At 64.0% G+C, this 55378-nt stretch carries 58 protein-coding genes (2 of these 58 running past the window's edge); 36 read left to right on the forward strand and 22 right to left on the reverse strand.

Translation table 11 applies throughout. The features are described 5' to 3' along the window. The 4 genes from AC04SF_RS06265 to AC04SF_RS06280 form a co-directional block, all read right to left on the reverse strand. Positions 1-281, reverse strand: the 5' portion of a protein-coding gene (locus AC04SF_RS06265) for a hypothetical protein (RefSeq protein ID WP_488476991.1). Its footprint begins 301 nt before the window's first position; the window shows 281 of its 582 coding nt (coding positions 1-281); its start codon is at positions 279-281; its stop codon lies beyond the left edge, outside the window. Next, positions 278-1129, reverse strand: coding sequence for a bis-aminopropyl spermidine synthase family protein (locus AC04SF_RS06270; protein ID WP_488476992.1), 852 nt, complete (start codon positions 1127-1129; stop codon positions 278-280). Before AC04SF_RS06270 ends, AC04SF_RS06265 begins: the two co-directional genes overlap by 4 nt. Next, the gene (locus tag AC04SF_RS06275; protein WP_488476993.1) at positions 1126-1794 is read right to left on the reverse strand and encodes an AAA family ATPase; all 669 of its coding nucleotides are present in this window, start codon (positions 1792-1794) and stop codon (positions 1126-1128) included. The genes AC04SF_RS06270 and AC04SF_RS06275 overlap by 4 nt, the downstream gene beginning before the upstream one ends. A gap of 621 nt (positions 1795-2415) precedes the next feature. After that, the gene (locus AC04SF_RS06280) at positions 2416-3012 is read right to left on the reverse strand and encodes a hypothetical protein (RefSeq protein WP_488476994.1); all 597 of its coding nucleotides are present in this window, start codon (positions 3010-3012) and stop codon (positions 2416-2418) included. Here AC04SF_RS06280 and AC04SF_RS06285 point away from each other — a divergent pair. Continuing rightward, positions 2946-3827 (forward strand): helix-turn-helix domain-containing protein, encoded by an 882-nt coding sequence (locus tag AC04SF_RS06285; protein ID WP_245514504.1) that lies wholly within the window; start codon positions 2946-2948, stop codon positions 3825-3827. The two genes, AC04SF_RS06280 and AC04SF_RS06285, sit on opposite strands and share 67 nt — an antisense overlap. A 146-nt stretch (positions 3828-3973) precedes the next feature. Beyond that, positions 3974-4663: an alpha/beta hydrolase gene (locus AC04SF_RS06290; protein ID WP_488476995.1), complete on the forward strand. Its 690-nt coding sequence runs from the start codon at positions 3974-3976 to the stop codon at positions 4661-4663. A gap of 76 nt (positions 4664-4739) precedes the next feature. Here the strand turns inward: AC04SF_RS06290 and AC04SF_RS06295 are convergent, their stop codons facing one another. The 4 genes from AC04SF_RS06295 to AC04SF_RS06310 all read right to left on the reverse strand — a co-directional run bounded on the left by AC04SF_RS06295 (position 4740) and on the right by AC04SF_RS06310 (position 7118). After that, the gene (locus tag AC04SF_RS06295) at positions 4740-5030 is read right to left on the reverse strand and encodes a hypothetical protein (RefSeq protein WP_488476996.1); all 291 of its coding nucleotides are present in this window, start codon (positions 5028-5030) and stop codon (positions 4740-4742) included. A gap of 150 nt (positions 5031-5180) precedes the next feature. Beyond that, a complete protein-coding gene (locus tag AC04SF_RS06300; RefSeq protein ID WP_488476997.1) occupies positions 5181-5717 on the reverse strand; it encodes a hypothetical protein in 537 nt (178 codons plus the stop codon). Continuing rightward, a complete protein-coding gene (locus tag AC04SF_RS06305) occupies positions 5714-6547 on the reverse strand; it encodes an SPFH domain-containing protein (protein ID WP_027059738.1) in 834 nt (277 codons plus the stop codon). The genes AC04SF_RS06300 and AC04SF_RS06305 overlap by 4 nt, the downstream gene beginning before the upstream one ends. Positions 6548-6635: 88 nt before the next feature. After that, a complete protein-coding gene (locus tag AC04SF_RS06310) occupies positions 6636-7118 on the reverse strand; it encodes a hypothetical protein (RefSeq protein WP_488476998.1) in 483 nt (160 codons plus the stop codon). A gap of 405 nt (positions 7119-7523) precedes the next feature. Here AC04SF_RS06310 and AC04SF_RS06315 point away from each other — a divergent pair, with 405 nt between their 5' ends. Beyond that, on the forward strand, positions 7524-7937 hold the full coding sequence (locus tag AC04SF_RS06315) for a DOPA 4,5-dioxygenase family protein (RefSeq protein WP_488476999.1): 414 nt from the start codon (positions 7524-7526) through the stop codon (positions 7935-7937). A gap of 684 nt (positions 7938-8621) precedes the next feature. Here the strand turns inward: AC04SF_RS06315 and AC04SF_RS06320 are convergent. Then, positions 8622-10379 carry a winged helix-turn-helix domain-containing protein gene (locus tag AC04SF_RS06320; RefSeq protein ID WP_488477000.1) on the reverse strand — a complete coding sequence of 586 codons (1758 nt, stop codon included), beginning with the start codon at positions 10377-10379 and terminating at the stop codon, positions 8622-8624. A gap of 348 nt (positions 10380-10727) precedes the next feature. Here AC04SF_RS06320 and AC04SF_RS06325 point away from each other — a divergent pair, with 348 nt between their 5' ends. From AC04SF_RS06325 to AC04SF_RS06335, 3 genes are all read left to right on the forward strand, one after another. Next, the gene (locus AC04SF_RS06325; RefSeq protein WP_488477001.1) at positions 10728-11357 is read left to right on the forward strand and encodes a LysE/ArgO family amino acid transporter; all 630 of its coding nucleotides are present in this window, start codon (positions 10728-10730) and stop codon (positions 11355-11357) included. Between the two features lie 84 nt (positions 11358-11441). Then, positions 11442-11795: a hypothetical protein gene (locus AC04SF_RS06330; RefSeq protein WP_488477002.1), complete on the forward strand. Its 354-nt coding sequence runs from the start codon at positions 11442-11444 to the stop codon at positions 11793-11795. Next, the gene (locus AC04SF_RS06335) at positions 11792-12637 is read left to right on the forward strand and encodes a class I SAM-dependent methyltransferase (RefSeq protein WP_488477003.1); all 846 of its coding nucleotides are present in this window, start codon (positions 11792-11794) and stop codon (positions 12635-12637) included. Before AC04SF_RS06330 ends, AC04SF_RS06335 begins: the two co-directional genes overlap by 4 nt. Positions 12638-12791: 154 nt before the next feature. On the opposite strand, the gene AC04SF_RS06340 is transcribed toward AC04SF_RS06335, so the two are convergent. Together AC04SF_RS06340 and AC04SF_RS06345 are read right to left on the reverse strand one after the other, a co-directional pair. Beyond that, positions 12792-13745, reverse strand: a complete 954-nt coding sequence (locus AC04SF_RS06340; RefSeq protein ID WP_488477004.1) for a helix-turn-helix domain-containing protein — start codon at positions 13743-13745, stop codon at positions 12792-12794. An 85-nt stretch (positions 13746-13830) separates the two neighbouring features. After that, on the reverse strand, positions 13831-14607 hold the full coding sequence (locus tag AC04SF_RS06345) for an IclR family transcriptional regulator (protein ID WP_488477005.1): 777 nt from the start codon (positions 14605-14607) through the stop codon (positions 13831-13833). Positions 14608-14862: 255 nt separating this feature from the next. On the opposite strand from AC04SF_RS06345, the gene AC04SF_RS06350 reads away from it, so the two are divergent. The 6 genes from AC04SF_RS06350 (at position 14863) to AC04SF_RS06375 (ending at position 22261) form a co-directional block, all read left to right on the forward strand. Next, positions 14863-16527 carry an amidohydrolase gene (locus AC04SF_RS06350; protein ID WP_488477006.1) on the forward strand — a complete coding sequence of 555 codons (1665 nt, stop codon included), beginning with the start codon at positions 14863-14865 and terminating at the stop codon, positions 16525-16527. Further along, on the forward strand, positions 16514-17587 hold the full coding sequence (locus tag AC04SF_RS06355) for a CobW family GTP-binding protein (RefSeq protein ID WP_488477007.1): 1074 nt from the start codon (positions 16514-16516) through the stop codon (positions 17585-17587). Before AC04SF_RS06350 ends, AC04SF_RS06355 begins: the two co-directional genes overlap by 14 nt. Before the next feature lie 38 nt (positions 17588-17625). Then, the gene (locus tag AC04SF_RS06360) at positions 17626-18810 is read left to right on the forward strand and encodes an ABC transporter substrate-binding protein (RefSeq protein ID WP_488477008.1); all 1185 of its coding nucleotides are present in this window, start codon (positions 17626-17628) and stop codon (positions 18808-18810) included. A 187-nt stretch (positions 18811-18997) separates the two neighbouring features. Then, positions 18998-19867, forward strand: a complete 870-nt coding sequence (locus AC04SF_RS06365; protein WP_488477009.1) for a branched-chain amino acid ABC transporter permease — start codon at positions 18998-19000, stop codon at positions 19865-19867. Then, entirely contained in the window at positions 19854-21572 is a 1719-nt protein-coding gene (locus AC04SF_RS06370; protein WP_488477010.1) for a branched-chain amino acid ABC transporter ATP-binding protein/permease, read from the forward strand. The genes AC04SF_RS06365 and AC04SF_RS06370 overlap by 14 nt, the downstream gene beginning before the upstream one ends. Beyond that, on the forward strand, positions 21569-22261 hold the full coding sequence (locus tag AC04SF_RS06375; protein WP_488477011.1) for an ABC transporter ATP-binding protein: 693 nt from the start codon (positions 21569-21571) through the stop codon (positions 22259-22261). Before AC04SF_RS06370 ends, AC04SF_RS06375 begins: the two co-directional genes overlap by 4 nt. Positions 22262-22266: 5 nt before the next feature. Here the strand turns inward: AC04SF_RS06375 and AC04SF_RS06380 are convergent, their stop codons facing one another. After that, positions 22267-24078: a dipeptide ABC transporter ATP-binding protein gene (locus AC04SF_RS06380; protein ID WP_488477012.1), complete on the reverse strand. Its 1812-nt coding sequence runs from the start codon at positions 24076-24078 to the stop codon at positions 22267-22269. 195 nt (positions 24079-24273) lie between these two features. Between AC04SF_RS06380 and AC04SF_RS06385 the strand changes: the two genes are divergently transcribed. The 6 genes from AC04SF_RS06385 to AC04SF_RS06410 all read left to right on the forward strand — a co-directional run bounded on the left by AC04SF_RS06385 (position 24274) and on the right by AC04SF_RS06410 (position 30259). Continuing rightward, positions 24274-25626 (forward strand): LLM class flavin-dependent oxidoreductase, encoded by a 1353-nt coding sequence (locus AC04SF_RS06385; protein ID WP_488477013.1) that lies wholly within the window; start codon positions 24274-24276, stop codon positions 25624-25626. A 12-nt stretch (positions 25627-25638) separates the two neighbouring features. Beyond that, complete coding sequence (locus AC04SF_RS06390; protein WP_488477014.1) at positions 25639-26412, forward strand: DUF427 domain-containing protein; 774 nt, start codon at positions 25639-25641, stop codon at positions 26410-26412. A gap of 49 nt (positions 26413-26461) precedes the next feature. Next, complete coding sequence (locus tag AC04SF_RS06395; protein ID WP_488477015.1) at positions 26462-28102, forward strand: ABC transporter substrate-binding protein; 1641 nt, start codon at positions 26462-26464, stop codon at positions 28100-28102. A 14-nt stretch (positions 28103-28116) separates the two neighbouring features. Then, positions 28117-29070, forward strand: a complete 954-nt coding sequence (locus AC04SF_RS06400) for an ABC transporter permease (protein WP_488477339.1) — start codon at positions 28117-28119, stop codon at positions 29068-29070. Then, positions 29067-29948 (forward strand): ABC transporter permease, encoded by an 882-nt coding sequence (locus AC04SF_RS06405; protein ID WP_488477016.1) that lies wholly within the window; start codon positions 29067-29069, stop codon positions 29946-29948. The genes AC04SF_RS06400 and AC04SF_RS06405 overlap by 4 nt, the downstream gene beginning before the upstream one ends. Positions 29949-30115: 167 nt before the next feature. Further along, complete coding sequence (locus AC04SF_RS06410) at positions 30116-30259, forward strand: hypothetical protein (protein ID WP_488477017.1); 144 nt, start codon at positions 30116-30118, stop codon at positions 30257-30259. 19 nt (positions 30260-30278) lie between these two features. On the opposite strand, the gene AC04SF_RS06415 is transcribed toward AC04SF_RS06410, so the two are convergent. From AC04SF_RS06415 to AC04SF_RS06425, 3 genes are all read right to left on the reverse strand, one after another. Then, positions 30279-32612: a cation:proton antiporter domain-containing protein gene (locus AC04SF_RS06415; RefSeq protein WP_488477018.1), complete on the reverse strand. Its 2334-nt coding sequence runs from the start codon at positions 32610-32612 to the stop codon at positions 30279-30281. A 103-nt stretch (positions 32613-32715) separates the two neighbouring features. After that, positions 32716-33408: a DUF2270 domain-containing protein gene (locus AC04SF_RS06420; RefSeq protein ID WP_488477019.1), complete on the reverse strand. Its 693-nt coding sequence runs from the start codon at positions 33406-33408 to the stop codon at positions 32716-32718. 166 nt (positions 33409-33574) lie between these two features. Continuing rightward, positions 33575-34798, reverse strand: a complete 1224-nt coding sequence (locus AC04SF_RS06425) for an MFS transporter (protein WP_488477020.1) — start codon at positions 34796-34798, stop codon at positions 33575-33577. Positions 34799-34895: 97 nt separating this feature from the next. Between AC04SF_RS06425 and AC04SF_RS06430 the strand changes: the two genes are divergently transcribed. The 11 genes from AC04SF_RS06430 to AC04SF_RS06480 all read left to right on the forward strand — a co-directional run bounded on the left by AC04SF_RS06430 (position 34896) and on the right by AC04SF_RS06480 (position 41544). Beyond that, complete coding sequence (locus AC04SF_RS06430; RefSeq protein WP_488477021.1) at positions 34896-35804, forward strand: LysR family transcriptional regulator; 909 nt, start codon at positions 34896-34898, stop codon at positions 35802-35804. 349 nt (positions 35805-36153) lie between these two features. After that, the gene (locus tag AC04SF_RS06435; RefSeq protein WP_488477022.1) at positions 36154-36432 is read left to right on the forward strand and encodes a hypothetical protein; all 279 of its coding nucleotides are present in this window, start codon (positions 36154-36156) and stop codon (positions 36430-36432) included. Continuing rightward, positions 36419-36940: an Hsp20/alpha crystallin family protein gene (locus AC04SF_RS06440; RefSeq protein ID WP_488477023.1), complete on the forward strand. Its 522-nt coding sequence runs from the start codon at positions 36419-36421 to the stop codon at positions 36938-36940. The genes AC04SF_RS06435 and AC04SF_RS06440 overlap by 14 nt, the downstream gene beginning before the upstream one ends. Positions 36941-37071: 131 nt before the next feature. Next, positions 37072-37803: a gamma-glutamylcyclotransferase gene (locus AC04SF_RS06445; protein ID WP_488477024.1), complete on the forward strand. Its 732-nt coding sequence runs from the start codon at positions 37072-37074 to the stop codon at positions 37801-37803. A 98-nt stretch (positions 37804-37901) separates the two neighbouring features. Beyond that, entirely contained in the window at positions 37902-38225 is a 324-nt protein-coding gene (locus tag AC04SF_RS06450; protein ID WP_096448610.1) for an ArsR/SmtB family transcription factor, read from the forward strand. After that, on the forward strand, positions 38222-38653 hold the full coding sequence (locus tag AC04SF_RS06455; RefSeq protein ID WP_488477025.1) for an SRPBCC family protein: 432 nt from the start codon (positions 38222-38224) through the stop codon (positions 38651-38653). Before AC04SF_RS06450 ends, AC04SF_RS06455 begins: the two co-directional genes overlap by 4 nt. 70 nt (positions 38654-38723) lie before the next feature. After that, positions 38724-39116 carry a VOC family protein gene (locus tag AC04SF_RS06460; RefSeq protein WP_488477026.1) on the forward strand — a complete coding sequence of 131 codons (393 nt, stop codon included), beginning with the start codon at positions 38724-38726 and terminating at the stop codon, positions 39114-39116. 37 nt (positions 39117-39153) lie between these two features. Continuing rightward, on the forward strand, positions 39154-39375 hold the full coding sequence (locus tag AC04SF_RS06465) for a hypothetical protein (protein WP_488477027.1): 222 nt from the start codon (positions 39154-39156) through the stop codon (positions 39373-39375). Positions 39376-39386: 11 nt separating this feature from the next. After that, positions 39387-39815 (forward strand): DUF1801 domain-containing protein, encoded by a 429-nt coding sequence (locus tag AC04SF_RS06470; RefSeq protein WP_488477028.1) that lies wholly within the window; start codon positions 39387-39389, stop codon positions 39813-39815. 34 nt (positions 39816-39849) lie between these two features. Next, entirely contained in the window at positions 39850-40242 is a 393-nt protein-coding gene (locus AC04SF_RS06475; protein WP_488477029.1) for a DUF1801 domain-containing protein, read from the forward strand. A 207-nt stretch (positions 40243-40449) separates the two neighbouring features. Then, positions 40450-41544, forward strand: coding sequence for an acyltransferase family protein (locus AC04SF_RS06480; RefSeq protein WP_488477030.1), 1095 nt, complete (start codon positions 40450-40452; stop codon positions 41542-41544). 93 nt (positions 41545-41637) lie between these two features. On the opposite strand, the gene AC04SF_RS06485 is transcribed toward AC04SF_RS06480, so the two are convergent. The 5 genes from AC04SF_RS06485 to AC04SF_RS06505 all read right to left on the reverse strand — a co-directional run bounded on the left by AC04SF_RS06485 (position 41638) and on the right by AC04SF_RS06505 (position 48096). Then, a complete protein-coding gene (locus AC04SF_RS06485; RefSeq protein ID WP_488477031.1) occupies positions 41638-43626 on the reverse strand; it encodes a glycoside hydrolase family 127 protein in 1989 nt (662 codons plus the stop codon). A gap of 52 nt (positions 43627-43678) precedes the next feature. Continuing rightward, a complete protein-coding gene (locus AC04SF_RS06490; RefSeq protein ID WP_199641546.1) occupies positions 43679-44536 on the reverse strand; it encodes a carbohydrate ABC transporter permease in 858 nt (285 codons plus the stop codon). Next, entirely contained in the window at positions 44536-45465 is a 930-nt protein-coding gene (locus AC04SF_RS06495) for a carbohydrate ABC transporter permease (protein WP_488477032.1), read from the reverse strand. Before AC04SF_RS06495 ends, AC04SF_RS06490 begins: the two co-directional genes overlap by 1 nt. A gap of 276 nt (positions 45466-45741) precedes the next feature. After that, a complete protein-coding gene (locus AC04SF_RS06500) occupies positions 45742-46989 on the reverse strand; it encodes an ABC transporter substrate-binding protein (RefSeq protein WP_488477033.1) in 1248 nt (415 codons plus the stop codon). Positions 46990-47052: 63 nt separating this feature from the next. Continuing rightward, complete coding sequence (locus AC04SF_RS06505; protein ID WP_488477034.1) at positions 47053-48096, reverse strand: LacI family DNA-binding transcriptional regulator; 1044 nt, start codon at positions 48094-48096, stop codon at positions 47053-47055. Between the two features lie 613 nt (positions 48097-48709). Between AC04SF_RS06505 and AC04SF_RS06510 the strand changes: the two genes are divergently transcribed. The 3 genes from AC04SF_RS06510 to AC04SF_RS06520 all read left to right on the forward strand — a co-directional run bounded on the left by AC04SF_RS06510 (position 48710) and on the right by AC04SF_RS06520 (position 50792). Beyond that, positions 48710-49765, forward strand: coding sequence for a diguanylate cyclase domain-containing protein (locus AC04SF_RS06510; protein ID WP_488477035.1), 1056 nt, complete (start codon positions 48710-48712; stop codon positions 49763-49765). Positions 49766-50382: 617 nt separating this feature from the next. Further along, positions 50383-50589 (forward strand): hypothetical protein, encoded by a 207-nt coding sequence (locus tag AC04SF_RS06515; RefSeq protein ID WP_488477036.1) that lies wholly within the window; start codon positions 50383-50385, stop codon positions 50587-50589. A gap of 11 nt (positions 50590-50600) precedes the next feature. Then, on the forward strand, positions 50601-50792 hold the full coding sequence (locus AC04SF_RS06520; protein WP_488477037.1) for a hypothetical protein: 192 nt from the start codon (positions 50601-50603) through the stop codon (positions 50790-50792). Positions 50793-51069: 277 nt separating this feature from the next. Here AC04SF_RS06520 and AC04SF_RS06525 read toward each other — a convergent pair whose 3' ends face one another. Next, the gene (locus AC04SF_RS06525) at positions 51070-51336 is read right to left on the reverse strand and encodes a DUF1488 family protein (protein ID WP_488477038.1); all 267 of its coding nucleotides are present in this window, start codon (positions 51334-51336) and stop codon (positions 51070-51072) included. After that, the gene (locus tag AC04SF_RS06530) at positions 51333-51587 is read right to left on the reverse strand and encodes a hypothetical protein (protein ID WP_095200470.1); all 255 of its coding nucleotides are present in this window, start codon (positions 51585-51587) and stop codon (positions 51333-51335) included. The genes AC04SF_RS06525 and AC04SF_RS06530 overlap by 4 nt, the downstream gene beginning before the upstream one ends. Positions 51588-51834: 247 nt before the next feature. Here AC04SF_RS06530 and AC04SF_RS06535 point away from each other — a divergent pair, with 247 nt between their 5' ends. The 4 genes from AC04SF_RS06535 to AC04SF_RS06550 form a co-directional block, all read left to right on the forward strand. Beyond that, positions 51835-52209, forward strand: coding sequence for a co-chaperone GroES (locus tag AC04SF_RS06535; RefSeq protein WP_488477039.1), 375 nt, complete (start codon positions 51835-51837; stop codon positions 52207-52209). Between the two features lie 97 nt (positions 52210-52306). Next, entirely contained in the window at positions 52307-53938 is a 1632-nt protein-coding gene (gene groL, locus AC04SF_RS06540) for a chaperonin GroEL (protein ID WP_488477040.1), read from the forward strand. A 228-nt stretch (positions 53939-54166) separates the two neighbouring features. Then, the gene (locus tag AC04SF_RS06545) at positions 54167-54325 is read left to right on the forward strand and encodes a hypothetical protein (RefSeq protein ID WP_202353199.1); all 159 of its coding nucleotides are present in this window, start codon (positions 54167-54169) and stop codon (positions 54323-54325) included. 376 nt (positions 54326-54701) lie between these two features. Continuing rightward, positions 54702-55378, forward strand: the 5' portion of a protein-coding gene (locus AC04SF_RS06550) for an AraC family transcriptional regulator (protein ID WP_488477041.1). It continues 202 nt past the right edge of the window; the window shows 677 of its 879 coding nt (coding positions 1-677); its start codon is at positions 54702-54704; its stop codon lies off the right edge, out of view.

Genomic DNA, 55378 nt, shown 5'->3' on the forward strand with positions numbered 1-55378 from the left:
TCCATGGAGTACTGATCGGCTCTTACAGGATCAGCAGAGTGCCTTGAGTTCATCTCTTGCATGACGAGGTGTATTGGAGCGCCGCGTTGCTGAAACATCTCTGCAAACGGCTGTACCATTGATAAGGGATGGCACGTGCTTCCCCCGTAGCCCCACATCGCAAACCCTTCATCCTCGATCTCTTTCGACTTGCGTTCAATGATCGCGGCCAAATCTTCTTGCGCATGAGTTCCAACCTTCATGAACAGGATGCCGGCGCCAGGCTTGATGATATCGTTCATTTCGGGTCCTCCAGCGGAATCAGTTCGTATTCATCCTCATGAGCCATCCCATAATCAAGGCGTTTGCGCTCCTTGACATATCGCACTCGGGGTTCCTTCGATCTGCCGTAAAAGTTCGCAAGCCGGTCGCCCGAAGCCGCCTGGCTGTGCCTTGCCCGCTTGGCGTTGTCCGGCAGAGAAGAGATGAAGAGATTACACGATCTTAGGTCAGGTGCATCGTCTAGGTGGTAGCTGTGGAGTTTTCGTTGCATCTTTGAGACGTAAAATCCCGCGTCGCGCGCGTAGGATTGAACGTTGGCCAGCACTTCTTTTGGCCAAGGAAGTTCGTCATCATCGGCGATAACAATCATGCCTTCACCTTCATATCTGACCGCCTCGATGCCGCGCTGCACGAAGAGGTTGACACTTTCGCCCATGTTCGAGGCGCCCCAAGGCGGGTTTGTGTAGAAGCAATCGTACTTGGATGACTCCGGCAAGGCGTCGATGCAGTTATAGAGTTCTGCGTCGAGATGCTCTATTTCCTCTCGTTCTGCGAACCGTTTGATCGCCTGAACCGTCCGTTCGTCGAAGTCGAAGACCGTGATCTTGGTTGGTCCGAAGTCAAGGACCCCTCTCGTTTTGAGATACGCCACGCATACACTGATCGCGTCTCCGTCACCGATGAAAGCAAGTTCCTTTCCATCTGCCCAATCGGCGACCATCTCACTTTGAAGCACCATATCGCCGGTCTTCATGTGGATTTGGTCGAATTCGCGCAACGGACGAGGGCGATTTTGCACGACATCGGAAACTGCATTGATCGCTCTACGAAGATCGATCCTCCCGCGCTCCTTGTGACTGTTGGTCACTGAAACCTCCCCATCAGCCTCGACAGCAAAGTTTCCCGGTTAATTGCAGTATCAAACAGGTATACCGGCGCACCAACAATAATGCCGTAGGTAGCGGCGATGCCTGCCTGCAGCGATGTATGCATCCGTGCCTCTTCCTCTGTAGGGAGCGGTCTGCCACCTGATTCATTCTGAATTCGTCGGCGGGTCTCTTCAGGACTGGCGAAAAATACCCAGATTTCGTCGGGCGCCAGGTCTCGCACCCGCTTCTCGGAGAAAGCAGTGATGCGGAACCCGAACTCTTCCTTTGTTACCGGATGGCTGTCGATCAGGACTGGGCGCTTCCGCCGGTGCAATTCGACAAATTCAAGAAGCTGCCCGTCGAGTTGTACGATATCGTCCGGGGTAACAATTAGGGCTGATTTCGCTCGCAGTACGCTCTGATCAGCTAAATTGACCGAACGGGCTTGGACATATCTCGTCAAGCGTTCGCCATACTCCCAAACCTGCACATCCGGTATCCGTGTGCGCAGTGCTTCGAGCGTCGAGCTTTTCCCTGCCGCAGGCGCGCCTGTGACGTATATAACCTTTGACATTTTCCCCACCATCTCCCACCCAAGTAGACAGATATTGTTGTATTTCGTCAATGCGAGTAACAGATCGTTTTTGGAAACTTTGATGCTCAATAAGCGCCAAAGAATCAGCCAAGGGGGAGCTCATCGCCGATGGATATCGCTGACACTGAGAAATTGTCCGTGAGTTTTTTGAGTCTTCCTCGTATCGAGCCAAATTCGCGGTTCAATCTAGGAAATGTGGTTGATTTGCCTTGGAGCATGTGACCCAACACTGAAGAATATTGCTGTAAAGAATTGGGCTAATATGCGAAGCATCAGGTCGATGCTGGCTAGATAGATGTGGCCGTACCGATGCCGCCAGCGTTGCATCTTTCGAGACTAGCCGCCGGCTGCCGAGCACCGCGATTGGCGCCTGGCATCCATCCCAAGCGGCAGCCGCAACTCGCTCGCCAGTCTACCCCACCACTCATATCAAAAACGTCTGCCGCTCCCGCAACGTCGCCGTGATCGCGGCAATCCCCGCCTCGATCTCGCGCCTGCCCGCCAGCATCGCATCCCCGCCACACCTTCCAGCATCGAGTGCAGCAGCTCCGCCAGGCCGACCAGCACCGCGTCCTTTTCCGCCAAGGCCGCGAGCGTGCCTGCTTCCTGACGGTAGCGCTGGGCCATGTGGTCGTCTTCCGGTTGGCGGCATGCCTGCGCCGACCTCGCGGCCGCTCCCGCGGCCTTGCTCTACACCATCCCCGCCGCCTGCGCCCGCACATACGCCAGCGCCGCCACAGCGAGATCGCCCACGGCCATGCCCCGGAACACGAACGCCGTGGCCTCGCCTGGGCTCTGCCGCCCCGCAAAGTCGCCGCAGACAAGGCCCGTCAGGTCGCCGGCGACCAGCGCTGGGTCGACCATGGGTTTGGGCATCTGCTTCTCCTGCTCCAGGTCGTCGACGACGATGCGGTCGAAGCGGCGCATGGTTTCAGGCAGCAAGGGCAGTGCGAGGTCGGTGATGGCGGTGAAGCTTCCCGGCTTCAGCCAGTTGGCATCGAGGAACGGTTCGGGTTCGGGCACCAGGGTCACGGTCGTCACCACCATGTCGGCACCCTCGACGGCGGCCCTTGCCGTGTCGCTGGGGATTGCTTCCAGGCCACGCGACCGTGCCATCTCGCAAAGCGCATCGCGATTGCTCTGATATGGAGAGCGCCCCGCGCGTCGGCCTTCAAGTTGTGTTAGGATGTGACTGACCGGAACCGATAGGTGCGCACGGTATGACCTTTCTCGTTCACAATCATCGCTATGCAGGTGGTAACGAACTTCATCGTTCGCTCGAAACACCCAACATGCTGATCGAACACCGAACCTTGAACCCCGGTGTTCTTCCGGCCGTCAGTTGCACCTGTACCGCTATTTCGGTCACGCTTGCGGGCCGCTACCTGGTCCCTCGGAAGGGGGACGACGCGGCGCGGAGCGCCGTGACCGTTCAGCCTGGCTTCGCCAGCATTATGCCTCTGGGATTCGAGGAGGCCGAAGTCGAGATCGGCGCCCGGGTCGAAAACGTGCACATTTTTCTCGCGCCGTCCGTGACCGGACACAGCGCGCTGCACGACTATGACGCCGATCCGGCGAAAGCCGAGGTCGTCCGCTACAAGGGGATGTCGGACCCGTTGCTGAGAGAGATCGCGTCATCGCTACTCGGCGTCGTCTCGCGACCGCCCGAGGCCAGCGACAAGCTCTTCGTCGACGGCGCGAGCGCCATGCTCGCCGCTCATCTCGTCTCCAAGTATTCGAACATCGCGCAGCGCCGTGCGTCGCCTTCGCCGACCCTCTCCTATGACAAGCTAAATCGGGTGCTCGATCTGATCGACGACCGGTGGGCGGAGGAGATCGGCTTGGATGAACTCGCCGCCGAAGCGTGCCTCAGCCCGTTTCATTTCGCTCGGCTCTTCCAGAAAGCCACCGGCCTTTCGCCCCACCGATACGTCACCGAACGTCGCGTACGTGAAGCGAAGGCCAAACTCGCGGAAGGACGACTGTCGCTCGTCGAGATCGCGCTAGAGTCGGGCTTCGGATCGCAGGGCAACTTCAATCGGACCTTCCGGAAGCACACGGGCCTGACGCCCGGCCAGTTCCGTATCAAGCAGCGATCCTGAATCGGGCGCACAAGAGCAAGAACGGCCCATAGATCCACAGGATCGGCGAATACGTCGATCAGTCTGCCGTGCTTTCTGAACCTCGCCCCTGGTCCTGACGTCATGATGGCGTGGGCCGCCCAGGGAGCTGATCTTTGGAGGTTCTGATGTCCACCAAGCCGACTATCGTCTTCTGCCACGGTATCTGGGCCGATGGCTCTTGCTTCAACAAGGTGATCCCCGCGTTGCAGGCCAACGGGCACGACGTCGTCTCTGTCCAATATGGCCTGGACTCCTTCGAGGAGGACGTAGCGACGGTGAAGCGGACGCTGAACCGCGTCGGCAGTCCCGTCCTTCTCGTCGGCCATTCCTACGGTGGTGCCACGATCACGGCGGCAGGCGTCGATCCGCGCGTGGTAGGCCTCGTCTACATCGCGGCGGTCGCTCCTGACGCGGGCGAGACCGTGCAGAACCAGCTCGACAAGTATCCGTCAGACATTTTTACGCGCGTAGAGGTCGCGGACGGGCGCGCCTGGATGCTGCCGAATGGCACCGAGTTCTTTGCGGGAGACCTTCCCGAGGCCGAGCAGAAGCTCGTCTGGGCGACTCACTATGCCCCGGTGTTCGATCTGTTCCACCAGCAGAAGCTCGGGCCGAACGACATCGCGTGGAAATCGAAGCCGAGCTGGTACGTGCTGGCCAGGAAGGACCACACCGTGCATCCCGATCTCCAGCGCTGGGTCTCAAAGCGTATGGGTGCGACGGTCACCGAGGTGGAGAGCAGCCACGTCCCGATGCTGTCTCAGCCCGACGTCGTTATCGGCGTCATCGGCAAGGCCGCAGCCTCCGTCGGCTGAGCAGGCGATTCTCGATAGTCGCGCGTAATGGGAGGAGGAGAGGCCGTCGCGAAACGGCTTCTCCCCCTCCAAGCGCCTAGCGGCCTTGGCGGTGCAATTTCCGACCAAGGGTTTTTGCACACCTTGGGGGGTTCACCACCAGAGACTTGGTGGCCAGCACGGTGGCGACGCCGAGCGTGGCCATGCAGTAGCGGTCGTCGCCTGGCCACACGGCGGCCTTCGGCGCGCACCAGACTTCGCCCCGCCGCTGGCCGACGATCTGGCGTTCGATCTCGTCGACTATGTCGGGCGTGGAGATCGCCAGGCGATCGAGAACCGCCGACGACAGATAGGGCAGGGTCTCGGCGGCCGGGGACTGGGTCTTCATCGTGTCATGTTCCCAAGGAAACCGTCAGACTACACGATGCGCGTGGGCCCGAAAGCCTTGGCCAAGCCGGCGAGCGGTTCGTGGAGGCGGCTCATCCCGGCGGGCCGGCGGAAGGGAGGATGGGCGAGCCTGTCGCTTTCATTGCCCACCTCACAGCAAAAACGTCTGCCGCTCCCTCAACGTCGCCGTGATCGCAGCAATGCCCACCTCGATCTCGCGCCTGCCGGCCAGCATCGCATCCCCCGCCACACCCTCCAGCATCGAGCGCAGCAGCTCCGCTTGACCAACCAGCACCGCGTCCTTCTCCGCCAAGGCCGCGAGCGTGCCCGCTTCCTGGCGGTAGCGCTGGGTCATGTGGTCGTTTTCCGGCACCGGCTGGTGGCGGATCAGGCCTTCGAGGGCGCCGACCTCGCGGCCCAGGCGCTCGAGCGCCTGGGCGTTGGCGACGACTGTCGCGTCGGGGAAGGGGTTGGCCCGCGTCGGCGGCTGGATGTTCTCGCGTCGGTAGCGGGCCTCGGCCTCGTCGACTGCTGCCCGGGCGCGGCCGAGCAGCGAGCAAGCCATCTCGCGCACGCGCTGGTCGTCGGCGCGCAGCTGGTTTTCCTGGCGGTAGAAATTGTAGCCATAGCCATAGAACAGGTTGATCCCGACCCTGGCGAGCGGCCCGGCCTCGTAGAAGCGGCTCATCTTGTCGCGCCCACCTCATCGCCCAGCGGATAGAAGCCCGTCGGCTGGCCGCCGATGTTGAAGGGCAGGCCGGCGGCGGCGTTGGGCGCCGAGACCAGGCCCTTGTCGGCCATGCGCAGCGCCAGATAATAGCGGACCGCCTCGATCGGGCTGAGGCCAATCGCCTGCAGCGAGATCAGTTCGCGCATGCGCTCGTCGCGCGGCGTGATCAGCACCTTGAGGTCGTTCAGCATGATGCCGTAGACCTTGAGGAAATCGGTGAGATGCAGCTTCACCGCCTCGCGCACATCGCTGATGCGCTCGTTGATGTTCTCCATCTTGGTGACCTGGATGATCTGGTTGATCGCCTGCTCGATGGCCGGCCCGGCATAGTCGGCGATTTCCTTGGTGTCGATCACGGCACCGGCGAACGGCATGTGGGTGATGAGATCGAGCGCCTCTTCCTTGCTGTCGATGTGGATGTAGTAGTCGACGACATAGGACATCTCGGCCATCTCGGCCGAGGTGGCGATGCCCTCATTGCGGACCAGCAGTTTCGAGCGGTTGATGTAGATGACCTCGTAGACCCAGGGCGAGGAGCCGCCGAAGAAGCCCTGCACGATCGATCCGACCAGCGGCTTGTCCGGCGTCTGCAGCGCGTATTGGCCGGTCTCGTAGACGTTGAGCACCGCGCCGCGCGATTTCAGGATGCAGAAATGGTTGCTTTCCACCGTCAGCAGCGAGCCCGAGACGATGCTCTCGTCGACGATCTTCATCGCCACGGTCCTGGTGCCGAGCGCGTCGGTGCCGTCGCGCTGCAGCGAGGTGATGACCTGTCTGGTGATTGCCATGATGAATTCCCCTCCTGATGTACCGGCACGCCCAGCGCGTGCCTGATGCCTGTCGACTTGCGGCCGGGCGGAGCTTTCTGACTCCGGCTCAGCGATTTGTCTGTCGCGCCTTTGCCGGCGCTGCATGGCGCGGCGAACAGAGGCCCTTGCCGCCGAATTGCTGCTGCAGCCGGGCGGTCCGGTCGGTGCGCTGGCGGTAGCCGCCGTCGCCGTCGAGCAGGTATTTTGTCCGCTGCTTGTCGCGCGGCTGCGATGCCGTCGTCTTTGACGAGACTGCCTTCCTGACCGGTTCTATCGCCTCGGTGGACCTGCGATCGGTCCTGATCCCAGTGTCCTGCATGGCCCGGCCCACGGCCTGCTCGATCAGGTCCTTGCTGTTCTGGCCGAGGAAGCTCGACACCAGCCCGGCGACATCTGTGGCGATGTCCTCGACTTGATCGTCTTGATCGTCGTCGGTGGAGGCGGCCAGCGGCGAAGCGCCCGGCTGAACGGCCTTTTCCGGGCGCCGGCTCTTGCCCAGCTGCTTCCAGAGAATGAATGCGAAGATAAGTGCAAAGACTACAAACGACATTCGACCAGCCCCGTTCCGTGGTCCGCGTTGATTGCAGGATTGAAGATGTTCCGCCCGTTCAGCGCGCCTTTGGCGCCGCACGCTCGTCCTCAGGCACGAACGATCCACCTTCCGCCGCTCAGCGGATCAATGGCGGTGCCTGTCGACTTCCCTCCCAGTTGACGCGTCAAACACATTTTTCCCCGGACGGGGCTGTCCGGAACAATGGATGGGCAAAAGCTGCGTCGTTGATAAGGGAAGTCTCAAATAGCAGCCATACACATTATCGCGAGCGAATACGGTCGCGGGCGTCGCCGGCTTTCCGGCGGGAAGCCGCTGCGCGACCCTCCGCGCGGCCAAGTGACCTTGCTTAAAGCCGCGTAATTGGGCTCAATGGCCGGCCACGCTGCGAGGGAGGGTATCGAGATGAGGCAAGACAGTCCACGGCCGCTGGCCGAGATCGCCAGCTATCACGCCCATATCTACTTCGACGGGCCGGCCGAGCGGCAGCATGCCGAATGGCTGAGGCTTCGCATCGGCGAGCGTTTCCGCGTGCGCCTTGGCAATTGGCACGACAAACAGGTCGGCCCGCATGACCAGCCCATGTATCAGGTCTCCTTCGCCAACGAGATTTTCGGCGCGCTCGTTCCGTGGCTGATGCTGAACCATGGTGGCCTGAGCATCCTCATCCACCCGAACACCACCAACCCCAAGCGCGACCATCTGGTCGATCCGGTCTGGATCGGCCGGCCGCTGGGCGTGCACGGCGACACACTTCCGGACGAAGATGAGGCGGAAGAGGCGCTGGACGTCAACACCGAGCCGTCGCTGCCGGCGTAGCCCGAAAACCTCCAGAGGTCGCCGGGGTTACGAATGATGAATCGAGGAGCTCATTCTACACTCAGAACATCTGAAAAATTGTTCGAGTTGACGGTCAATGGACGAAATTGAAATAAGGGCGACCACGTTTGGGTACGTCATTGTAGGTGTGATTTTGGGGCCGCTCGTACTGCTCTATGGTTACAATGTCGTGTCTCACAGGACCGGGCTTCTTCCCCTTCTTTACCCAGCCACGCTATTGATTTTGGCGTGGCTTTGGCTCTCAGCCTTCCGGATCCAAGTTAGGGGCGGACGTTTGATCTACCGCACATTGTTTGGCCGCGCGCAAATTTCTTTGAGCGGCGTTACTTCGGCAGCCTTCGAGTCGGGCGTTCAACGGCGGTCAGATGTTCTCCGCAGCTGGCGGCGATTGAGATTATCAAGCGTTAATGGCCTTCATAGCAGCGTGTTCATAAATACAACGGTGTTCAAGCGAGCGGACATTCTGAGGTTGTTGTCGATTCTGGAAGCCTACAACGTTAAATTGAAGCGAAGTGTGTAAAAGTCCGGCCACTTTTCCTGATCGTGTCGAGGGGGCGTCGGCGGAGCGGCAGATCAGTTCTGACCTCAACTCGCTATTTCGGACGTCCAACCTGAGTCAAAGTCGTCGGAGCTGTTGATCATTCGGAGATCAACCTATTCCATTCAGTCCAGATTGCATTGACGGGCGAGGCGCCGAATGAGTGCCTCATCCGAGCGGCCAAGTCGCAAAGAACGAAAGAAATGTTCGCCGCCATTGCCCGGTGACCGAGCCGAGACATATCGGGCCAAGGAGTTTGCCTCGTCGGATTTTCCCGCGCTTGCCAGGCATATGGCACCCAATCGATGAATGTGGGCATGAGCGTTCGGCTGCCGCGCGGCCCGGACCCCCCACGCCGCGGCTTCCTTTGTTCGGCCCAACCGCAGGAGCGCCGCGGCGCGGGCGACATGCATGGCGCAAAGAAACGGGTCGAAGGGCGAAAGCTCCCTGGCGCGATCAATGGCGTCGATGCCATTTTGCGGGTCACCGCTAAAAGACTGGATAAAGCCCATTGAATAATGCCCAAACGCGAAATTCGGGCTAAGTCGGACAGACGTGTCGAGGGCCGCAACCGCTTCTTCGGGCGCGCCTTTGATCCACAATGCCCGACCTAGCGCCGCTTGGGCGGCGGGGTCAAAAGCGTCCGTCGCCACGCCTCGCGCGGCAGCGTCGAAGGCAAGGCCCGCCTCCTCGTCTTCCGAGCCGGGCGCCAGCATGAAGGCACTCATCCAGTGGGTGAAGGAAAGGCTGGCATACGGTTGAGAGAAGCTTGGATCGAGTCGGATGGAGAGATCAAACAGACGCTGTGCGGCGATGTTATCTGCCTGGGTGAAACGGTGCATATGCCAAAGGCCGCGGTGATAGGCCTCCCAGGCATCGAGCTCGCCGGCATGCTTTCGAATTGCCAGATGTCGCTCGTTCAGGTCGACATGGGCCGCGATGGCCTGGGTGCATTCCGCTGCGATCGCCTCGCCGGCCGAGACTGCATCCGTGGCTGGAAATCTCCACCCCTCCGACCAAAGCACGCGCCCTTCGGCCGCCGTGATCAACTCGACGTCCAGCCGAAGGTCGGACGCTGTCGCCGATATACTGCCCGAGCAGACATAATCGACCTTGAGAAGCCTTCCAGAATCGCGTGCCTCCACCCCTTGGCTGCGCAGGACGCTGGTGGAGTTCGCCGCAATGACAAAAAGGCCGCGCGAACGCGAAAGGGCTCGAACCACGTCCCGCGTCACGCCGTCCGCCGTTAGCGAAAGCTCCACATCGGCGGAGAAGGGCAGGATCGCTATCGCGGCTCGCGTACGGCCCGAGCTGCGCGTCGGGCTTGGCTGTGGCGGGGGATTGGCGGTCCGCTCCATGCCTGTCAATGGATCGGCATAGAGATCATCGAGCGGATCGGCCGACAGGCTTTCCGTCACGAGCGCGTGCAGCAGTCGTCGGCCGTCCGCCGTTTCGTTCGGCATCGCGTCATCCACCGGCCATGCAGCGATACCCAGCCCCCAACCCACGACATCGCCGCCGCCTTGCGCGCTTCCCGATTTCGATGCGAGCGTCGAAGCCAAATCGTTGCCCTCGATCGCTTCGCCCGAAAGCAGGTAGCCGCGCCGCGAAACGGTACGCAGGAGCACATGATTTGCATCCTCGAGCGCGCGTCGGATGTCGGAGATGCATTGGGTGAGGGAATCGTCGGTCACGGTGACATTCGGCCAGACGGCGTCCATCAGCTCAGCCTTCGGCACGACGCGGCCGGCGTTGCGGATCAGGTAACTCAGCAGATCGAACGATTTCGGCCGTAGGGCGATTTCCCCCGAACCATTGCGCAGCAGGCAGGCGCCGGTGTCGAGGCTGAAGCCGGCGAAGCAGTAGATCGGCCCGGCCGTCATCCCAATTGCCCCTCGCTATTTCAGGACTTCTTCAGCGGTCTTTCAGGCTTATCTCCGGACTTACTCCTCGGACAGTGTAATGTCGCACTCAACGACGAAAGTGGCAAGTAACGCGCGGTTGAACGGACGACGGAGACATGTCTCGCGCGCTCACGCCGATGCTCGACCGGGGCCGACGAGTATCCGGGCAGAGGATCGCTCAAATCGGATCGCGTTGCCGCGTTTGAGTCCGAGGCTCTGGATCGCGCCCGGCGCCACGACGATGCTCGGCGCCATGACTCTTTGTCACCCGTCCACCGGGATGGGCAAGTTGGCCAAAACGGCCGTCGCACCTCTGGAGGAAACATCATGAGCATTGTCGCCTCGGGAGGATTCCAGACCGGGCTCGCGCTCGGCATGGCCTCAATGGCCTCGGTCGGGCCGAACAATTTGATGATGATCAGGGAAGGCCTGTTGCGTGGACGGGTGATGTTCGTCGCCAGCCTTGTCTGGGGAACCTATGTCGCCCTGATCGCCGCCTCTTATTTGCTCGGCGGATCGATCGCCAGTGTCGACCCGGCGTTCAGGGCGGTCCTTTCCTGGATCGGTCTGGTGGCCCTCGCATGGTTTGCGCTGCAATCCTTTCGTGCCGCATCGGTCGCCGGCCGTATTGAGGATCGCTCCGGTAGGGCCGAGACCGGCCGCTCGTGCCTCGCCCGCGTCATGGGCGTGGTGTGGATGAATCCGCTGACCTATGTCGAATTGGTGCTCGTGCCGGCCGCGCTCGGCCAGTCCTTCGCGGCGGGTGGCGCACGGCTCGAATTCGTCATGGCGCTTATCCTGATGGCGGCGCTGTGCTGCTACGGCTATTCGCTCGGCGGCGGCATGATGGCCTCGCTTCTGCGCAGCCGCGCCAGTCTGCGCCTCTTCGATCTGATTTCCGGCCTGATCCTCTCCGCCGTCGCGCTGACGATGGCGGCCGGGCTCGTTGCCCAATGAGTGTCGAGGTTCCTTCGGCGGCTGCATAAGCCCGTAAGCCTGCCTCCGCCGAACCTTCGCAGCTACCTACAAAGGAGATCCGATATGAAGCGGTTCACCGAGTTCAGAGGCACCATCGGCCGCATCGACTATGACGTCGAGCGCTGCACCTTTGACGGCGTCCCCGAACTCCATCCATTCCTCGCCGGGGCGCCAATGGGCGGCGACACGGATGGTGGCGCCGGGGCGGCCAACATAGCCGCGCAAGCCGGACCAGCCGACACGGCCGATGCCGGCCTGCGGTACAGCGCGTTGTCTCCTTTCACGCAGACGTCACCGCCCGAAGCGGCACGCTCTTTCACCAACCCCGCCCAGGCCCGCTGCATCGCCGAGACAGGTGTTGAAGAAACGCAAGTCGGATTGCCGCCATTTGGATCCAAGAGCCGGTGGACAAAATGAACAACGCCTCACCTTCCGAACAGATTACATCGACCGGGCACAAGCTCAGCGCCGGCGCGCATCTCGACGTCCACTATCTGGCGCTCAAGGACGAGTATGACGCCACTCTTCGCGCCGCCGGCATTCGACCGGGCTGGTCAGTGCTTGATGCGGGTGCGGGGAATGGGGTCTTCCTGCCTTTGATGGCGGAATTACTGGGCGCAGAGGGACATATCGAGGCGCTCGATTTGGCGCAGGAAAATGTCGAGGCAATCGAAGGTTTGATTGCAAGCCAGCAGCTTGCCTGTCCGATAGGTACGCGAACCGGCGACATCATCGCGCTGCCATATGAGACGGCCACGTTCGATGCCGTTTGGAGCGCGAACGCTACCCAATATCTGAGTGATGAAGATCTCACCCAAGCGATCAAAGAGTTCTGCCGTGTCGTAAAACCGGGTGGGCTTGTTGCCGTGAAGGAGGTCGATATCTCGGTTTGGCAGTATCAGCCACAGGATCCCAAACTGACGTGGCGCCTGCTCGATGCACTATCGGATGATGTACAGATCTCCGGCGCCATGAGGGGAACTCGCTTGTCAGCCTGGTTTCGAACGGCGGGCCTAAAGAACGTCACTGCCCTCACAACGCTGGCTGAGCGGCGTCAGCCACTCAGGCCCGTGGAGCGCGAATACATCCGCAACAATCTCGAATTCTTATCCGGGCTCGCTCGAACGTGCGACTTGCCAGAAGCGGATCACCACCAATGGAAGGCGATCGGCGAAGAGCCGGAGCGCCTGATTTCCAACCTCGACTTCTGCTATCGCGAAATGTGGGTTCTCAGTCTGGGTATTGTGTCGAAGTGCTAAGGCAATCTTCGCCGCTGACCCATTAGTGGCACTCGATTCGGTGAGCAGGCGAAATTGACCCCAGCGGCCGAGATACGGCGCAAAAGCAGCGATTCGGCATTGGTGCGAGGGTCGGCCTCGGCTCAAGCTCCGTCATTCAGAGCCAGATTCGCCCCTAATGCACCACCGCCCGCAGCCGCTCGCGCAATTCCCGTGGCGCGACGTCATACCGGCTCTTGAAGGCGCGGGAAAAATGCGCGCTGGAATTGAAGCCGCAGGCGAAGGCGATTTCGGAGATCGAGGCCGAGGCGCGGGCGGGGGACAATAATTCCTCCTTGCTCCGCTCCAGGCGGCGGTCCCAGACGAAGCGTTCGAGCGTGGCGCCTTCGCCTTCGAAGGCACGGTGCAGATAGCGGCGCGAGCAGCCCATGTGGCGGGCAATGTCTTCGGCCGACAGGCTGCTGCGCGCCAGATTGGCGTCGATATAGGCGACGATGCGCTCGCGCAGCGCTTCGAGCGGCGAGCGGCGGAATTCGGGCGCCATGGGCTTCGCCTGGATCAGGCCGTTGACGAGCTGAACGAGACTGTCGCCGACGCGCCGGCTGCCGGCCTCGTCCAGCCTGTGCGCCTCGCCGATCGCCATCTGCATCAGGCCGGAGACGATGTGGGTCAGGCTGTCTTCCATGCCGGGCAGCGGCAGCGGGGCGGAGAGACGGGCCAGCGTGTCGTCGCCGAAGGTCGAGCGCGGCACCTGCAGGATCAGTTGGTCGACATCACTGAGGTTCTGCAGGGAGTAGCTGCGCACCGGGTCGTAAATAATCGCCGATTGCGGGCCGAGGTCGACGGCGACCTGCTGCTGCTCGAAACGGCTGCGGCCTCTGATCTGCATCAGGATCTTGATCGCGTCGGGGTCGAAGCTGCGCCAGAACAGCCGGTCGTTGAGCACCAGATGTGAATTGGCCTTGATCTCCGACAGCCGGCAGGCGCCGAGATTGACCGACACAAGCTGCGGGATCGACGGCTCCGTGCCGCGCGGGAAGCGCTGCGTGATCGGGCCGAACAGCAGGCGCGATGTCGACAGGAAAGCCTCGCCATTGGCGATGCTGACGTGGTGGGCGGCAGCGTGCATGTGTTCCTCCTCCAAACAAGCCTTCCCGTCTTGGCGCGGGATTGTGGCGCGGGCTTATGCAACGATCAACAACTTAACATGATAATTATCTCTGCCGCAACGGCACCGATGCATGCCATTGTTCGCCGGTGAGCTCGGCGGAGATGCGGCGTCCTGCTTCGCGCGCGGCCTGTCCCTGGCGCTCGGCGGTCGTGTCGTCGATGCGCGACAGCGGCGAGGCCACGGCCAGCGTGCCGACAGGAAAGCCGTCCGAACCGAGGATGGGGGCGGCGACCGAGTGCACGCCCTCCTCATAGCCCTGGGCGCTGCGCGAATAGCCGCGTGTCGCCGCCAGCCGCACGGCCTGCATCACCTCCTCGCGGCTGGTCATGGTGTGCTGGGTGAAGGCGGTCAGCGGCTTGGCGAAATGCACTTCCACGGTTTCCGGGCGCGAGAAGGCGAGGAAGGCGATGCCGGACGCGGTGCCGTGCAGCGGCAGGATCTGACCGACGTCGACGCTGACGCGGTTGGCCCTGGCCGAAAGCTCGACATGCACGGTGAGCAGCGCGCCGGCGCTGAATTCGGACAGATGCACGGTCTCGCCGGTCTCCAGCGCCAACTCGCGCACGATGGGTGCGGCGACGCGCACGAAGGGCAGGTGCGCGTCGCGCATGCGCGCCAGGCGGGACAGGCCGGCGCCCAGCCGATAGCGGCGGCTCAGCGGCTCCTGCTCGATCAGCCTGTGCTCGGCCAGCGCCACCAGCAGCCGCCGCGCCGTCGCCTTGTCGAGGCCCGACTTGCGGGCAATGTCGGAAAGGCCGATCTCCGGCTCCTTCGGCGTGAAAAGCTCCAGCAGCGAAATCGCCTTGCCGACCGTGCTCATTGCAGAAATCCTCGATTTATTTAGCGTGTTAACTAGTAGATAGTTAGCGTGTGAATTAACTTGACAGCGGCCTTTGCGGCTTGCAGTCTGGCTATAACATACAAAACGTCGGTTCATATGATGAACCGGCATGGGAACGTAAAAAACAACGGCAAAAGCGGTTTCGCGGGAACGCCAACGGTGGCCGCCGCACGCAATGCCGAAATGCCGGAGCGGCCCGTGTGGCACGCAACCGGTGGTGAGGAGCGAGACGACATGCCCGACAGAAGTGCCGACCTGGTTCTCAGCAATGGCCGCATCTACACGCTCGATCGCAAGCGGCCATGGGCCTCGTCGGTGGCCGTCAAGAGCGGGCGCATCGTGGCGGTGGGCGAGGCGGATGCCGTCGCCGGCCTGACGGGGCCTGAAACGCGCGTCATCGATCTCGGTGGCGCCATGCTGATGCCGGGTATTGTCGACGTGCATGCGCATCTGATGATGGGTGGGCAGGCCGAGCTGTTCGAGTTGCGTTTTCCCCCGACGGCAAGCTTCGAGACGCTGATCGCACGCGTCGGCGCGGCCGCCGCCAAGGCGCCGGAAGGCTCCTGGATCATCGGCGGCCAGTGGGGCAGTGATCTCCTGCCGAAGCTCAACACGTTGGAAGCGCTGGCGGCGCTCGACAGAGCGAGCCAGGGCCGTCCGGTGATGCTGCGCGACGACACCTATCACAACCGGTGGATCAACTCTGAGGCGCTGCGCCTGGCCGGCGTCTCGGCCGCCACGCCGGACCCGGAGAAGGGCTCGATCGGGCGAGACCCGGCAACCGGTGCGCCGACCGGTATGATGATCGAATCCGCCGCCGGCATCGTCGAAAGCACCATCGCCAGATCGGGTCACTACACCGAGGCGATGGACCGCGCGGCCATGGCGCGGTCGATCGCCACGCTCAATTCCTACGGCGTCACCGCCTTCCTCGACGCTGCCGCCATGCAGCCGATTCTGGCGGCGCTGAAAGGCCTCGACGATCGCGGCGAGCTGACCGCCTGGTCGGTGTCGGCGATGCCGGCGGTCGAACCGTCCTTCATGTTCGGCATCGCCGGCGACGCGCTGATCGCGCTGCGCGAGAATTATCGCGGCGTTCATGCCAAGCCCGATTTCGTCAAGGTTTTCCTCGACGGTGTGCCGGGCGCGCGCACCGCCGCCTTCCACGAACCCTATACGGACGACCCGATCCTCGGCTGCTGCTTTCGCGGCTCGACCATCGTCACCGTGCCCGAGCTGATTCGCTGGGTCGGCAAATGCGAGAAGCTTGGGCTCGGTGTGAAGATCCACTGCGCCGGTGACGCCGCCGTCAGCCAGGCGCTCGACGCCATCGATGTCGTGCGCTCCTTCAACGGCCCGACCAGGCTGATCCACCACATCGCGCATGCCAGCTACATCGCGCCGGCCGATATCGCCCGCTTCGCCGAGTTGGGCGTTGCCGCCGACCTGTCGCCCTTCCTGTGGTATCCGACCAGCTTCCTCGAAGGCCACAAGCAAACGATGGGCGACGCGCGGGCCCAACGTTTCTGGCCGAACAAGGATCTCTTGGAAGCCGGCGCGCTGCTCGCCGGCGGTTCGGACTGGCCTGTGATGCCCAACCCCGATCCGTGGGACGGCATCGAGGGGCTGGTGACGCGCCGCAACCCGAGCGGCGAGTTCAAGGGTGCGGCGCTGTGGCCGGAGCAGGCACTCGATGTCGCCACCGCGCTCGAAATCTTCACCATCAATTCGGCCCGCGCCATTGGTCTCGCCGACACGGTCGGCTCGATCGAGATCGGCAAGTCGGCCGACTTCATCAAGCTCGACCGCAACGTGCTGGAGACACCCTCCGACGAGATCGCCGACACCAAGGTGCTGACCACCTGGTTCGAGGGGAGGGTCGTGTATGAGCGGAGCTGACCGCCCGATCCCGGTGACGGTGCTGACCGGCTTTCTCGGCTCGGGCAAGACCACGGTGCTCAACCGCCTGCTGCGGCGGCCGTCGCTTGCCGGGGCCGCCGTCATCATCAACGAGTTCGGCGCCATCGGCCTCGACCATTTGCTGATCGAGGCGAGCGAGGAGCAATTCACGCTGCTCGACAATGGCTGCATCTGCTGCACGGTGCGTGGCGATCTGGTGGCGACGCTGAAGGCGCTCGACCAGCGCAGCCGTGCCAACGATGTGCCTGAACTGACCCATGTCGTGATCGAGACGACGGGGCTCGCCGATCCAGCACCGATCTTGCACACGCTGATGGCCGAGCCGGAACTCGCCGGCCGCTATGTCATCGCCGGCGTCGTCACCACGGTCGATGCGGTCAATGGCTGGTCGAACCTCGACCGGCATGCCGAAGCGGCCAAGCAGGCCGCGGTCGCCGACCGGCTGCTGGTCACCAAGACCGATCTGGTTCCGGCGGAAGCGCTGAGCGACTTGCAGCGCCGGCTGGCGGCGCTCGCGCCGACGGCACGGCAAAGCCTGGCGCATCATGGCGAGGCCGATTTCGACGTTCTCGACAACCAGCATCTTGGTGTGGCAGCCGATCCCGACAGGATCGCCGCGTGCCTGGAGATGGCCGGGCAGGAATGCGGGCCTGGCTGCGCGCATGACCACGAACATCATCATCATGGCCACGTCCATCACGGCATCCAGTCCTACAGCTTCGTCATCGACAAACCCGTCGAGTGGACGGCCTTCGCGCGCTGGCTCGATTATGTCGCGGCGCTGAAGGGCGAGGACCTCTTGCGGCTGAAGGGCCTGGTGCATGTCACCGAGCAGCCGGAACGGCCGCTGGTGCTGCACGGCGTGCAGCATGTCTTCCATCCGCCAATACGGCTCGATGCATGGCCATCGGCCGACCGGCGCACGCGGCTGGTGTTCATCGTGCGCGACATTGCGCGCGAGACGATCGCACGCACGCTGGTGAAGTTCGCTTCCATCGATGCCGCCATCATCAGGGCGCCGGATCGCGCCGCAGCATGATCAGAAAATGATTCAGGAAAACCAGGGGAGTGACTGACATGCAATGGAAATCCAGCCTGCTCGCAGCCGCCTTTGCCGGCTTGAGCCTTGCTGCAACAGCCGGCACGGCATTCGCCGCCGGCCCGACCTGCAAGGACGGAACGATCAAGGTCGGCGCGGTATCGACTATCACCGGTCCGGCCGATTTCAGCGAGGTGCCGAAGGCGACGCAGGCGGCCTTCGACGCCGTCAACGCCGCCGGCGGCATCAATGGCTGCAAGATCGATTACACCATCGCCGACGACAAGGCCGACCCGGCGGTTGCCGCGCAGGCGGCGCGTGACCTGATCGACAACAAGGAAGCGGTGGCGCTGGTCGGTTCGGGCAGCCTGCTCGACTGCGCCGTCAACTCCGCCACCTACAGCCGCAAGAAGATCCTGTCGGTGCAAGGCCTCGGCGTCGATGCCGCATGCTTTTCCTCGCCCAATGTCGCGCCGGTCAATGTCGGGCCCTACACGCTCTCCACCGCGATGGCCTGGTACGCCACCAACCAGCTGAAGAGCGAGAAATTGTGCGCCTTCTTCATCATCATCGGCGGCACGCAGGAGGCCTACAAGAAGGCGATCGAGAACTGGGAGAAGATCTCCGGCAAGAAGATCCATCTCATCGACCTGACGCTGCCCTTCCAGGGCGATCTGACGCCCTATGTCATCAAGGCGCGCGACGCCGGCTGCGACGCGGTGCTGACCAACCAGGTCGAGCCGCAAGTGGTGCAGCTGATCAAGACCGTCGACGCGCAGAAGATCACAGGCATCAACTGGCTGTTCCTGGCGCCGGGCTATACCGAGCAGGTCGCCTCGGCGCTCGCCGACACCAAACAGCCGATCTATGTCGGCACCGAATGGGAGCCCTTCACCGAGAAGAGTTCGGCCGCCAACGCGCAATGGGCGGCCGACATGCAGAAGGCCGGCCGGCCGTTGACCGCCTTCTCGCAAGGCGGCTATCTCGCCGCCCAGCTGTTCCTCAAAGTGGTGGCGTCGATCGACGGCGAGGTGACGCGCGAGAGCGTGAGCAAGGCGCTGCACGAGATGCAGCCGATCACCAATCCGCTCGCTGGCTCACCCTATGTCTTCGGCACGGCCAAGACGCATTCGCCGATGCAGGCGACCAAGGTGATGAGACTGGAAAAGGGCGCCTGGACGGTCGAGACGCCGGACTGGGTCGTGCTGCCGCAGGCCAAGTAAGTCCTCCCGGGGCGTTGGCGCCGCTCCTCACCTGCCTGCCGGCATCCAGGCTCTCCGTTCACGGGGAGAAATGTCCGGTCCACCCTCCGCAGCTGCTGCGGAGGACGGGCAGGACAATGAGGGGCGGCGCCGACCTCGCCAAAGAATTCGGCTCGAAGCCCGCCCATTTCTCCAGACTGGGAATCCAATGAACGCATTGCTCACATCCGCCGTGGCGGGGCTGACAGCCGGAGGCACCTATGCCTTGCTCGGCGTCTGCGCCGTCTTCACCTACCGGCTGGTCGCCGTGGTCAATTTCACCGGCGCGGCGATCGGCACGGCCGGGACCTTCGTGCTGATCGCGCTCTACGAAGCCGGTTTTCCGATCTGGCCGTCCGTGCTGGCCGGCATCGCCGCCGGCACGCTGGTGGGCGTCGCCATCGGCTTTATCATGACGCGGTGGTTCGGCGAGGCCGGCGCCTCGACCAAGGCGGCGGTCACCGTGGCGCTGCTGGTCGGCATCATCGCCATCGGCCTGCGGCTGACCGGCGGCCAGCATCCGCACAACATGCCGGAACTGTTTCCCGGCTCCGCCTTCCGCATGGCCGGTGTCGAGGTGACGATCGCCTCGGTTCTGACCATTGGGCTCGCAGCGCTGTTCACCGTGCTTGCCGACCTGTTCCTCAACAACACCAAGGTCGGGCTCAATCTGCGCGCGCTGGCCGACCGGCCGATGGCGGCAGAACTGCTCGGCATCAGGGTGCAGCTTTTGTCGCTGCTGGTCTGGGGCATGACCGGCGCCTTCACCACCTTCGCCCTGATGATCATCGCGCCGCAGCGCTCGCCGAATTTCATGACGCTCAGCCTGCTTGTCGTGCCAGCCCTTGCTGCCGCCCTTGTCGGCCTGTTCCGCAGTTTCTGGCGTACACTGGCCGGCGGCATCGGGCTTGGCCTTGTCGAGGGCATGGCAAGCTCGGTCGACAGCATCAGCCAGTATCGCAGCGCCATCCCGTTCCTGGTCGTGCTCGCCGTTCTCCTGTGGTCGCAGCGGGAGGCCCGTTGGGATGAAGCGCGCTAGTCTGAAAGCCTCGCTGATCGTCATTGCCGCAGCACTTGTCGCCGGCAGTGTCGCCTGGCTCGGCCTGCTGCCGTCCTACTGGGTGTTCCTGGCCACCTCGGTGCTGATCACCGGCGTCGCGCTGCAGAGCCTCGGGCTCGTCGCCGGCCGCACCGGTATGATCGCGCTCTGCCAGATGTCGTTTGCCGGCGTCGGCGCCTGGACCGTCGGCTACCTCAACCTCGCCGAGGCGCCGGGCGGACTGCCCGTGTGGATCCTCATCGGCGGGCTGGCGGCGGTGCCGCTTGGCGTCGCCATCGGCCTGCCGGCGCTGCGGCTGCGCGGCATCAACCTCGCCATCGTCACGCTGTCCTTCGCCACCGCCTTCGACACCATACTGGCGACGATGACCTATCCCGGCCAGACCGATTTCCTGCAGGTGCCGCGGCCGGAATTGTTCGACAGCGACGAGGGCTATTTTGTCTTCGTGCTGCTGTGCTACGTGGCCGTCGCGGTGGTGCTTGAAGTGCTCAGCCGCTCGCGGCTTGGCGCGTCGTGGCTGGCGGTGCGTCATTCCGAGCGCGCGGCCGCCGCGCATGGCGTCAGCATCGCCATGGCTAAGCTTTCCGCTTTCGCCATATCGGCCTTCATTGCCGGCATCTCTGGCGGCTTGCTCGCCGGCTATCTCGGCACGCTGGTCTCCGAAAACTTTGGCATGATGCAGTCGCTGTCGCTCTATGCGGTGGCGGTCATGACCGGCGCGCATTTCGCCGAGGGCGCCATCATCGGCGGGCTGCTGGTGGTGATGTTCCCCGAAATCCTGCGCCGGCTCGATCTGCCGCAGGATATCGGCAATGTGCTGTTCGCCATCGGCGCCACCCAGGCGCTGTCGACCGGCGAGACGATGAGCGAGACTTTTCGCCGGCAGTTGCGAAAGCTGATGCCGGCACGCGTCAAGGCGGCCGCGTCAGCGTCGGCAAGCGATCTACCGGCTCCAGTCAGCCGCGCCGCCGGCCCGGCGCTCAGCATCGAAAACCTCACGGTGCGCTATAGCAGCGTGGTGGCACTCGATGGCGTCAGCCTCACGGTTGCCGCCGGCACCGTCGCCGGGCTGATCGGCCCCAACGGCGCGGGCAAATCGACCTTCATCGACGCCGTCGCCGGCTTCCTGTCGAGCTATGAGGGCAGCATCAAGCTGGGCGACAAACCGCTCGAAGGCATGCCGGCGCATCTGCGCGCCCGCGCCGGTGTGCGCCGGACCTGGCAGACCAACCGCATCGCGCCGGAACTCACTGTCGGTGGCTATCTGGCGCTGGCCGCCAAAGGCTTGTCGGCGAGCGAGACCAAGGCGATCCTCGGCTGGCTCGATTGTCCCGATCCAGACACGCTGGTGGTCTCGGTCGACGCCGGCACCAGGCGGCTGCTCGATGTCGCCGGCGTGGTCGCGGCGCGGCCGGCGGTGGTGCTGCTCGACGAGCCGGCCGCTGGGCAGTCGCATGAGGAGAGCGTGCGGTTGGGGCAACGCATCGCCGAAATTCCGAAATTGTTCGGTTCGGCGGTGCTCCTGGTCGAGCACGATATGGATCTGGTGCGGGCGGTGTGTTCGGAGGTGACCGTGCTCGACTTCGGCCGCGTCATCGCGTCGGGTCCGCCGGCCAAGGTGCTCGACCAGGGTTCGGTGAAGAAGGCCTATCTCGGCATCGAGGAAGAGAGCGTGGCGGCATGAGCAAGCTCGTCGTTTCCAACCTCTCGATCAACCGCGCCGAATTGCCTGTCGTGTCGTCGCTCGACATAGCCGTCGAGAGCGGTGCCATCAGCGTCGTGCTCGGCGCCAACGGCGCCGGTAAGACGACGCTGCTCGAAGGCCTGTCCGGCATCATCCCGGTCGCCCGCGGTTCGATCGCCATCGACGGCCGTGAGATCCAGAAGGCACGGCCCGGCGTGCGCTCGCGCGAAGGCCTTGCCCATGTCGAGCAGGGCCGCACCGTGTTCCGGCAGTTGACCACCGAGGAGAATCTTCGGGTGAGCCTGCACCCGGGATCCGATCTTGGTGAGGCCTATGCGCTGTTCCCCGAACTGGTGCAGCGGCGCACGGTGAAGGCGAGCCTTTTGTCAGGCGGCGAGCAGCAGATGCTGGTCATCGCCCGCGCGCTGCTGACACGGCCCAAAGTGCTGCTCATCGACGAGATGTCGGCTGGCCTGGCGCCGGTCATCGTCACAAGGCTGATGAGCGCGGTGCGCAAGCTCGCCGACAACGGCCTGGCGGTGCTGCTGGTCGAGCAGTTTGCCGCGCTCGCGCTGTCGATCGGCAACCGCGCCTATGTCATGCGCCGCGGCCGCGTCGTCCATGACGGCGACTGCCTAAAACTGCTCAAGTCGCCGGATGAACTGCACCGGCTTTATCTCGGCGGATAAGGCGGTTAGCCGGCGCGCTTCCAGCAAGCGATGAAATGGCCTGATGCAATCTCCTTGGCCACCGGTTCGGCGGCCTGGCAGCCGGCGTCCGCCAGCGGGCAGCGGCCGGCGAAGGCGCAGCCGCCAGGAGCAGCTTCGGTGGCGGCTTGCGCTTCGGCCATGGTCGTCGCCTGCCCATCGTTGGACGACGCCGCCAGTAGCATCTGCGTGTAGGGATGGTTGGGGCCGGCGAAGATCTGGTCGGACGAACCGGTCTCGACCAGGCGGCCGCGATAGAGCACGCCGATCCGGTCGGCCATGTAGCGCACGACCCTCAGATCATGGCTGATGAAGAGGTAGGCGGTATCCTCTTTCTTCTGCAGGTCGTTGAGCAGGTTGAGCACGGTCGCCTGCACCGAGACGTCGAGCGCCGAGGTCGGTTCGTCCAGCACCACCAGCCGCGGCAGGCCGGCGAAGGCGCGCGCGATGGCGGTGCGCTGGCGCTGGCCGCCGGACAGCGTGCCGGGCTTCTGCTCCGCCGTGCTGCGGGCGAGGCGCACCGAGGCGAGGAGGTCACTGATGCGCTGCGGCACCGCGCGGCGGGGCAGGCCGGCCAACCGCCGCAGCGGGCGGCCGAGGATGCGGCTGATGCGCTGGCGCGGGTTGAGCGTGCGGTCGGGCGACTGGAACACCATCTGCACGTCACGCCGCTCGCTTGGCTGGCGCCGCTCGACCAGCGGCGCCACGGTCTTGCCGAACAGGTCGACCGTGCCCGCCATCGGCGGCTGCAGGCCGGTGACGATGCGGGCCAGCGTCGACTTGCCGGAACCGGATTCGCCGATCAGCCCAAAGGTCTCGCCGCTGGCGATGTCGAGGTCGATGCCATGCAGCACCGGCTGGCTGCCGAAGGATTGTCTTATCCCACGGCAGGACACGGCGATTTCGCGCTTTGGCGCAGGCAGGGCGCTTTCCGCCTGATCTCGCGCCGGTACATCCGAAGCCACGTCCACGGGGCTCGCATCCTCGGCCAGCCTGCCGTCGCGCTTGGTGCGGTTGAGCGTGGGAATGGCGGCGACCAGCGCCCGTGTGTAGGCGTGGCGCGGGTTGTCGAACACCTCGCCGGCGGCACCGGTTTCGACAATCGAGCCGGATTGCATCACCGAGACCCGGTCGCAGGAGCGGCGGATCAGATTGATGTCGTGGCTGATCAGCAGGATTGAGGTGCGGTGCTCGCGGCGCAGATCGTCGAGGATGGCGATGATCTCGGACTGGACGCTGGCGTCGAGCGCCGTGGTCGGCTCGTCCATCACCAGCAGCGACGGGTCGAGGGCGATGGCAATGGCGATGTTGGCGCGCTGCTGCATGCCGCCCGACAGTTCATGCGGGTAAAGTTGCAGCACGCGTTCGGGGTTGGCGACGCGCACGCGGCTCAGAAGTTGCGCCGCGCGCGCAAACGCCTCGTCATGATGCATCGGGCGATGGCGCAGGATCGTCTCGGTGATCTGGCCGCCAATGGTCATGCTCGGGTTCAGCGCCGAGCCCGGATGCTGGTAGACGGCGGCGATGCGGTCGCCGCGCAGCCGGCGCAGCTGGTCGGCGGAGAGGTCGCGGATCTCGCGGTTTTCGAAGGCCAGCTGCGCGGCTTCGACCCGGGCGTGTTTGGGTAGGTAGCGCAGCACCGCCAGCGCCACCGAGCTCTTGCCGGACCCTGACTCGCCGACCAGCCCGAGCGCTTCGCCCTGGCCAATGCGCACCGATATGTCATCGACCGCCCGGTGGATGTGCCTGGCTCCTCGGTAGGAAACGGAGAGGTGCTCGACGTTTAGAACTGAGGACATGGGGGACGGGAAACCACTTTCTGCGCGCGCCACGATCAGGGGCAATCGCTTCCGCTTTCACATGGAACAATCTCTATAAAATTACTCGAATTAAGCTCGAGCGCAATCTAACTTTCGCTGACTGGAAGATTTTCGGGGCACGGCCACAGGCCGCAGCACTGGCGGTTTTCCGCATCCGCAGGGAAGGGAATCGAGATGTCGCACATGATCCTCAGCGCGTTCTTCTTCAACCCGCAGGGCGACCACCGCATGTCCTGGCGCCACCCCCGCGCGCCGGGGCGCGAAGTGCTCGACTTCGACTACTATCGCGAGCTGGTGCAGGCGGCGGAACGGGCGCGGATCGACACCATCTTCGTCGCCGACCACGTGTCGATCTGGGATTCGCTCAAGAGCGGCGTCGCGCACTACGCCAATGCCCGCCTGGAGCCGCTGACGCTGCTGTCGGCGCTGGCCGCCGTCACCAAACATATCGGCCTGATCACCACGGCGTCGAGCTCCTACAGCGAGCCCTACAATGTCGCGCGGCTGTTCGCTTCGCTCGACCATATCAGCAAGGGCAGGGCGTCGTGGAACGTCGTCACCTCGGCGATGGACGAGGAGGCGCGCAATTTCGGCCGCGACGGCAACATCGAGCACGCCTTCCGTTATGAGCGGGCCGGCGAATTCCTCGATATCGTCAAGGCGCTGTGGGACAGCTGGGAAGATGAGTCGCTCCTCATCAACAAGGAGACGGGCTATTTCGCCGATCCCGACAAGGTCCATCCGATCGACCACAAGGGCAAGCATTTCAAGGTGCGCGGGCCGCTCAACGTGTCGCGGCCGCCGCAGGGCCATCCGCTGATCGTCCAGGCCGGTTCGTCGGAGGACGGTAAGAATTTTGCCACCGCCCAGGCCGATGCGCATTTCGCCATCTACAGCACCAGGGAAGACGGCATCAAATACCGCCAGGACATCAACGAGCGGCTGGCCCGCCATGGCCGGCGGCCGGAAAGCTTCAAGATCCTGCCCGGCATCCTGCCGATCGTCGCCGCTTCGGAGGCGGAAGGCCGCGACAAGCAGGAGTATCTGCAGAGCCTGCTTCCCGACCAGGTCGGCATCGACCTTCTGTCGAGCTGGAGCGGTATCGATCTTTCGGCCTATCCGCCTGATGGGCCGCTGCCGCCGCTGCCGGACGAGAGTACCTTCAATGGCGGCCGCACCTCGCTCAACCGCGTCAAGCAATGGTCGAAGCAGAATCTCAGCCTGCGCGACATTGCCCGCAAGCTCGCCAACAGCGGCTCGGTGCCGACGGTTGCCGGCACGCCGAAGCAGATCGCCGACCAACTGGAAGACTGGTTCGTCGCGGGCGCGGCCGACGGCTTCAACCTGATGTTCCCGCTGCTGCCCGAGGACTGGGTGAATTTCGCCGAGCAGGTGGTGCCGGAACTGCAGCGGCGCGGCCTGGTCCCGACCGAATATGCGCCGGGCACGTTGCGCGACCGTTTTGGCCTTGCCCGCCCCGCCAACCGCTTCGCCGAGCAGCGCGACAATGCGCGCGCCGTGTCCTGAGGAGGACCAGCCATGACCGCAGCGCCAAATCTTCAGCCGCGCGAAGCCACGGCTCCGCGTCTCGTCAACGTCCTGCACAGTCCGAAGCGTATCCGCGTCAAGTTTGGCGGCCGCACCATCGCCGACAGCCGCAATGTGCTGGTGCTGCGCTCCAACCATTTCCTGCCGATCTATTTCTTCCCGCCGTCCGCGGTCGATGCGTCGGTGCTGAAACCATCGCTGCACCGCGAGTCGCATGCCGTCGGCGGCGAGACCGCCTATTGGGACATCAACAGCGGCGACAGGCGCGCCGCCAATGCGGCGTGGTCGTTCACGGCACCACCGGATGAAAATCTGGCGCCGCTCGCCGGCCGCATCGCCTTCACCTGGAAGGCGGTCGACCAGTGGTTCGAGGAGGAAGAGGAAGTCTTCGTCCACGCCCGCGATCCCTATGCACGCATCGACGTGCTGCACAGTTCCAGCCATGTGCAGGTCTGGTTCGACGGCGAGATCATCGCCGACAGCCAGCGCCCGGTGCTGCTGTTCGAGACTCATCTGCCGACGCGTTTCTACCTGCCGCCGGAGGATGTCCGGCTGGAGCGGCTGACGGCGTCCGTTTCGACGACGCGATGTCCCTACAAGGGCATCGCCTCCTACTGGTCGGGCCTGCTGAAGGACGGTTCGGTTCGTCCCGACATCGCCTGGAGCTACCGCGACCCGATCGACGAAATGCCCAAGATCAAAGGGCTCATCGCCTTCTATCCGCAAGCGGTCGACCGCATCCATCTCGACGGCCAGCCGGCCTGACGGCGGCTTTTCACCCATTCTCCCAAACCATTTTCATGAGAGGCACACAATGACGAAACGTTCCGACATCGATTTGCTGCGCAACCAGTCCGGTGACATCTGGAATGTTGCGGTCGACGAATATGCGCAAGGCTTCCTCAAGCGCCGCGATCTCCTGAAATACGCAGCACTTCTCGGTCTCACCGGCTTTGCCGCCTCGCACGGGCTCTTCACGCCACGCGCGGCACGCGCGGCAGGAGCCGGTGGCGGCACGGTCCGCGTCGGTCTCGGCCAGCCGACCAAGGCGATCGATCCCGTCACGGTGACCGACCCGGCCAGCATCGGCGTGCTCAGCCAGGTCGGCGAATATCTGATCCTCGACGATCCCAAGGATGGGCTGCAGCCTAAGCTTGCTTTGTCGTGGGAAGCCGACGAGACGGCCAAGCGCTGGACCTTCAAACTGCGGCCCGGCGTGAAGTTCCACGATGGCCGCAGCGTCACCGCCAAGGATGTGGTGGCGAGCTTCGAGCGGCTGGTCGATCCGGCCAGCGGCTCGTCCGCGCTGTCGGCCTATAAGGGCATTCTCTCCAAGGGCGGCGCCAAGGTCGTCGACGACGAGACCGTCGCCTTCGATCTCGACCAGTCGAACAGCAACTTCCCGTTCTATGTCTCGTCCGACGTCTACAATGCCGTCATCGTGCCGGCCGACTATGCCGGCGATTTCGAGAAGAATTTCAACGGCACCGGTCCGTTCAAGCTGGAATCCTTCCGCCCCAAACAGGGCGCCACATTCGTGCGCAACCCGGACTATTGGGGCGACAAGGCGCTGCCCGACCGTGTCGAGATCAAGTTCTTCGACGACGAGCAGGCGCAGGTGCTGGCGCTGCAGGCCGGCCAGCTCGACGTCATCCCCAGCACCACGCGGCTGGAACTGGCGATCGAAGGCAATCCGAACTTCAAGCTGCTCAGCGTGCAGGCCAGCTCGCATGATCCGGCGCATCTGCGAACCGACCAGGCGCCGTTCACCGACAAGCGCGTGCGCCGTGCTCTGGCGCTGACCATCGATCGCGAGGCCGTGGTCAAGGGCCTGCTCAAGGGCCGCGCCATCGTCGGCAACGACACGCCGTTCGCGCCGATCTTCCCGTCGGCCGATCCGGCGGTGCCGCAGCGCAAGCAGGACATCGCTGAAGCCAAGCGCCTGCTCGGCGAAGCCGGCGTGCCCAACGGCTTCGAGGTGACGCTGACCACCGAGCGCGCCTACGACATTCCCGACTATGCCGTGATCATCCAGAACTTCGCCAAGAAGGCCGGCATCGACATCAAGCTCAACGTGCTGCCGCAGGATGCCTATTACGGCTCGGCGACGTTCGGCAGCTCGCCATGGCTGGATTCCAATCTCGGCATCACCGATTTCGGCCATCGCGGTACGCCCGACATCTTCCTCAACGCGACGCTGAAGAGCTCGGGCGCCTGGAACGCGGCGCATTTCAACAATCCGGACTATGACGCGCTGCTGCTCGAGTATGGCAAGGCCCGAGACCTGCAGGCGCAGCGCGTCGCCGCCGGCAAGATCCAGACCCTGCTGCTCGACGAGACGCCGCTGATCATCAGCTATTTCTCGCAATACAGCCGCATCGTCTCCTCGAAGGTCGAGGGCGTGCGCTTCACCGCCATCTCGCACCTGCTACTCGACAAGGTGTCGTTCGTGTGATCGCCTCGATGGCGATCGTGCGGCCCCTGGCGGCTCGCGCGGGCGCGCTGCTTTTGACGCTATGGCTGGTCAGCGCGCTGGTCTTCCTCGCCGGGCAAGTGCTGCCCGGCGATGTCGGCCGCGTCATGCTCGGCCCGTTCGCCGATGCGCAGGCGGTCGCCGAGCTCAACCGCAAGCTCGGCACCGACCAGCCGATCCCCTCGCAGTACTGGCACTGGTTCAGCAAGGCGATCACCGGGGATTTCGGCGACTCGCTGTCGATGCGTGCGCCGGTGGCGCCGTTCGTTCTGTCGAGCATCAAGAATTCCGCGGCACTGGCCGGCGTCGTGCTTTTGTTCCTGGTGCCGATCGGCATCGGTGCCGGCGTCGTCGCGGGCCTGCGCTCGGGGAGCCTTGCCGACAGGCTGATCGTGCTGACCGGGGTCTCGCTCTCGATCGTGCCCGACTTCGTCTCCGGCCTGTTGCTGCTGATGGTCTTCGGCCTGTGGCTGGCCTGGTTTCCGATTTCCGGGACGGCGCCGGATGGGGCCGGCTTCTGGACGTCCAGCTACCACCTCATCCTGCCGGCGCTGCCGCTGGTGCTGAACCTGATCGGCTATGTCGCGCGCATGACCAGGGCAGGGGTGATCGAGGCGCGCGGCGCGGACTATACGCGCACCGCCATCCTAAAGGGCCTTAGCCCCTCGCAGGTGCTGTTCAAGCATGTGCTGCGCAACGCGCTGGTGCCGACGGTGGCGGTCATCGCCACCCAGAGCGGCTTCCTGCTCGGCGGGCTGGTGGTGATCGAGGCGCTGTTCGGCATTCAGGGCCTCGGCAATCTGGTGCTGAGCGCGGCCAAGGCACGCGACTTCCCGATGCTCGAGGCCGGCGTGCTGGTGATGGCTGCGATCTTCGTGTCGACGGCGGCGATCGGCGATCTGCTGCAGGCGCTGCTCGATCCGCGCCAGCGCCGGCGCAACGCGCTATGACCGATCTCGCCCAGTCTCCCGTGCGCGGCGATATCAGGCTCTCCTGGATCGGCCGGCTGCGTGGTCTTCTGCCTGATGTGGCGCCGTCGACCGTGATCGGCTCAGTGGTGTTGCTGTTCTGGATCGCCTGCGCTGTGTTCGGCACGCAATTCGTGCCGTTCGACCCCTATGCCGAGGATTTCCTGTCGATGATGACGCCGCCCGACGCGGTGCACTGGTTCGGCACCGACCAGCTCGGCCGCGACGTGCTTTCGCGCATCGTCGTCGGCTCGCGCGACATCCTGCTGGTGGCGCCGCTGGCGACGCTGGCGGGTGTCACCACCGGCAGCATCATCGGCCTGGTGCTCGGCACCTTTGGCGGCCTAGTCGATGCTGTCGGCGCGCGGCTGCTCGATGCCGTCATGTCGCTGCCCTTCATCTTGCTGGTTACGATGGCGCTGGTGGCGATCGGCCCGTCCAACCTCACCGTCATCCTGGTGATCGGCCTTGCCTACGCGCCGCTGGTGGCGCGCACCGTGCGCACCGCCGCGCGCGAACAGCGCGAGCGCGACTACATCAGCGCCGCCCGGCTGGCCGGCGAAGGACGGCTGGCGATCATGTTCCTCGAAATCCTGCCCAATGTGCGGGAAACCATCCTGATCGAACTCATCACCCGGCTCGGTTACGCCTTCTTCTCGATCGTGACGCTGAGCTTCCTCGGCCTCGGCATCCAGCCGCCATCGGCCGACTGGGGGCTGGCGATTGCCGACGGCTACGGCTTCCTCACCGGCGGCAAATGGTGGGTGGTGGTGTTCAATTCAGCCGCCATCATCTCGCTGGTGATGGCCACCAACCTTATCGCGCAAGGCATCGGCGCCTTCGAGAACAGCGACAAATGAGTTGCGAATTTCACCACGCAAAGCCGGCGATTCGATCGAATTTCTTTGCAACCCGTTAATTTGGCCATGCTGTTAATGAGCAACTTCTAATGCATGTCGACCGGAACCGCGCAGCGGTTTGGGACAACGACATGCGCGAAACTGATTGATTTGGCGCGGGGTACGCAATGACCAAGAATCTCGGCAATGCACGCTATATGCCGCCCAAGGACACAAGGACGTCCTTCTTGAGCAAGGCCGCGCCGGCGCTGTTTCCGCTCGTCGTGGCGGCGTTGGGATACATGATCGGCAGGCAGTTCTTCGGCATCTAGGTTCCGATAGCTCAGGGTATCAGGCACCGATTTCGACAAACGTGTCCTCGGCGTTGGCGTCCACCCGCTTGACGCGTTCGCTGGCCAGAAGCACGACCGGGCAGCCGACTGCTGCGAGCACCGCTGTCGCGGTGTCGCCGAAGAACAGATCCTCGCCCGGCCGTTGGCTGACCCCCATCACCACCATCGCGGCCCCTTTGGCCACCTCCCTGGCGATCGCCCTGTCGGCCGTGGCCCGGGTGCGGATCGCGGTGTCGACGGCGACGCCGTAGCGGTCTGCGAGATCGGCGACATCCTTGAGCACGGCTTCCTCCCGGCGGTGCGAAACCGACCCCGACCGGCTGCCTTGCCTGGCTTGCGAGACATAGAGCACCTTGACGCGGGCCTGGTGCGGCCGCGCCAGCGCCAGCGCGAATTCGGCGGCGCGGCGTGCTACCTCGGTGCCGTTGACGGGGACCAGTATCGTCGTCCCGGCGCGCAGCACGGGCATCTTTCCGTTGGCCTTGGCGCCGTTCAGCACCAGGCAGAGAGGGCCGTCGAAGCCAGTGCTGATGTTCTTCAGCGCGCCGCTGAAGGTGCCTTTTTCGGTCAGCGTGTTCTCCAGCCCGACGAGCAGAAGCCCATAGCCCTTGCGGGCTTCCGCGGCAATTGTCTCGGTGCTCGCTTCAAGCTCGGTGCGGGCTGTGAGGTGGACCTTGTCGACAAGCGTATCCTCAGCCTTGCTGACGGCTTCTGCACTTCGGGCGGCACCTTTCTTGACCTCCCTGGACGCCCGCTCCGGACCTTTGTCGCCGGCCTGCCGGGCGAACTTGCCGTCCTGGAGATGAAGCAGTGTGGTCGGCATGCCGCTGCCGCCGCCGACCAGGCCTGCGAGATAGGCGGTGAACTTGCCGACCGGGCTGTCGTCGACCAGCAGCAGCAGGCGCTGCAGCCTGGAGACGAAGCCGCGCTCGTCGAGCAATTCGCGGTCGACGCGCTGTTTCTCGGCGTGTTCAACCGGCAGGCGGCCGAGCGCCCAGCGCAGCATGGGCGGCATGGCAAGCGTGGTGATGACGGCCATAGTGACGATCATTGTGAACAGATTGTGGGACAGGATGTTCATCGACAGGCCGATGCTGGCGACGATGACCTCGGTCGAGCCGCGGGCGTTCATGGCGCTGCCGACGGCGGTGGCTTCCTTCAGCGACATGCCGGCCAGCCGGCCGCCGAGGAAAGCGCCGCCAAATTTGCCGACGCTCGCGATGGCGACCAGTGCCAGCGTCAGCAGCGCCAGCGTCGGGTCGGCAAGCACGGTGAGGTCCGCGGACAGGCCGGCCATGCCGAAGAACACCGGCATGAACAGGGCGGTGATGACGCCGCGCAACTGGCTCTCGATGTGATCGGACAGGATCGGCGATTCGCCGACCAGTATGCCGGCGACGAAGGCGCCGAGCACCGTGTGGACGCCGATCAGATTGGTCATCATGGCCATCACGCCCATGATGATGAGGATGACAGTGATGACGGCATATTCGCTGCGGAAAGAGTCGTTGCTCCAACGGATCAGCGTGAAGACCAGGCGGCGACCGATGGTAAGGGAAAGCACCATGAACAGCGCCACCTCGGCCACGGTGGTGATGAGCGGCAGAACCTGCAGGCTGCCATTGGTGGCGATGCCGAAGGTGATGGCGATGATCAGCCAGCCGATCGTGTCCTCGATGATGGCCGAGGAGATGATGACCTGGCCGAGCTTGCGGCGCATGAAGTTCATCTCGCGCACCACCATGGCGACGATCTTGACGGAGGAAATCGACAGCGCGGTGCCGAGGAACAGCCCGGCGACAATGCGCTGCCTCGGGTCGGGCAGCAGGGAGTCCGGCAGGAACTGCGCCAGAGCGAAGCCGCAGGCGAAGGGCACGACGACGCCGGTGATCGAGATCGAGAAACAGGCTGCCCCCACGCGGCGCACCAGGCGCAGGTCCGTCTCCATGCCGGTCAAGAGCAGGAGCAGCAGTATGCCGAGCTGTGACACGGCATCGATCATGCTCTTCTGCGCCGGATCGCTGGAGAAGATCTGGTGCTGCGCGTCAGGCCATATCAAACCGAAAAGGGAAGGTCCGAGCAGGATGCCCCCGATCAGCTGGCCCATGATCGCCGGCTGGCCGTAGCGCTGGAAGATTTCGCCGAGACCGCGTCCAACCAGCAGGAGAAGCACGATCTCGGCGACGAACAGGCCTTCGGCCGACCCGCCCATGCCCGAGGCATGGCCCGCCGGCTGCGCGGCGAAGGCGTTACTTGCCGGTTCAAGGGCAAGGATAGCCAGCACGAGAATGGCCGCGATGCGGCCTGACGCCGTTGCCAGTTGCCGGTTCATGGGTTCCCTCAAAACGTCGCGGCGGACTGACCATGACAACGCATGGCTGGCATTTGCGTTGCAGCCAGACGCGGATGTCAGACGCCGATGTCAGGCGTCCATGTCAGACATGGACGTCACCGAAGGTGAGTTCGCCGTCGCCGCCGGACGCGAAAAGGACGATGGCGAACAGCCAAGTATAGAATGCCGCCACGACGATGACGATTGCCACACCGGGAATGGGGCCAAGGGCGGCACTGTCGACAGCATAGCGAAGCGAGCCGACGAACCCGGTCCCGACACCCCCGGCCTGAAGGCTGGGCGTCGTTATTTTGAGCACCCAGGCCAGCAGCAGGATCATGAAGAGATAGATGTAATTCCGCCGCAGGCGGCGCGCCAGCGCGGCCCGGTGCGACAGCAGGAACTTCGGCGCGCGCAGACCTTCACCGACAATGAGCAGCCAATCCGAGGCGAAGTCAGGCTGTGGCGAGAAGATCTGCGCGAAATAGTGGCGCTCGAACTGGCGCACGCGCGCCCGGTAGAAGTCGAAGAACCGATAGCGGCGTGCCTCGATCCACAAAAGCAGCAGGATCAGCAACATGGCGAACAGCAGCACGCCGTGATGAGCACTGGCCGTCGACAGGGAGACCGAGAGCATCGCCGCCACCACGGTGATCGCCCAGTTCGTGGTCCTGTCGAGGCGATCGCGCCAGCCCGCCATGCGGGCGATCTCGGCGCGGTGAAAATGCGACAGCGTGTTCACACGTTCCGTCGATGAAAGGATGGGCCCCACGGGTTTTGCCGACGCATCGTTCATGACGTCCTCCGGCAAGGATTAAAACGCTTTGCCGGCAACATTGTTCCCTATGGCGAGATGCCGCGAACGGCGTATGGCCCGATTGTTCGCCCCGCTCCCGCTGACGGCGGCGATCCTGCCCCGGTGGCGGCGTGCCTGGGTCGCAAGATCGCGGGTCCGCGAGTGCCTATTCCGGCCCGCCGGTCCAGTCGACCAGCAGGGCGACGAGGCCGAAGGCGGCGCCGATGGCGCAGACCGCTGGCCAGCCGCCCCAGCTCCAGGCGATGCCGGCCAGCAAGGAGCCGATGGCGCCGCCGATGAAGAAGATGCCGACGAAAAGGCCGTTGAGGCGGCCGCGGGCCTGGGGTTGAAGCAAGTTGACGGCGCGGCGGCCGAGCGTCTGGTCGCCTGTGACGCCGATGTCGAGCAGCACGGCGCTGGCGCCCATCAGTACAAGCGGTTGCCATGAGGCTCCGGACTGGAAGGCGCCGGCCCAGGCGGCGAGCGCCATCGCGCCGATCAGCACGAGATGGCAGAAGATGGTGGCGGACCGTGTCCAGCCCTGATCGCCGGCGCGGCCGAACAGCGGCGTGACCACCGCGCCGCCGGCGCCGACGAGCGCGAACAGCGCAATGCCGCGCTGGCCAAGGCTGAAAGGCGGCTCTGCGAGGCGCAAGGCCACCGCCGTCCAGAACAGGCTGAACGCCGCCATCACCAGGGCCGCCGTAAGCGCCCGGCGCCGCAGCACCGGCTCGTCGCGCAGCAGGCCGAACAGCGACGCGATCAGCGCGCCATAGGACGATTTCGCCTCCGGGCGGCGTCGCGGCAAGGTGAAGGCGAGCACGCAGGCGAGCAGGACGAGTGCCCCGGCGCTGAGGCCGTAGAAGGCGCGCCAGCCCCAGGCGTCGGCGACGAGGCTGGCCAGCGGCCGCGCCAGCAGGATGCCGATCATCAGCCCGCTCATCACATCACCGATGACCCGTCCGGCCTCGCCGGGCGGCGCCATCGAGGCGGCGATCGGCACCAGGATCTGGATCGCCGAACAGGCGGCACCGAGGACGAACAGGACGATCAGCAGCGAGGCGATGGTGGGCGCGAAGGCGGCGACGCCGGCCGCAAGGGCGGCCGCCAGCAGCATGCGCAGGATCAAGGCGCGGTTCTCGGCAAGGTCGGCCATCGGCACCAGGAAGAACAGGCCGGCGGCATAGCCGAGCAGCGTAGCCATGGCGACAAGGCCGACGCTCGCGGCGCTGGCGCCGAGCGACGGGCCGATCAAGCTGACCAGCGTCTGCGGCGCGAACAGATTGGTGACGATGATGCCGGTGGAGGCTGCAAAAAGCAGCGTTTGCGGGCCGCTGATGGTGCCGGCCGACAGCCGCTCGCACAGCTGTCCGTCATTGGTGTCGGGCATGGGGTCCTCAATAAGTCGCATATTGTGAGAGGACTTTATGCCAGGCCATTATCATGCTACAATTCAATCAATTCGATAATGATTATGCGAGGTGCGCATGAACATCCATGACCTCGAAGCCTTCATCGCGGTGGTCGAAACCGGCTCGATCGTCGGCGCCTCGGCCAGGCTCAACCTCACCCAGCCGGGCGTCACGCGCCGCATCCAGAACCTCGAGGACGGGCTGGCGACGACACTGCTCGACCGCCAGTCGAAACCGCTGAAGCCGACGGCTTCCGGGCGCGAAGCCTATGAACATGGCAGGCGGGTGCTGCGCTCGCTGGAGGATTTGAAGGCCGGCGTGTCGCCGCAAGGCGAGGTCAAGGGCGAGTTCCGCCTGGGCATCATGCCCTATCTCTCCGATGCAGCACTGGCGCTGCCGCTCGACAGTCTGCGTGCCGCCTTTCCGCAGCTGGAGCTGCGCATCACCTCAGGTTGGTCGCCAAGACTGGTGGAGCAGGTGGCGCGCAGCGAACTCGACGCGGTGGCCGTTTGCCTCGCCGAAGGCCTGGCGCCGCCGGACGAGTTGGTCTGCGACGATCTCGGCACGCAATCGGTGCTGCTGGTCGCGTCGCCCGGTCTCGGCGTGCCGAGGCCGGCAAATCTTGCCGAACTGTCACGCTTTGCCTGGGTGATGAGCGAAAACGGCTGCGGTTTCCGCGCCTTCATCCGCCAGAGTCTCGAGGCGGCAAGGCTGCCGTTCCAGGTCGGGGTGGAGGCGCTCAGCGTCGACCTCAGAATGTCGCTGGTGGCGCGCGGCCACGGCATCGGCATCGTCACGCCCGGCGCCTTCGCCGACAGCCGCTGGCGCGACAAGGTGGAGGTCATCGACTGCCCCGACTTCAAACCGCAAGTGCGCGCCTGGCTGCTGCACCGCCCGCCGGCCGGGCGGCTCAGCCGCCCGATCGCGCTGTTTCGCGACGCGCTGATCGACGGGCTGAAGGTGCCGATGCCGCTGGTGTCGTGAGTTGGGCGGCCACACAGCGTTGACAAGCTGCGCGATGCCGATGCCGTTGTGTCGCGATTCATGCGCTTCATGGATCAACTCGGATGGACTGTGGAGCCGATACGGCAGGACGATTCAACCTGAGCCAAAAGCCCTTAGCCAGCGTCGCGACATTCCTGAATCCAATCAGGCGGTTGCAACGATCGCCGAATGCAACGGCTATCGCTCGCGCACACCGTGCAGCCAGTCGTTCAAGCCCATGTTTTCGAATGCTGACCAAGCCTATGAAGATATCGCCGGGTGCATGCGGCGTTAGGCACGCTTTGCATTCGACGATCACATTGCATTACCAGGTCTTGACCCTCTCGCAATGAACGCCAGATCGACCATGCCGGCGCCAGATGGGGCCGGTGCAGACGCGCGCGCCAGCTTCATGGGCGGCGGCGCGCTGGGCGATGGTCTTGTGACCGTCGAACTCGGGCAGGACGTGCCGGAGGCGATCGGACCAGAAGCAGAGCGAAAACAGCAAGCACAGAAGGGGCCGGCAGCGATGCCGGCTTCAGACGGCGCATTGTCCTCCGGAGCATGGCAAGCAGTGCATACAAACGTACCAGAAACAGGAAGGAGAAAGTGCAATGACCATTCGTGATCTCATGCCGTGGAACCGCGACACCAGCCAGTCTCCGACTCTCTTTCGCGAAGGCGACCGGGACCCGTTCATGGGCCTGCATCGCGAGATGAGCCGCCTGGTCGACGACATGTTCCGCGGCTTCGAGTCGCGGCTTCCGTCCATGGGCAGGTTCTCTTTGGCCGGCGGTGGCTGGCCCAGCGTGGAAATCTCCGAAACGGACAAGGAGATCCGCGTGACGGCCGAAATACCCGGCATGGAGGAGAAGGACATCGAGGTGTTGCTCGATGACGGCGTCCTGACGTTGCGCGGCGAAAAACACTCCGAAACCGACGACAAGGAGCGTCAGTTCTCCGAGCGGTTCTATGGCCGCTTCGAGCGTCGCATCCCGATCGGATTCGAAGTCGCGGAGGATAAGGTCGCGGCCGATTTCCACAACGGCGTATTGTCCGTGAGCTTGCCGAAGTCCGAGAAGGCGCAGAGCAAGGCGAAGCGCATTCCCATCGGCGGCAAGAGCACCAAGCACTAGAGCAGACCGGCAGGGCGGGCGTGCCGCTCACGCCCGCCCTGCATTTGCCGGCGGATCGCGCGCCGGTCACACGGACCTCTTGAGAATCCCCCAGCCTTCGGCATCATGGCGGCAGGGCTGGGAGCGCAAGGATGAGCAAGGCCATTTCCACCGCATCGGGCAAGTCCGCACCGCGCGAGGCGCCGATGGCGCTGACCGAGGCGCTGGTGGCGCGGACCATGCGGGTGGTCGAGGATGCCGGGCCGACGCCGGGCATGGTCTATATGCTGGACGCCGACTATGCGCGGTTTCGCGACGAGATCCTGGCCAGCGCGCCGGCCGGGCCGCTGAAGCTGTTCGCCTATGGTTCGCTGCTGTGGAAGCCGGCGGGCGAGGTGAGGGGTGGCGAGCGCGCGGTGGCGCGGGGCTGGCACCGGTCGTTCTGCTTCACGGTGCAGCGCTTTCGCGGCACGCTTGATCAGCCCGGCCTGATGATGGCGCTCGACCGTGGCGGCCAGTGCCAGGGCATGGTGTTCGAGATCGCCGAGCCGGTCGCCGAAAATCTGGAAGCGCTGCTGCGCCGCGAGATGACCATCCTGCCCGCCGTCAACGTGCCGCGCTGGCTGCGGGTGAGGACCGAGAGCGAGGAGGGCCGGGCGCTCGGCTTTGTCGTCGATCCCGCCAATCCGCGTTATGCCGGCAAGCTCGACAAGCAAGCGGTCGCGGCGACCTTGTCCCGGGCCGTCGGCCACTGGGGCTCTGGCGCGCAATATCTGTTCGAGACGATCCGCCATCTCGACGCCTGCGGCATACGCGACCGCAATCTGTGGCAGTTGCAGGAACTGGTGGCGCAGGAGATCGGGCGCACTCTTGCCGGCACCTAGCCGACCGCAGGTATTTGGGGCGTCCCAATCTTCCTCTTGACGAACATATATCCCTGTGGTTATACGTTAACCAATAGCCAACGGGTTATCGATCTGACATGCCTGACGCTCATGACATGCTCTTCAGGACGCTCGCCGACCCGACCAGGCGGGCGATCTTCGAACGGCTGTGCCGCCAGGGAGAGCAGACGGTGGGGGCGCTGACCAGCCAGTCCGGCGTCTCGCAGCCGGCGGTGTCGAAGCATCTCGGCCTGCTGAAGCAGGCCGGGCTGGTGCGCGACCGCCACGAAGGCCGCCAGACGCATTACAGCGCGCAGCTCGGCGCGCTGGCGCCGCTGATGGACTGGACACGTGAGATGGCCGGGTTCTGGGAAAGCCGGTTCGACGATCTCGAGGATTTGCTCAAAAGGATGGACCAGTGAACGATAGTGCCACTGAAAGCCGCACTGTCGTCGTCGAGCGGCAGATTTCCCATCCGCCGGAAAAACTCTGGCGCGCGCTGACGCAACCGCATCTGATCGAGGAGTGGCTGATGAAGAACGATTTCAAGCCCGCTGTCGGCCACCGCTTCAACATCAGCGCCGATTGGGGCGGCGTGCTCGACTGCGAAGTATTGGCCGTCGAGCCGAACAAGACGCTGTCCTACACCTGGAACCTCGCGCACCCCGATCCGGCTTTCGATCTCAGGAGCGTGGTGACCTTCACGCTGACCCCGATGCCAACCGGAACGCATCTGCGCATGGAACAATCCGGCTTCCGACCCGATCAGCGGCGCGCCTATGGCGGCGCCAGAACCGGCTGGCCGCAATTCTTCGAGAAGCTGGAGCAGCTTCTCGACCGGACCGACTGACCGGCCGATCGAACCCAAATCTTGACTTCACCGGGCGGTTCCCCGCCAGCAAAACCTATGGAGAAAGACGATGAAGATCAAACTGACCAGCATCTATGTCGACGACCAGGAGAAGGCGCTGGCCTTCTACACCGGCGTGCTCGGCCTGACCAAGAAGGCCGATTTCAGCAACGGGCCGTTCCGCTGGCTGACGGTCGCCTCGCCGGACGAGCCCGAAGGCACCGAGCTGCAATTGGCGCTCAACAACCAGCCGGCCGCCAAGGCCTATCAGCAGGCGATGTTCGAGCAGGGCCAGCCGGCGGTGATGTTCTTCACCGACGATATCAAGGGCGACCATGAGCGCATCACGGCGCGCGGCGGCACGTTCGCCATGGCTCCGACCGAGGTGACCGGCTCGACCATCGCCAAGCTGAACGATGGCTGCGGCAATCTCATCCAGATCACACAATTGGCGCGCTGGTAGCGCGCCCGGTTTCACGCGCTTTTCACGGGAGGTCATCTTGGACTGGAGCAAATGGATCAGGCAGGCGCATCGCTGGCTGTCGATCGTCTTCACGGCGACCGTTGTCGCCAATTTCGCCACCATGGCGTTTGGACAGCCGCCGGCCTGGGTGGTCTATTCGCCTCTGCCGCCGCTCTTCCTTTTGCTGTTCAGCGGCCTCTATATGTTCGTGCTGCCCTATGTCGCGAAAGGACGCGGCGCCCAGCGCGTCAACGGATAGGAGGAAAGGGCATGGCCAAGTCGACCGCCGCCAAGGCTGAACCAAAGCTGCTTTCCGGCGACAACCCGCGGATCGCCAAGGGTCATGGCGATGCTCCGGTGCAAGCCTATATTGCGGCGATGCCGGGCTGGAAGCGCGAGATGGGCGGGCGGCTCGACGCGCTCATCGAGCGCGCCGTGCCTGGTGTGCAAAAGGCGGTCAAATGGAACTCGCCGCTTTATGGCGTCGAGGGCGAGGGCTGGTTCCTCGGCCTCCATTGCTTCACCAAATACATCAAGGTGGCCTTCTTTCGCGGCTCGTCGCTGACGCCGGTGCCGCCGGGCGAATCCAAGAGCCAGGACACGCGCTACCTCAACATCCATGAGGACGACGCGTTCGACGAGGCGCAATTCAGCGCCTGGGTGAAACAAGCCAGCCAATTGCCTGGCGAGCGCATGTGAGCGTTCTATTGTTGATATTTTGAGGAGAAACGGCATGACCGGATCGCAGGAGAGCAAATCCCCCTCCGAACTGATCGACGGCAGGATCGAGGAATTAGGCGACTGGCGCGGCGAGATGCTGGCCCGGCTGCGCGCGCTCATTCATCAAGCCGATCCCGATGTGGTCGAGACCTGGAAGTGGCGCGGCGTGCCGGTGTGGGAGCATGACGGCATGATCTGCACCGGCGAAACCTACAAGAGCGTCGTCAAGCTGACCTTCGCCAAGGGGGCGGCGCTGCCCGATCCGGCGCGGCTGTTCAACTCCAGCCTCGAAGGCAATACGCGGCGGGCCATTGATTTTCAGAAGGGTGAAGAGGTCAACGAGGACGCGCTGAAGGCGTTGGTGCGAGCTGCGGTGGCTTTGAACAAGTCGAAGAGTCGCAAGTAATCCGCTGCGTCATCGTCATCACGCACAACGGTCAACGTCGGCGCTGCCCGTCACTGTCCTGCCGGCGTTTGATAGTGCATTGCAGCAGGCAAGAATGGCTCGCTGTCTGCCCCGCCAAGACAAGCTCGTTTACGATCTGGGAAGCTTGATGGTGCTAGACATCTGGAAATACGGCCGGCCGCCTTGGCCGGCCCGGATGGATTCGCCATGAACAGCCCGATGCGCATGCCGTGGGTGGACACGGCCAAAGGCCTCTCGATCATCCTCGTGGTCATGATGTACTCGGCCTACAACACCGGCGAGTACACCGGCGGCGTCGGCTTCCTGCATTATGTCATCGGCTTCGCGACGCCGTTCCGCATGCCGGAATTCTTCCTGATCTCCGGCCTGTTCCTGTCGCAGGTGATCGACCGGCCGTGGCGGCGCTACATAGACCGGCGGGCCGTCCACTATCTCTATTTCTACGTGCTGTGGGCGATCATCTCGATCGGTCTGAAGATCGGCATTTTCAGCCGGGATCCCGGCGGCATGCTGCACGACCTCGCAATGGCCGTCATCCAGCCCTATGGCGTGCTGTGGTTCATCTACATGCTGGCGGTGTTCGGCCTTGTCGCCAAGCTTTTGCGGCAGTTCCGCGTGCCCGCCTGGATGGTCATCCCGTGTGCAGCCGCGCTGCAGATGTGGGCGCCGCATCCCGACAGCTATGCGGTTGAACAATTCGCGGCCTATTTCGTGTTCTTCTATCTTGGCTTCGTGCTGGCGCCGCTGGTGTTCCGGCTGGTCGAATGGACGCAACCCCGCCCGATGCTGGCCGTCGCTGGCCTGGCTTTGTGGGCTGTCGTCAACGGCCTGCTCGTCTATTCGCCGGGCTATGCCATGCAGCCGGTCGGCATGCAGATGGGCCTGGCGGCATGGCCGCCGCTGCATCTCACGCTGGCCGTCGCAGGCGCCGTGGCGCTGTGCGTGCTTGGCGGCTTCCTGTCGACATTTCCTGTCATGGAATGGCTGCGCTGGCTCGGCGAACATTCGCTGGTCGTCTATGTCGCCTTCACCATCCCGATGTCGCTGTTCCGCGGCGCGGCACTGGCAAGCGGCCTGCTGACCGACACCGGCTTGCTCAGCCTGGCGGTGCTGCTGGTCTCGATCATCAGCCCGGTGGTGCTCTACCTCATCATCCAGCGCGTCGGCTTCGGCATGTTCCTGTTCGAGCGGCCGGCCTGGGCGCATGTCGACAACAGCGCGCCGCAAGCCGCACCAAAGACGGCGCTGCCTGCTGCCGTCGCCCAATCAAGCCGGACATAGTCGAGCCTGAGCAATTCCAGGAAAAGTGTGAAGCGGTTTTCCCGGGAAAAGCGCATAGCGCTTTCCCTTGGGAATTGCGTCATAACAAGGGCCTCAGCCGTCGCGCAGCCAGACCAGCATCTCGCCGGGCTCGCGATTGTCCCAGGCGTAATACGGGATGGCGGTCAGGCGTGTCTCGACGCTGGCCGGCGGCTCGGAGCGGTAGAGCCCGTCCTGCCAGCCATCGCCGGCATCGGCCCGTGCCGTGGCTGAAAGCGTCACCACGCCGCCCAGCAGCCCGGGCGCCTCATGGGCTTCTATGCCAGCCGTGCGCGGCAGGGTCAGGCGATGCAGCCGGCTGTCATTGTCCGTCGCCTCGACGCAATAGATCAGCGGCCCGCGCGACAGCGCGACGCGGCCGGCATCCTGCCGGACCTCGGGGTTGGCGTAGAGCCGCTCGATCGGCATTTCGAGATCGAGCCGGACGCGGTCGCCCTTTTTCCAGACGCGCCGGATCTCGGCATAGCCGTCGCTGGTCATGTCCTCGAGGTCGACCGCCTCGCCATTGATCTCGAGCGTCGCACTGCTGCTCCATGCCGGGATGCGCAGATGCAGCGTGAATTCCACCGGCGCCTGCGGTTCGACCGTGATCTCGACGGCGCCATCCCAGGGATAGCGGCTCGCCTGGGTCAGGCTCACCGGTGTGCCCGCAATGTCGAAGCGGGCGGTGGAGTCGCCGTAGAGATGGACGGCCAGCGCATCGTCCGCCAGGCTGTAGAAATAGCTGCCGATCGAGGCAACCATGCGCCCGACATTGGGTGGGCAGCAGGGGCAGCGGTGCCATTTCCATCTGTTGTGCCGGCCCCGGCTTTCCAGCGGGTTTTCGTAGAAGAACAGCGAGCCGTCGAGCGACAGGCCAGAGATCGAGCCATTGTAGAGCGCGCGCTCCATCATGTCGGCATAGCGGGCGTTCGGCCCCATGCCGAGCATGCGGCTTGCCCAGAACACCAGGCCGACGGCGGCGCAGGTCTCGGCATAGGCGCTCTCATTGGGCAGGTCGTAATCGCTGGTAAAGCCCTCATTGTGCGCCGACGGGCCGAGCCCGCCGGTGATGTAGAGGTTTTTGGTGGTGAGGTCGTCCCACAGCCGGTCGAGCGCCACGCGCAGCGTGTCGTCGCCATATTCGGTGGCGATGTCGGCCATGCCTGAATAGAGGTACATCGCCCGCACGGCGTGGCCGACGACCTTGTCCTGCTCGCGCACCGGCCGGTGCGACTGATTGTATTCGTAGGTCTTGAAATGATAGGCCTTCGGATCGGCGCCGCGGGCGCGCGCCTCTTCGTCGAAGAAATGCGGTTGTTGGCCGCGCTGGTCGATGAAGTATTTCGCCAGATCCATGTATTTCGGCTCGCCGGTCACCCGCGCCAGCTTGACCAGCGCCAGCTCGATCTCCTCATGGCCGCAATAGCCTTTCTTCTTGCCGGGCTCGGGCCCCAGCACCGAAGCGATGTGGTCGGCGTAGCGGCACATAATGTCGAGCAGCTTGCGCTTGCCCGTCGCCTGGTAATAGGCGACCGCGCCCTCGATCAGGTGGCCGGCGCAATAGAGCTCGTGGCAGTCGCGCAGGTTTGTCCAGCGCTTGCCGGGCTGGATGCGCTGGTACCAGCTGGAAAGATAGCCGTCCTCCTGCTGCAGCCTGCCGTACATATCGATGACGGAGTCGATCTTCTTCTCCAGTTCCGGGTTCTTGCGCCGGTAGAGCGAATAGGCCGCGGTCTCGATGGTCTTGCCGAGATCGGAATCCCAAAACATCTGCGTCGTCACCGTGGAGCCGGTGAATTCCGCGCCCTGGCGGTCGGCTTCATCAGGCGAGGGCGAGTGGAAGGGAATGACGACGCCGGGCGAGGGGCGGTCCGGGTCGATCTGCTCCAGCATGCGTGCTTCGACGCAGCGCTCATAGAGGATGTCGGCGGTGCGGGTGGCCACCGCATCGGCGCGGTCGCCCCAGAAACCATGCACGTCGACCTGCGGCACCGGCAGTGGCCGAAAGGCGAGCCTGGGCTTGGCCGTCGTGGCGGGGCGGGGGGATGGCGATGCGGTCATGAACTCACTCCATTATTCTATCGATGGGTTGACGGTCTCGGCCGTCAGGCGATTACTTGACGGCCCCGGCCATCAGGCCGCGGATGTAGAAGCGCTGCAAAGCGAGGAACAGGATGAGGCAGGGCACCATCATCACGGTGACGCCGGCCTGCACGGCGCCCCAGTCGATGGCGCCGAAGCGGCCCGACTGCAGGGCCGTCATCATCACCGGCAGCGTGAATTTCGACTGGTCGGTCATCAGCACCAGGGCGGCGAGGAACTCGTTCCAGGCGCCGAGGAAGGCGAACAGCGCGATGGTGACGACGCCCGGCCAGACCAGCGGCAGCATCACTTTCAACAGCATGGTGGCGTTGCCGGCGCCGTCCATGCGCGCGGCTTCCTCGATCTCGCGCGGCACGGCGTCGAAGGCGTTGCGCATCATGAAGATCGAGAACGGCAATTGCAGCGTCACATAGACGCCGACCAGGCCGGTCAGCGTGTTGTGCAGGCCAAGCTTGGTCAGCACCAGGAAGATCGGCGTCAGGATCGACTGGAACGGGATCATGATCGTCGACAGGATGAGGACGAAGAACAGGTCCTTGAACGGAAAGCGGAAGCGCGAGAAGCCGTAGCCGGCCAGCACGCTGACGATGACCGACAGCAGAACGGTCATCACCGAGACATAGATGCTGTTCTGCGCCGAGGCCCACAGCCCGTCGCCGAAGGAATTGAGCGTGGCATAGTTCTCCAGCGAGAAGCCCGTGGTCGGCCAGGGCGGCAGCGGCGGCAGGCGCGCTTCGGCCGCCGGCTTGAAGGCCGACAGCGCCGTCCACACGATCGGCGCGACGAACAGCACCGAGGCGATGATGCCGGTGGAGTGCCTGGCCAGGCGGGCGGCGAGCTTACCCCTGGCTGAAATCGCCTGTGCCATCAGTCGAGCCCCTCGGGCTTGCGCAGCAGCCAAAGCTGGATGAGGCTGAGCGCCACCAGGATGACCAGCAGCACCATCGAGAGTGCGGCGCCATAGCCGAGCTTGAACGACACGAAGGACTGGTTGAAAATCCAGTAGACCGCCGTCAGCGTCTGGTTGCGCGGGCCGCCGCGCAGGATGATGTAGAACTGGTCGAAGGCAAGGATCGAGCCGGCGACCGACAGGATCAGCGCCAGCGCCAGCGTGCGGCGCATCAGCGGCAAGGTGATCGCCCGGAAGCGCGCGAACGGCCCGGCGCCGTCGATGACGGCGGCCTCCTGCAAATCCTGCGGGATCGATTGCAGGCCGGTCATCAGGATGATCATGGTGAAGCCGGCGACCTTCCACACCACCATGGCGATGATCGACCAGAAGGCCGGCTGGAAGGTGGCGAGCAGGTTGAACTTCTTGTCGATCAGGCCAAGCTCGTAGGCGGCCGGGCTGAACAGGCCGGAGTCGACATTCAACAGCCATGACCAGAGCAGGCTCGCCGAGGCGAAGCCGACCACCGCCGGCATGAAGAAGAAGGTGCGGTAAAGGTTGGTCAGCGGCCGCGGTTTTTCGATGAAGATCGCCAGGGGAAAGGCGATGGCGAAGATCGCGATGGTGACGATCACCGTGTAGTAGCCGGTGAATTTGAGCGCGTTCCAGAACCTGGTGTCGCGCAGGATGGCGACGTAATTGTCGAGGCCGACGAAGGAGTGCTCGCCCATCAGCGGCCAGTTGTGCAGCGACATCCACGCCGTCATGCCGAGCGGGATGACGAAGAACACCATGACCAGCGCCACCGCCGGCGCGACATAGAGCAGGCCGATCCACTGCCGGCGCCCGGCACCGACGAGTTTTCGGGCGCGAGGCGGGGCGGTGGTGGTTGTTGCGATGGAGGTCATGGCTGGATGGCCGAAGCTGTTGCGGCGTTAGCCAAGCACCCCCTCACCCGGATTGCCAACCGAATTGCGAAGGGCAATTCGGGGCAATCCGACCTCTCCCCGAGGGGAGAGGAGGGAGCCGGCACGAGCGCCAGCCTCTTCTCCCCAGCGGGGAGAAGGTGGCCGCGTAGCGGCCGGATGAGGGGGTCTTGTCTCAACGCGATAGCCTTGCCGTTTGCGATGCAAAATTGCCGGCCACCCGCCCAGGGAGAGAGGCGGGCGGCCGGCAGGCGGCCGCTACTTCTGCGGCGCCTGGTCGATGATCGACTGCATGGTCTCCTGCGCGTTGGCGATGGCGCCGTCGACATCGTCGCCGAAGAAGACCTCGTTGACCATCTGCGTCCACGGACCGTTGGCGGAGTTGATCAGATCGTTGAACACCACCGAATAGGGCGTCTTGCCCTTGGCCATGGCCTCGGCGGCGATCTGGTAGCGCGGGTCGAGTTCCTTCAGCGCATCCTTGGCGATGTCGCCGCGCACCGGCAGGCTGCCATATTTGGCGAGGATGGTCTGGCCTTCCAGCGAATAGGCGAAGTCGAGGAACTCCTTCACCACGGCGAGCTTCTTGGTGCCCTTGGTGACGACGAAATTGTCGCCGCCGGCAAAGGACGACCAGCCGCCATCCTTGCCCGGCAGGAAGGTGACGCCGTAGTCGACATTGGGGTACTGGGTGTTGAGCGCGCCGATGGCAAAGGCGCCTGATGGCGAGATGCCGATGTTGCCGGCGGCAAAGGCGGCAAAGAAATTGGCGCCGGTGTCGGTCTGCGCGCCTGCCGGCACCAGGTCCTTCTTGACCATCGAGCGGTAGAGATCGATGGCGCCGCGCAATTGCGGGCTGTCCAGCGTCGCCTTGGAGCCGTCCTCACTGAGGATGTCGCCGCCCGAGGCCCAGATCAGCGGCGTGAAAGTGAAGATGTTGCAGCCACCGCAATTGCCGGAGAAATAGAAGCCCTTGATGTTGCCGCCAAGCGCGTTGACCTTCTCGGCGTCGGCGGCGATCTCGGCCCAGTTGGTCGGGCCCTTTTCAGGGTCGAGGCCGGCCTGCTTGAACAGCTTCTTGTTCCAGATCAGCACCGAGGCATCGGCCGAGAAGGGCAGGCCGTAAATATGGTCCTTGTAGGTGCCGGTCTTGACATGCGCCGGCGACAGGCTGGCGAAATAGGGGAGCGACTTGGCCCAGTCGGTGATGTCCTCCAACTGGCCGGCGGCCGCGAAGGAGGGGGTGTAGATCAGGTCCAGCGACAGCGCGTCGGGCGCCGTGCCGCCGGCGGCGGCGGCACCATATTTCGGGATGATCTCGGCGTTGGGGATGATGTCGAGCTTGATCTGGTCCTTGTTCGCCTTGTTGAAGGCGTCGACGATCTTCGGCATGAAATTCGAGCCGTCGGCGCGCACCCAGATGTTGGCGGTGTCGGCGGCGGCAGTGCCGAGACCACTGCCCAAAACGGCAGTGGCCAGGGCCAGTTTGGCAATCAGGTTCCTCATCTTCTCCTCCTCCAGGGTTGGCCGCTGTCCGCGGCTTGGCGCCGATCACGCGGCGCTTTCGTTTCAGCCATCCAGTGGATGGCCGCAGGAATGCCGCACCACCAGCCGGCACGGCAGTTTTCGAATGCCCGGCGTGGCCGGCTGACCGCCGACCAGCGACAACAGGGTCAGCCCCGCCTCGCGCCCGAGGGCGACCAGGTTCATATCGACCGAGGTCAGCGGCGGGCGCGTGGCTTCGGCGACAATCTCCCAATTGTCGAAACCGATGACGCCGACATCGCCGGGAATGTTGAGGCCTCGCTCGCGCAACGCATCGATGACGCCGCGCGCGATCTGGTCGTTGCCGCAAAAGACGGCGTCAGGTCTTTGGCTTCTGCCGTCGAACAATTGCGCCACCGCCTCATGCCCCCAGGCTTCCGACCAGGAGCCGAGCAGCGGTTCGGTGACCGGTAGGCCGTTTTCGATCACTACGTCGCGATAGGCCTGGGCACGGGCATGCACCACGGCAAAGCTAGCCGGTCCGCTGACATGGGCGATGCGCTTACGGCCAAGCCGGCAGAAATGTTCCACCGCAAGCCGCGCGCCGCCGGCGTCGTCGGAGACGAAGGCGACGGCGTCGGGATCGGGCTGGGTGAAGGCGTAGATCACGGGGATGCGCAGATTGCTGAGGTCGACAGGCAGATGGCGGTCGATGCGTTTTCCCGTGGCGATGATGCCGTCGACGCGCTTGTCGAGCATGGCCTCGACATGCAACTGGCCGAGGCGCGGGTCCTCCTCGACATTGCACAGGAACACCGAGACGCCATTGTCGACCAGCGCGTCCGAAATGCCAGACATCAGCGGCAGCGAGAAGCGGCCATAGGTATCGTTGGTGAGCAGGCCGACGGTGAAGGAGCGGCGCCTCAGCAGGCTCTGCGCCAGGCTGTTGGGGCGGAAGCCGAGGCTACGCGCCGTCTCGCGGATACGCTCGCGCGTCTCGGCGGTCATGCGTCCCTGGTCGTTGAGCGCCTTCGAGGCGGTGGCGACGCTGACACCGGCCCGCGCCGCCACGTCACGCAAGGTGACGGGGTTGGGAAAGACCGGAACAGGCTGATCGTCCGCTGCCATCGCGCAAGGGAATCCTGAGTTGGGAAAAGGTTTTCTCTTACAGGCCGGAATAAGGCCCGGCCAATGGCCGAGCCTGATCGAAACTGTTTGAAAAAACCTTTTCTCAAGTCAGGTTAGGCCAGATTGGGGGAGTGTTCAAGGGGAAAGTGGAGAGGGTCTGTCGGTGGGAAGAGAAAGGGCTGAGGCTGGGTTCCTTGCCCCCGCTACGCTATGCACACATCTTCTGTGGTTGACTGACCAGCCCGAGGCTTGATTGCCACGTGGTTCCCCCAATCCGTCGCTGCTTCGCAGCGCCACCTTTCCCCCCTCCGGAGGGAAAGGAAGGGAGCGTTGCTGGAAGGGCGTTGACGGCAAAAAGCCTGGCGCCTTTCCTCTACCCCGTCGATCGGGGGGTCCGAAGGACGGGCGAGACCCGTGGCTCGCCCCGGCAGGTGGCTCGGCGAAGCCGAGACGGAGTGGGGGTCGACCAGCGCAGCATAAGACAATGCATGCGCCAAGCCACCTGGAAATGTGTGCCTGCCGTAGCCACTCCCGTCGGGCGAGGAACCCACGGATTGTCAGCGAAGTCTTAAGGGCTTTCGCGCCATGGTGGTCGCCCGCCAGGAGTCCCGCCATGCCCGATACCTCATACGCCCCGAAAGGCCCGGCACAGCCCGGCAAGCGGGCGGGGCATGAGAGCGCCGACGAACGGCACCGCAATGCCACCATCGGCAAGCTCAAGGCGGAACTTGCCGCGCAGGCCACACTCATCGCTGGCCAAGAGGTTGCGCTGGCGCATAGCCGCAAGATCTTCGACCGCGCCTCGGTCGCCGCGCGCATCGGCGTGTGGGAATGCAGCCTGCCCGGCGAACAGCTGCACTGGACCGATGTGGTCTATGATCTGTTCGATTTGCCCCGCGGCGCCACGCTCGACCGCAGCGAAATCATCAAGTGCTATCCGCAGGAGTCGCGCAAGGCGCTGGACAGTTTGCGCAGCCGCGCGATCGCCGAGCGCAGCGGCTTCACCCTCGACGCCGAGATCACCACCTTCGCCGGCCACAGCCGCTGGATCCGCATCACCGCGACCGTCGAGTGCGAGGAAGGCGTGCCGGTGCGCATCTTCGGCATGAAGCAGGACATCACCGAGGAAAAGATCCTGTCGGACCGGATGCGCTATCTCGCCGAATTCGACACCATGACCGGGCTTGCCAACCGCGCCCGCTTCCAGGCGCGGCTGGCGCAGGCGGATGCCAGCCGCCCAATCGGCGCGCTGCTGTTGATCGATCTCGACGGCTTCAAGGCGGTCAACGATACGTTCGGCCACGTCGTCGGCGACGAGTGCCTGAAGGCGGCGGCCGAGCGCCTCGCCGAAGGTTGCGGCGAGGCGGACCTGGTGGCGCGCGTTGGCGGCGACGAGTTCGCGGTGCTGCTCGGGCAGCATTTCGATCGGGCTGCCGTCTCCGGCGCGGCGCGCGAGATCGTCGAGAGGATGGGCAAGCCGGTTGCGGTGCGTGGCCAGTCGCTGCTGCTGGGCGCCTCGGTTGGCATCGCGTTTGCCGGGGCAGGCTCGCCTTGCGATCTGTTCGCGCAGGCCGACACCGCGCTCTATGCCGCCAAGGCGGCAGGCCGCAACACCTTCCGAATCTTCAAGGCCGAGGCCGGCGCGAAAGGCCGGAGTGCCGCGGCGTAAAGGCTGTAGGCTCTCAGGAATGTCGGAGCGGCTTCCCGGGGCTGAATTTCTTGAGAACAAAGAGTTAAGGCTGAGAGTTGATGTTTTACGTCACCTGTCGGGGTCATGGCTTGCCGGTCACCTGTTGCCCGCGCGGATCGGCGTTCAACTCCCGTGGCGCCGCGCGTTCCTTTGGGTTTCGGTGGCGCAGTGGCTGCCGAACAGCGTTGCCGCGACGACGCTAAGCGGCATTTCGCAAAGTGCCGACAGAAGAACCGTCGGGCTTAACTTTTCCGCAAGCATTTCCCCGTTAGTTCGGTTGCAATGGCCTCGTGGCGGAGCGGCTACGCTGGAGACGGCAAATCTCTGAAGCCTCGGTTCGATCCCGAGGCGAGGCCTCCACAAATCATATAGCTGAGAATCTGCGTCGGACCTTCGCCAGCGAAGGCGACGACCTGCCGACTTGCATCTCTGGTGGCGTTGGCCGGGAGATCTCGGCGCCATCGTCCCAGGCGGCGCAGAGCCGACGTTAAAACCACCCTATCTGCATTTAGCATGCAGGGCGCTCGCGAAAAGAGTGCTATGGTAGGGCGCGAGTATGCTCGCTCCGATTTTTCCCGCCATTCGAGGTCATTTTCGTGCGTGAACCGTCACTGCTGCCGGTCTTTGGGAAAATGGGCGTCAAGGCATCCGTCGCCGTCGTGACGGCGCCGGTCGCTTCGGCGGGCATCGTGCCGCGCTTTCGGGAAGTTCTGGCCGCGCATGGCGGCATGGCACTGAAGCTGTCGGTGATCGCCTGGACGATGCTGGTCCTGGGAGCGGTGTTTTTCATGATGCAGGGCTGAGGCAAGCCAGCATGGCCAATCGCTACACACTGCGCATGGAGCTTCCCCAGAGTTGGACCATAGTCGATGTCTTCACCGGCCAGCCAGCCGTGGTCAGGCAAAAAGTCATGGTCGGCATGGGCCCACGCGAGGCCGCGGACATGGTCGTGCAGATGAATGTGCGCGACGTCAGGCGCCGGGAGAGGGCGGAGCGCAAGCCCTGATCCTGCTCACCCCTGCCTCGAGAGCGAGCCAGACGCCGGTTTCGATCGAGTGCCTTGTGCTATGATGTTGTTGCCGGCGTGCATGAAGAGGGGCAGGCCAGCCGAGGACCTGAACAAGAGCGGTGCATTCTCCATAGCACGGCTACATGTCATCGCATTCGGAGCGGTTTCACTGGCTCTGCCGGTCTACGCCGGGCATTTGCTCATAACTTCCTAGCGCACACGACGTACCCAGGCAGAGCGCAAGCCCTTCCGGGTAACGCAATCTGCTTGTCGTTCAGCCGAAGTCAGCGGCCGTGAGCACATACATGCTCTTGCGCGTGCGGTCGTAAGCCTTCGACGCCACGCTGCGGATGACGCTGCTCTCGGTGTCGAAGGTGGCGAGATAGCCGGCTTCATTGGCCGCCGTCGCCGGTTGCATCCGGGTCATCGCGTCGGCGGCGACCGAGAAGGAAATCTGGAACATGCCGTCATGGCCGACGAAACGGATGCGCTTGCCGGCTTCGTCATAGCTGCGGCTGCGGTTGGGGAATGTCAGGCTCATGTCTTGACCTCCGTTGTGGCGGCCTTCTTGGTCGCCCGCTTCTTCTTCGGCGTCGGGTTCAAGGCTTCGGCGACACGGTCGGCCTCTTCCTTGGCCAGCCGCAAAATCCTGAGCTTCGCCGTTTTGATCTCCCTGGCCTTCGCTTCGGACATGTATTCGGCGGTTGCCTTGTTTTTCTCCGCCGTCTTCTTCTGCTTGTCGACGAAGCGGGCTTCAGCTTTTTCCATGATCGTCTGATTGCCGTCGGCCATCGAACAAATCTCCCTTGCGTTTGAAATCGTGAAAGTGAACTTGTCCGATAAATAGGCGCTTGATCGGCAAAATTCAATTTTTTGAATTATTTATGCCATTCGCGATATCACGAAATCGCCGGTCGAAATAATACTTTTCAATATTTCATCGGGTCCGCGAATAAATTTTGGCACTCCTATCTATCGAGTGCCAAAGCGCCTATATGGGGGAAGCGGCCGCCTAAGCTGGCCCCAGAAAGAAGTTTTCATGAAGTTTCGGCCACTCCACGACCGCGTCGTCATCCGGCGCGCCGAAGGCGATATCAAATCCAAGGGCGGCATCATCATTCCCGACAATGCCAAGGAAAAGCCGCAGCAAGGCGAAGTCATCGCCGTCGGCCCCGGCGCACGCGACGAAAACGGCGCGCTTGTGCCGCTCGACGTCAAGGCCGGCGACCTCATCCTGTTCGGCAAATGGTCGGGCACCGAGGTCAAGATCGACGGCGAGGACCTGCTGATCATGAAGGAAGCCGACATTATGGGCGTCATCGACAAGAGCGAGACTGGCGTCATCGACAAGGGCGAGGCAACCACCGAGAAGACCGTGGCCGCCAAGACCGTGGCAGCCAAGAAGGCTGCCTGATCAGCGTGCCGCGTGTCCTTCGGGACGCGCAAGGACGCTCAGAGATTGATCATGGGGGGCAGGGCTCTGCCTTCCTCAACCGAACTGGATAAAAATCATGTCTGCCAAGGAAATCAAATTCGCCACCGACGCGCGTGACCGCATGCTGCGCGGCGTCGAGATCCTCACCAATGCGGTGAAGGTCACGCTCGGCCCCAAGGGCCGCAACGTCATCATTGACAAGGCCTATGGCGCGCCGCGCATCACCAAGGACGGCGTCACCGTCGCCAAGGAAATCGAGCTTGCCGACAAGTTCGAGAACATGGGCGCGCAAATGGTGCGCGAAGTGGCCTCGAAGACCAACGACCTCGCCGGTGACGGCACCACCACCGCCACGGTGCTGGCCGCCTCGATCCTGCGCGAGGGCGCCAAGCTGGTTGCCGCCGGCATGAACCCGATGGACCTCAAGCGAGGCATCGACCAGGCGGTCGCCGCCGTCGTCGGGGAAATCAAGTCGAAAGCCAAGAAGGTCAAGTCGTCGGCCGAGATCGCCCAGGTCGGCACCATTGCCGCCAATGGCGACGCAACCGTCGGCGAGATGATCGCCAAGGCGATGGACAAGGTCGGCAATGACGGCGTCATCACCGTCGAGGAAGCCAAGACCGCCGAAACCGAGCTCGACGTCGTCGAGGGCATGCAGTTCGACCGTGGCTATCTCAGCCCGTATTTCGTCACCAATGCCGACAAGATGCGCGTCGAACTGGAAGAGCCCTATGTGCTCATCCACGAGAAGAAACTCGGCAATCTGCAGGCGATGCTGCCGATCCTCGAAGCGGTGGTGCAGAGCGGCAGGCCGCTCTTGATCATCTCGGAAGATGTCGAAGGCGAGGCCCTGGCCACGCTGGTCGTCAACAAATTGCGCGGCGGCCTCAAGGTCGCGGCCGTCAAGGCGCCTGGCTTCGGCGATCGCCGCAAGGCGATGCTGGAAGACATCGCCGTGCTGACATCGGGCCAGATGATTTCCGAGGATCTCGGCATCAAGCTCGAAAACGTCACCATCGAGATGCTCGGCCGCGCCAAGCGCGTGCTGATCGAGAAGGACACCACCACGATCATCGACGGCGCCGGCACCAAGGCGACGATCCAGGCGCGCGTCGCCCAGATCAAGGGCCAGATCGAGGAGACGACCTCCGACTACGACAAGGAGAAGCTGCAGGAGCGGCTGGCCAAGCTGTCGGGCGGCGTTGCCGTCATTCGCGTCGGCGGCGTCACCGAGTCGGAAGTCAAGGAAAAGAAGGACCGCATCGACGATGCACTGAATGCCACGCGCGCGGCGGTCGAGGAAGGCATCGTGCCCGGCGGCGGCGTCGCCCTGCTGCGTGCCCGGTCGGCGCTTGCCGGCCTGACCGGTGCCAATGACGATGTGACGGCTGGCATCTCGATCGTGCTGCGCGCGCTCGAAGCGCCGATCCGCCAGATCGCCGAGAATTCCGGCGTCGAAGGCTCGATCGTCGTCGGCAAGCTCACCGACAGCAAGGATCACAATCAGGGCTTTGACGCCCAGAACGAGACCTATGTCGACATGATCAAGGCCGGCATCGTCGACCCGGCGAAAGTGGTGCGCACCGCACTGCAGGACGCCGGTTCGATCGCCGCCCTGCTGATCACCGCCGAAGCGATGATCACCGACATTCCCGCCAAGGATGCGGCACCTGCGGGTGGCGGCGGTGGTGGCATGGGCGGCTACTAACGATTCAGGTGAGGCCGGCCTGCAAACGGCGGTTTCCTGCGCTTCCCCGTTCTACTGCGTCGCAGTAGAACTGAGCTCACGTACCCAAAAGTACGCTCCGCTCCGGTTCTCGGAAACCACCGTTTTCGACTCGGCCTGACCTGAATCCCCTACGCCGGCTCTAAGTACCGGAACTACCGCCGGGGGATTTCTCCCGGCGCATAGGCCTCTAGCCCAGGAGACGGATCCATGATCACGTTCGTGCAGAAGCCAGAGACGGTCGTCACGACCGAAAAAACCGAGGAAAGCCGCTTCGACCGCATCCGCAGGATTGCCGCCGACAAGCACAAGAAATCGGATTCCGATACGGCAACGTCGCCAAAGAGTGAGCCCAAGCGCCCGATGTGAGCATCGACACCGCCGGGTTCAGAGCGCGACTTGCGATCGCTGGAGGCAGCCGGCGGCGTGGTCATTGACGATGCCGACGGCCTGCATCCATCCTGCCTCTCCGTCACCCGATACCGTGGCGAACCGGCGCAACAGTCCAGTCCACCCGTGCACTGATCGATCACCGCGTGCGCCGGCGCATGGCCCGTCTCGATCATGATGCCGCTAGCTTTGCGGCCGCCCTCGGCGCGCCTGATCGAATCAGCCAGAAGATGCCATTCAGCACGCGCTTGTTAGAGGCCGCTGGCGGCCCCCGCTCATCCGTGTCAAACCGCAAGATCGGTCGAGCGCGACATGTGCGGCAGCGCCTATCTGGTGTTGCCACGGAGAAGAGACGTTGAAGGCGGCGCTTGAAAACTACCATGCCCGGATGCAGCGGGTGCTGGACTACATAGACCAGCATCTGGATGGCGATCTGGATCTGGAATCCTTGAGCGGCGTTGCGGCGTTCTCGAAATACCATTTCCACCGGCAGTTCACGTCAACCTTCGGCGTGTCCGTGCATCGCTATGTCCAGCTCGCCCGCTTGAAGCGCGCTTCGTACAGGCTTGCCGGGAACGAAAGCGTCACGGATATAGCGATGGATGCCGGTTACGACGCACCGGATGCCTTCGCCCGCGCCTTTCGGCAACGGTTCGGGCAATCGCCTTCGTCGTTCCGGAAATCTCCCGACTGGGGAGCGTGGCTGATGGCCTTCGGGCCTTTCGACAAAGCAAGGAACACGCTCATGCAGATAATCTTCGAACCCGACGACGTGATGATCCGCGATGTGCCGCCAACGCCGGTGGCTGTTATGGAGCATCGCGGAGACCGCGCGACGCTCCAGGACACCATCCAGCGGTTCATCGCCTGGCGCAAGGCGGCAGGCCTGTCGCCCCAGACAAGCCCGACCTTCAACATCTTCCGTTCCGAAAGGGAGCCCGCGATCCCTGCCGATTACAGCATGGATATTTGTGTCGGGACCGATAAGCCGATCGATCCGAATGACAAGCAGATGAAGGCCGGCGTGATCCC

This window comes from Mesorhizobium sp. CNPSo 4671 (genome assembly GCF_057784245.1).

Excerpts from the sequence above, each read along its gene's own strand:
- AC04SF_RS06535 (WP_488477039.1), top strand. The coding sequence starts at position 51,835 with ATGAAGTTTCGGCCACTCCACGACCGCGTCGTCATCCGGCGCGCCGAA.
- AC04SF_RS06435 (WP_488477022.1), top strand. The coding sequence starts at position 36,154 with ATGAACGCCAGATCGACCATGCCGGCGCCAGATGGGGCCGGTGCAGAC.
- AC04SF_RS06500 (WP_488477033.1), bottom strand. The coding sequence starts at position 46,989 with ATGAGGAACCTGATTGCCAAACTGGCCCTGGCCACTGCCGTTTTGGGC.
- AC04SF_RS06470 (WP_488477028.1), top strand. The coding sequence starts at position 39,387 with ATGGCCAAGTCGACCGCCGCCAAGGCTGAACCAAAGCTGCTTTCCGGC.
- AC04SF_RS06485 (WP_488477031.1), bottom strand. The coding sequence starts at position 43,626 with ATGACCGCATCGCCATCCCCCCGCCCCGCCACGACGGCCAAGCCCAGG.
- AC04SF_RS06510 (WP_488477035.1), top strand. The coding sequence starts at position 48,710 with ATGCCCGATACCTCATACGCCCCGAAAGGCCCGGCACAGCCCGGCAAG.
- AC04SF_RS06375 (WP_488477011.1), top strand. The coding sequence starts at position 21,569 with ATGAGCAAGCTCGTCGTTTCCAACCTCTCGATCAACCGCGCCGAATTG.
- AC04SF_RS06320 (WP_488477000.1), bottom strand. The coding sequence starts at position 10,379 with ATGACGGCCGGGCCGATCTACTGCTTCGCCGGCTTCAGCCTCGACACC.
- AC04SF_RS06370 (WP_488477010.1), top strand. The coding sequence starts at position 19,854 with ATGAAGCGCGCTAGTCTGAAAGCCTCGCTGATCGTCATTGCCGCAGCA.
- AC04SF_RS06305 (WP_027059738.1), bottom strand. The coding sequence starts at position 6,547 with ATGGCAATCACCAGACAGGTCATCACCTCGCTGCAGCGCGACGGCACC.
- AC04SF_RS06440 (WP_488477023.1), top strand. The coding sequence starts at position 36,419 with ATGACCATTCGTGATCTCATGCCGTGGAACCGCGACACCAGCCAGTCT.
- AC04SF_RS06495 (WP_488477032.1), bottom strand. The coding sequence starts at position 45,465 with ATGACCTCCATCGCAACAACCACCACCGCCCCGCCTCGCGCCCGAAAA.
- AC04SF_RS06425 (WP_488477020.1), bottom strand. The coding sequence starts at position 34,798 with ATGCCCGACACCAATGACGGACAGCTGTGCGAGCGGCTGTCGGCCGGC.
- AC04SF_RS06350 (WP_488477006.1), top strand. The coding sequence starts at position 14,863 with ATGCCCGACAGAAGTGCCGACCTGGTTCTCAGCAATGGCCGCATCTAC.
- AC04SF_RS06545 (WP_202353199.1), top strand. The coding sequence starts at position 54,167 with ATGATCACGTTCGTGCAGAAGCCAGAGACGGTCGTCACGACCGAAAAA.
- AC04SF_RS06300 (WP_488476997.1), bottom strand. The coding sequence starts at position 5,717 with ATGAGCCGCTTCTACGAGGCCGGGCCGCTCGCCAGGGTCGGGATCAAC.
- AC04SF_RS06330 (WP_488477002.1), top strand. The coding sequence starts at position 11,442 with ATGAAGCGGTTCACCGAGTTCAGAGGCACCATCGGCCGCATCGACTAT.
- AC04SF_RS06355 (WP_488477007.1), top strand. The coding sequence starts at position 16,514 with ATGAGCGGAGCTGACCGCCCGATCCCGGTGACGGTGCTGACCGGCTTT.
- AC04SF_RS06490 (WP_199641546.1), bottom strand. The coding sequence starts at position 44,536 with ATGGCACAGGCGATTTCAGCCAGGGGTAAGCTCGCCGCCCGCCTGGCC.
- AC04SF_RS06335 (WP_488477003.1), top strand. The coding sequence starts at position 11,792 with ATGAACAACGCCTCACCTTCCGAACAGATTACATCGACCGGGCACAAG.
- AC04SF_RS06290 (WP_488476995.1), top strand. The coding sequence starts at position 3,974 with ATGTCCACCAAGCCGACTATCGTCTTCTGCCACGGTATCTGGGCCGAT.
- AC04SF_RS06315 (WP_488476999.1), top strand. The coding sequence starts at position 7,524 with ATGAGGCAAGACAGTCCACGGCCGCTGGCCGAGATCGCCAGCTATCAC.
- AC04SF_RS06480 (WP_488477030.1), top strand. The coding sequence starts at position 40,450 with ATGAACAGCCCGATGCGCATGCCGTGGGTGGACACGGCCAAAGGCCTC.
- AC04SF_RS06340 (WP_488477004.1), bottom strand. The coding sequence starts at position 13,745 with ATGCACGCTGCCGCCCACCACGTCAGCATCGCCAATGGCGAGGCTTTC.
- AC04SF_RS06360 (WP_488477008.1), top strand. The coding sequence starts at position 17,626 with ATGCAATGGAAATCCAGCCTGCTCGCAGCCGCCTTTGCCGGCTTGAGC.
- AC04SF_RS06405 (WP_488477016.1), top strand. The coding sequence starts at position 29,067 with ATGACCGATCTCGCCCAGTCTCCCGTGCGCGGCGATATCAGGCTCTCC.
- AC04SF_RS06380 (WP_488477012.1), bottom strand. The coding sequence starts at position 24,078 with ATGTCCTCAGTTCTAAACGTCGAGCACCTCTCCGTTTCCTACCGAGGA.
- AC04SF_RS06525 (WP_488477038.1), bottom strand. The coding sequence starts at position 51,336 with ATGAGCCTGACATTCCCCAACCGCAGCCGCAGCTATGACGAAGCCGGC.
- AC04SF_RS06475 (WP_488477029.1), top strand. The coding sequence starts at position 39,850 with ATGACCGGATCGCAGGAGAGCAAATCCCCCTCCGAACTGATCGACGGC.
- AC04SF_RS06390 (WP_488477014.1), top strand. The coding sequence starts at position 25,639 with ATGACCGCAGCGCCAAATCTTCAGCCGCGCGAAGCCACGGCTCCGCGT.
- AC04SF_RS06415 (WP_488477018.1), bottom strand. The coding sequence starts at position 32,612 with ATGAACCGGCAACTGGCAACGGCGTCAGGCCGCATCGCGGCCATTCTC.
- AC04SF_RS06285 (WP_245514504.1), top strand. The coding sequence starts at position 2,946 with ATGACCTTTCTCGTTCACAATCATCGCTATGCAGGTGGTAACGAACTT.
- groL (WP_488477040.1), top strand. The coding sequence starts at position 52,307 with ATGTCTGCCAAGGAAATCAAATTCGCCACCGACGCGCGTGACCGCATG.
- AC04SF_RS06420 (WP_488477019.1), bottom strand. The coding sequence starts at position 33,408 with ATGAACGATGCGTCGGCAAAACCCGTGGGGCCCATCCTTTCATCGACG.
- AC04SF_RS06505 (WP_488477034.1), bottom strand. The coding sequence starts at position 48,096 with ATGGCAGCGGACGATCAGCCTGTTCCGGTCTTTCCCAACCCCGTCACC.
- AC04SF_RS06365 (WP_488477009.1), top strand. The coding sequence starts at position 18,998 with ATGAACGCATTGCTCACATCCGCCGTGGCGGGGCTGACAGCCGGAGGC.
- AC04SF_RS06445 (WP_488477024.1), top strand. The coding sequence starts at position 37,072 with ATGAGCAAGGCCATTTCCACCGCATCGGGCAAGTCCGCACCGCGCGAG.
- AC04SF_RS06430 (WP_488477021.1), top strand. The coding sequence starts at position 34,896 with ATGAACATCCATGACCTCGAAGCCTTCATCGCGGTGGTCGAAACCGGC.
- AC04SF_RS06450 (WP_096448610.1), top strand. The coding sequence starts at position 37,902 with ATGCCTGACGCTCATGACATGCTCTTCAGGACGCTCGCCGACCCGACC.
- AC04SF_RS06460 (WP_488477026.1), top strand. The coding sequence starts at position 38,724 with ATGAAGATCAAACTGACCAGCATCTATGTCGACGACCAGGAGAAGGCG.
- AC04SF_RS06520 (WP_488477037.1), top strand. The coding sequence starts at position 50,601 with ATGGCCAATCGCTACACACTGCGCATGGAGCTTCCCCAGAGTTGGACC.
- AC04SF_RS06345 (WP_488477005.1), bottom strand. The coding sequence starts at position 14,607 with ATGAGCACGGTCGGCAAGGCGATTTCGCTGCTGGAGCTTTTCACGCCG.
- AC04SF_RS06295 (WP_488476996.1), bottom strand. The coding sequence starts at position 5,030 with ATGAAGACCCAGTCCCCGGCCGCCGAGACCCTGCCCTATCTGTCGTCG.
- AC04SF_RS06325 (WP_488477001.1), top strand. The coding sequence starts at position 10,728 with ATGAGCATTGTCGCCTCGGGAGGATTCCAGACCGGGCTCGCGCTCGGC.
- AC04SF_RS06385 (WP_488477013.1), top strand. The coding sequence starts at position 24,274 with ATGTCGCACATGATCCTCAGCGCGTTCTTCTTCAACCCGCAGGGCGAC.
- AC04SF_RS06310 (WP_488476998.1), bottom strand. The coding sequence starts at position 7,118 with ATGTCGTTTGTAGTCTTTGCACTTATCTTCGCATTCATTCTCTGGAAG.
- AC04SF_RS06410 (WP_488477017.1), top strand. The coding sequence starts at position 30,116 with ATGACCAAGAATCTCGGCAATGCACGCTATATGCCGCCCAAGGACACA.
- AC04SF_RS06530 (WP_095200470.1), bottom strand. The coding sequence starts at position 51,587 with ATGGCCGACGGCAATCAGACGATCATGGAAAAAGCTGAAGCCCGCTTC.
- AC04SF_RS06395 (WP_488477015.1), top strand. The coding sequence starts at position 26,462 with ATGACGAAACGTTCCGACATCGATTTGCTGCGCAACCAGTCCGGTGAC.